Origin of the sequence: Methanoculleus oceani, from assembly GCF_023702065.1 — an archaeon.
Classification (GTDB): Archaea; Halobacteriota; Methanomicrobia; order Methanomicrobiales; family Methanoculleaceae; genus Methanoculleus; species Methanoculleus oceani.
In genome coordinates, this window is sequence record NZ_QFDM01000001.1 from 611,342 (window position 1) to 667,795 (window position 56,454).

The 56,454-nt window shown below is 63.6% G+C and carries 55 protein-coding genes (2 of these 55 only partly in view); 27 read left to right on the forward strand and 28 right to left on the reverse strand.

Features of this window, described 5'->3' with window-relative positions; translation table 11 throughout:
• A protein-coding gene (locus tag DIC75_RS03210; RefSeq protein ID WP_250986560.1) for a glutamate synthase-related protein crosses the window boundary here: on the reverse strand, window positions 1–1,331 show its 5' portion. The gene continues 181 nt to the left of window position 1, outside the view; only the first 1,331 of its 1,512 coding nucleotides appear in the window; the start codon lies at window positions 1,329–1,331; its stop codon lies beyond the left edge, outside the window.
• Complete coding sequence (locus tag DIC75_RS03215; RefSeq protein ID WP_250986955.1) at window positions 1,328–2,380, reverse strand: class II glutamine amidotransferase; 1,053 nt, start codon at window positions 2,378–2,380, stop codon at window positions 1,328–1,330. The genes DIC75_RS03210 and DIC75_RS03215 overlap by 4 nt, the downstream gene beginning before the upstream one ends.
• A 113-nt stretch (window positions 2,381–2,493) precedes the next feature.
• Between DIC75_RS03215 and glnA the strand changes: the two genes are divergently transcribed.
• Window positions 2,494–3,822 carry a type I glutamate--ammonia ligase gene (gene glnA / locus DIC75_RS03220; protein WP_250986561.1) on the forward strand — a complete coding sequence of 443 codons (1,329 nt, stop codon included), beginning with the start codon at window positions 2,494–2,496 and terminating at the stop codon, window positions 3,820–3,822.
• A gap of 553 nt (window positions 3,823–4,375) precedes the next feature.
• Here glnA and DIC75_RS03225 read toward each other — a convergent pair.
• The 3 genes from DIC75_RS03225 to DIC75_RS03235 form a co-directional block, all read right to left on the reverse strand.
• Window positions 4,376–4,696, reverse strand: coding sequence for a hypothetical protein (locus DIC75_RS03225; protein WP_250986562.1), 321 nt, complete (start codon window positions 4,694–4,696; stop codon window positions 4,376–4,378).
• 1 nt (window position 4,697) lies between these two features.
• Window positions 4,698–5,600 carry an Mrp/NBP35 family ATP-binding protein gene (locus DIC75_RS03230; protein ID WP_250986563.1) on the reverse strand — a complete coding sequence of 301 codons (903 nt, stop codon included), beginning with the start codon at window positions 5,598–5,600 and terminating at the stop codon, window positions 4,698–4,700.
• Window positions 5,601–5,738: 138 nt separating this feature from the next.
• On the reverse strand, window positions 5,739–6,053 hold the full coding sequence (locus DIC75_RS03235; RefSeq protein ID WP_250986564.1) for a ubiquitin-like small modifier protein 1: 315 nt from the start codon (window positions 6,051–6,053) through the stop codon (window positions 5,739–5,741).
• A 157-nt stretch (window positions 6,054–6,210) separates the two neighbouring features.
• Between DIC75_RS03235 and DIC75_RS03240 the strand changes: the two genes are divergently transcribed.
• A complete protein-coding gene (locus DIC75_RS03240; protein WP_250986565.1) occupies window positions 6,211–8,010 on the forward strand; it encodes an aldehyde ferredoxin oxidoreductase family protein in 1,800 nt (599 codons plus the stop codon).
• Between the two features lie 6 nt (window positions 8,011–8,016).
• On the opposite strand, the gene tsaA is transcribed toward DIC75_RS03240, so the two are convergent.
• Entirely contained in the window at window positions 8,017–8,454 is a 438-nt protein-coding gene (tsaA, locus tag DIC75_RS03245) for a tRNA (N6-threonylcarbamoyladenosine(37)-N6)-methyltransferase TrmO (RefSeq protein ID WP_250986566.1), read from the reverse strand.
• A gap of 4 nt (window positions 8,455–8,458) precedes the next feature.
• A complete protein-coding gene (locus tag DIC75_RS03250) occupies window positions 8,459–8,884 on the reverse strand; it encodes a ribonuclease HI family protein (protein WP_250986567.1) in 426 nt (141 codons plus the stop codon).
• A 140-nt stretch (window positions 8,885–9,024) separates the two neighbouring features.
• Here DIC75_RS03250 and DIC75_RS03255 point away from each other — a divergent pair, with 140 nt between their 5' ends.
• From DIC75_RS03255 to DIC75_RS03270, 4 genes are all read left to right on the forward strand, one after another.
• Entirely contained in the window at window positions 9,025–9,729 is a 705-nt protein-coding gene (locus DIC75_RS03255) for a phosphoribosyltransferase (protein WP_250986568.1), read from the forward strand.
• 95 nt (window positions 9,730–9,824) lie between these two features.
• Window positions 9,825–10,304, forward strand: a complete 480-nt coding sequence (locus tag DIC75_RS03260; RefSeq protein WP_250986569.1) for a YbhB/YbcL family Raf kinase inhibitor-like protein — start codon at window positions 9,825–9,827, stop codon at window positions 10,302–10,304.
• Window positions 10,305–10,356: 52 nt separating this feature from the next.
• Window positions 10,357–10,824 carry a YbhB/YbcL family Raf kinase inhibitor-like protein gene (locus tag DIC75_RS03265; RefSeq protein WP_250986570.1) on the forward strand — a complete coding sequence of 156 codons (468 nt, stop codon included), beginning with the start codon at window positions 10,357–10,359 and terminating at the stop codon, window positions 10,822–10,824.
• 44 nt (window positions 10,825–10,868) lie between these two features.
• The gene (locus DIC75_RS03270) at window positions 10,869–11,339 is read left to right on the forward strand and encodes a YbhB/YbcL family Raf kinase inhibitor-like protein (RefSeq protein WP_250986571.1); all 471 of its coding nucleotides are present in this window, start codon (window positions 10,869–10,871) and stop codon (window positions 11,337–11,339) included.
• Window positions 11,340–11,392: 53 nt separating this feature from the next.
• On the opposite strand, the gene DIC75_RS03275 is transcribed toward DIC75_RS03270, so the two are convergent.
• Window positions 11,393–11,845 carry a CBS domain-containing protein gene (locus DIC75_RS03275; protein ID WP_250986572.1) on the reverse strand — a complete coding sequence of 151 codons (453 nt, stop codon included), beginning with the start codon at window positions 11,843–11,845 and terminating at the stop codon, window positions 11,393–11,395.
• A gap of 179 nt (window positions 11,846–12,024) precedes the next feature.
• On the opposite strand from DIC75_RS03275, the gene DIC75_RS03280 reads away from it, so the two are divergent.
• The 3 genes from DIC75_RS03280 (at window position 12,025) to DIC75_RS03290 (ending at window position 15,377) form a co-directional block, all read left to right on the forward strand.
• Window positions 12,025–12,954 (forward strand): DUF475 domain-containing protein, encoded by a 930-nt coding sequence (locus tag DIC75_RS03280; protein ID WP_250986573.1) that lies wholly within the window; start codon window positions 12,025–12,027, stop codon window positions 12,952–12,954.
• 99 nt (window positions 12,955–13,053) lie between these two features.
• Window positions 13,054–13,629 carry a flavin reductase family protein gene (locus DIC75_RS03285; RefSeq protein WP_250986574.1) on the forward strand — a complete coding sequence of 192 codons (576 nt, stop codon included), beginning with the start codon at window positions 13,054–13,056 and terminating at the stop codon, window positions 13,627–13,629.
• Window positions 13,630–13,928: 299 nt separating this feature from the next.
• On the forward strand, window positions 13,929–15,377 hold the full coding sequence (locus DIC75_RS03290; RefSeq protein ID WP_250986575.1) for an ATP-binding response regulator: 1,449 nt from the start codon (window positions 13,929–13,931) through the stop codon (window positions 15,375–15,377).
• A 27-nt stretch (window positions 15,378–15,404) separates the two neighbouring features.
• Here DIC75_RS03290 and DIC75_RS03295 read toward each other — a convergent pair whose 3' ends face one another.
• Window positions 15,405–15,566, reverse strand: a complete 162-nt coding sequence (locus tag DIC75_RS03295; protein WP_250986576.1) for a hypothetical protein — start codon at window positions 15,564–15,566, stop codon at window positions 15,405–15,407.
• Between the two features lie 148 nt (window positions 15,567–15,714).
• On the opposite strand from DIC75_RS03295, the gene DIC75_RS03300 reads away from it, so the two are divergent.
• Window positions 15,715–16,506, forward strand: coding sequence for a hypothetical protein (locus DIC75_RS03300; protein WP_250986577.1), 792 nt, complete (start codon window positions 15,715–15,717; stop codon window positions 16,504–16,506).
• Between the two features lie 26 nt (window positions 16,507–16,532).
• On the opposite strand, the gene DIC75_RS03305 is transcribed toward DIC75_RS03300, so the two are convergent.
• Complete coding sequence (locus DIC75_RS03305) at window positions 16,533–17,651, reverse strand: TIGR04084 family radical SAM/SPASM domain-containing protein (RefSeq protein WP_250986578.1); 1,119 nt, start codon at window positions 17,649–17,651, stop codon at window positions 16,533–16,535.
• 102 nt (window positions 17,652–17,753) lie between these two features.
• Here DIC75_RS03305 and DIC75_RS03310 point away from each other — a divergent pair, with 102 nt between their 5' ends.
• Window positions 17,754–18,089, forward strand: a complete 336-nt coding sequence (locus DIC75_RS03310; RefSeq protein WP_250986579.1) for a cupin domain-containing protein — start codon at window positions 17,754–17,756, stop codon at window positions 18,087–18,089.
• Between the two features lie 224 nt (window positions 18,090–18,313).
• A complete protein-coding gene (locus tag DIC75_RS03315) occupies window positions 18,314–21,055 on the forward strand; it encodes a cation-translocating P-type ATPase (RefSeq protein ID WP_250986580.1) in 2,742 nt (913 codons plus the stop codon).
• Here DIC75_RS03315 and DIC75_RS03320 read toward each other — a convergent pair.
• Window positions 21,028–22,947: a beta-propeller domain-containing protein gene (locus DIC75_RS03320; RefSeq protein ID WP_250986581.1), complete on the reverse strand. Its 1,920-nt coding sequence runs from the start codon at window positions 22,945–22,947 to the stop codon at window positions 21,028–21,030. The genes DIC75_RS03315 and DIC75_RS03320 overlap by 28 nt on opposite strands.
• Before the next feature lie 118 nt (window positions 22,948–23,065).
• Entirely contained in the window at window positions 23,066–24,001 is a 936-nt protein-coding gene (locus DIC75_RS03325; protein ID WP_250986582.1) for a calcium/sodium antiporter, read from the reverse strand.
• 138 nt (window positions 24,002–24,139) lie between these two features.
• Between DIC75_RS03325 and DIC75_RS03330 the strand changes: the two genes are divergently transcribed.
• From DIC75_RS03330 to DIC75_RS03340, 3 genes are all read left to right on the forward strand, one after another.
• Window positions 24,140–24,901: a SagB/ThcOx family dehydrogenase gene (locus tag DIC75_RS03330; RefSeq protein ID WP_250986583.1), complete on the forward strand. Its 762-nt coding sequence runs from the start codon at window positions 24,140–24,142 to the stop codon at window positions 24,899–24,901.
• A gap of 88 nt (window positions 24,902–24,989) precedes the next feature.
• Window positions 24,990–25,703, forward strand: a complete 714-nt coding sequence (locus DIC75_RS03335) for a YkgJ family cysteine cluster protein (RefSeq protein ID WP_250986956.1) — start codon at window positions 24,990–24,992, stop codon at window positions 25,701–25,703.
• Window positions 25,704–25,759: 56 nt separating this feature from the next.
• Entirely contained in the window at window positions 25,760–27,130 is a 1,371-nt protein-coding gene (locus DIC75_RS03340; RefSeq protein WP_250986584.1) for a dihydrolipoyl dehydrogenase family protein, read from the forward strand.
• 156 nt (window positions 27,131–27,286) lie between these two features.
• Here DIC75_RS03340 and DIC75_RS03345 read toward each other — a convergent pair whose 3' ends face one another.
• The 9 genes from DIC75_RS03345 to DIC75_RS03385 form a co-directional block, all read right to left on the reverse strand.
• Complete coding sequence (locus DIC75_RS03345) at window positions 27,287–27,694, reverse strand: 4Fe-4S binding protein (RefSeq protein WP_250986585.1); 408 nt, start codon at window positions 27,692–27,694, stop codon at window positions 27,287–27,289.
• 11 nt (window positions 27,695–27,705) lie between these two features.
• On the reverse strand, window positions 27,706–28,785 hold the full coding sequence (locus DIC75_RS03350; protein WP_250986586.1) for a hydrogenase large subunit: 1,080 nt from the start codon (window positions 28,783–28,785) through the stop codon (window positions 27,706–27,708).
• A complete protein-coding gene (locus DIC75_RS03355; RefSeq protein ID WP_250986587.1) occupies window positions 28,770–29,150 on the reverse strand; it encodes an NADH-quinone oxidoreductase subunit C in 381 nt (126 codons plus the stop codon). The genes DIC75_RS03350 and DIC75_RS03355 overlap by 16 nt, the downstream gene beginning before the upstream one ends.
• A complete protein-coding gene (locus DIC75_RS03360) occupies window positions 29,147–29,623 on the reverse strand; it encodes an NADH-quinone oxidoreductase subunit B family protein (protein WP_250986957.1) in 477 nt (158 codons plus the stop codon). Before DIC75_RS03360 ends, DIC75_RS03355 begins: the two co-directional genes overlap by 4 nt.
• 5 nt (window positions 29,624–29,628) lie before the next feature.
• Window positions 29,629–30,492 (reverse strand): respiratory chain complex I subunit 1 family protein, encoded by an 864-nt coding sequence (locus DIC75_RS03365; RefSeq protein ID WP_250986588.1) that lies wholly within the window; start codon window positions 30,490–30,492, stop codon window positions 29,629–29,631.
• Entirely contained in the window at window positions 30,489–32,393 is a 1,905-nt protein-coding gene (locus DIC75_RS03370) for an NADH-quinone oxidoreductase subunit 5 family protein (RefSeq protein WP_250986589.1), read from the reverse strand. Before DIC75_RS03370 ends, DIC75_RS03365 begins: the two co-directional genes overlap by 4 nt.
• 155 nt (window positions 32,394–32,548) lie before the next feature.
• Window positions 32,549–32,914, reverse strand: coding sequence for an HIT family protein (locus tag DIC75_RS03375; RefSeq protein WP_250986590.1), 366 nt, complete (start codon window positions 32,912–32,914; stop codon window positions 32,549–32,551).
• 48 nt (window positions 32,915–32,962) lie between these two features.
• Window positions 32,963–34,141 (reverse strand): DUF362 domain-containing protein, encoded by a 1,179-nt coding sequence (locus tag DIC75_RS03380; RefSeq protein WP_250986591.1) that lies wholly within the window; start codon window positions 34,139–34,141, stop codon window positions 32,963–32,965.
• Window positions 34,142–34,145: 4 nt separating this feature from the next.
• Entirely contained in the window at window positions 34,146–34,958 is an 813-nt protein-coding gene (locus DIC75_RS03385; protein ID WP_250986592.1) for a ribonuclease III family protein, read from the reverse strand.
• Between the two features lie 91 nt (window positions 34,959–35,049).
• On the opposite strand from DIC75_RS03385, the gene DIC75_RS03390 reads away from it, so the two are divergent.
• Window positions 35,050–35,799, forward strand: a complete 750-nt coding sequence (locus DIC75_RS03390; RefSeq protein ID WP_250986593.1) for a hypothetical protein — start codon at window positions 35,050–35,052, stop codon at window positions 35,797–35,799.
• Window positions 35,800–35,814: 15 nt separating this feature from the next.
• On the opposite strand, the gene DIC75_RS03395 is transcribed toward DIC75_RS03390, so the two are convergent.
• The 5 genes from DIC75_RS03395 to DIC75_RS03415 all read right to left on the reverse strand — a co-directional run bounded on the left by DIC75_RS03395 (window position 35,815) and on the right by DIC75_RS03415 (window position 41,451).
• On the reverse strand, window positions 35,815–37,080 hold the full coding sequence (locus tag DIC75_RS03395) for a molybdenum cofactor synthesis domain-containing protein (RefSeq protein WP_250986594.1): 1,266 nt from the start codon (window positions 37,078–37,080) through the stop codon (window positions 35,815–35,817).
• 63 nt (window positions 37,081–37,143) lie between these two features.
• Complete coding sequence (locus DIC75_RS03400; protein WP_250986595.1) at window positions 37,144–37,944, reverse strand: formylmethanofuran dehydrogenase subunit C; 801 nt, start codon at window positions 37,942–37,944, stop codon at window positions 37,144–37,146.
• Window positions 37,945–37,957: 13 nt separating this feature from the next.
• Window positions 37,958–39,664, reverse strand: a complete 1,707-nt coding sequence (locus DIC75_RS03405) for a formylmethanofuran dehydrogenase subunit A (protein ID WP_250986596.1) — start codon at window positions 39,662–39,664, stop codon at window positions 37,958–37,960.
• Window positions 39,665–39,667: 3 nt separating this feature from the next.
• The gene (locus tag DIC75_RS03410; RefSeq protein WP_250986597.1) at window positions 39,668–41,038 is read right to left on the reverse strand and encodes a formylmethanofuran dehydrogenase subunit B; all 1,371 of its coding nucleotides are present in this window, start codon (window positions 41,036–41,038) and stop codon (window positions 39,668–39,670) included.
• Window positions 41,038–41,451, reverse strand: coding sequence for a molybdopterin dinucleotide binding domain-containing protein (locus DIC75_RS03415; RefSeq protein WP_250986598.1), 414 nt, complete (start codon window positions 41,449–41,451; stop codon window positions 41,038–41,040). Before DIC75_RS03415 ends, DIC75_RS03410 begins: the two co-directional genes overlap by 1 nt.
• Before the next feature lie 1,190 nt (window positions 41,452–42,641).
• Between DIC75_RS03415 and mcrB the strand changes: the two genes are divergently transcribed.
• The 10 genes from mcrB (at window position 42,642) to DIC75_RS03465 (ending at window position 52,445) form a co-directional block, all read left to right on the forward strand.
• Window positions 42,642–43,946 carry a coenzyme-B sulfoethylthiotransferase subunit beta gene (gene mcrB, locus DIC75_RS03420; RefSeq protein ID WP_250986599.1) on the forward strand — a complete coding sequence of 435 codons (1,305 nt, stop codon included), beginning with the start codon at window positions 42,642–42,644 and terminating at the stop codon, window positions 43,944–43,946.
• 19 nt (window positions 43,947–43,965) lie between these two features.
• The gene (gene mcrD, locus DIC75_RS03425) at window positions 43,966–44,433 is read left to right on the forward strand and encodes a methyl-coenzyme M reductase operon protein D (RefSeq protein WP_352151434.1); all 468 of its coding nucleotides are present in this window, start codon (window positions 43,966–43,968) and stop codon (window positions 44,431–44,433) included.
• Window positions 44,434–44,524: 91 nt separating this feature from the next.
• Entirely contained in the window at window positions 44,525–45,289 is a 765-nt protein-coding gene (gene mcrG, locus DIC75_RS03430) for a coenzyme-B sulfoethylthiotransferase subunit gamma (protein WP_250986601.1), read from the forward strand.
• A gap of 5 nt (window positions 45,290–45,294) precedes the next feature.
• Window positions 45,295–47,001, forward strand: a complete 1,707-nt coding sequence (gene mcrA, locus DIC75_RS03435) for a coenzyme-B sulfoethylthiotransferase subunit alpha (RefSeq protein WP_250986602.1) — start codon at window positions 45,295–45,297, stop codon at window positions 46,999–47,001.
• Between the two features lie 421 nt (window positions 47,002–47,422).
• Window positions 47,423–48,508: a DNA polymerase IV gene (gene dinB / locus DIC75_RS03440; RefSeq protein WP_250986603.1), complete on the forward strand. Its 1,086-nt coding sequence runs from the start codon at window positions 47,423–47,425 to the stop codon at window positions 48,506–48,508.
• Between the two features lie 53 nt (window positions 48,509–48,561).
• A complete protein-coding gene (locus DIC75_RS03445) occupies window positions 48,562–49,392 on the forward strand; it encodes an SDH family Clp fold serine proteinase (RefSeq protein ID WP_250986604.1) in 831 nt (276 codons plus the stop codon).
• A gap of 149 nt (window positions 49,393–49,541) precedes the next feature.
• Complete coding sequence (locus tag DIC75_RS03450) at window positions 49,542–49,970, forward strand: hypothetical protein (protein ID WP_250986605.1); 429 nt, start codon at window positions 49,542–49,544, stop codon at window positions 49,968–49,970.
• A 57-nt stretch (window positions 49,971–50,027) separates the two neighbouring features.
• Window positions 50,028–50,501: an HNH endonuclease gene (locus DIC75_RS03455; RefSeq protein ID WP_250986606.1), complete on the forward strand. Its 474-nt coding sequence runs from the start codon at window positions 50,028–50,030 to the stop codon at window positions 50,499–50,501.
• Between the two features lie 96 nt (window positions 50,502–50,597).
• Window positions 50,598–51,428, forward strand: a complete 831-nt coding sequence (locus tag DIC75_RS03460) for a tetratricopeptide repeat protein (protein ID WP_250986607.1) — start codon at window positions 50,598–50,600, stop codon at window positions 51,426–51,428.
• A 162-nt stretch (window positions 51,429–51,590) separates the two neighbouring features.
• Complete coding sequence (locus DIC75_RS03465; RefSeq protein ID WP_250986608.1) at window positions 51,591–52,445, forward strand: MerR family transcriptional regulator; 855 nt, start codon at window positions 51,591–51,593, stop codon at window positions 52,443–52,445.
• Between the two features lie 6 nt (window positions 52,446–52,451).
• Here the strand turns inward: DIC75_RS03465 and DIC75_RS03470 are convergent, their stop codons facing one another.
• On the reverse strand, window positions 52,452–53,933 hold the full coding sequence (locus tag DIC75_RS03470) for an alpha-amylase family glycosyl hydrolase (RefSeq protein WP_250986609.1): 1,482 nt from the start codon (window positions 53,931–53,933) through the stop codon (window positions 52,452–52,454).
• 172 nt (window positions 53,934–54,105) lie between these two features.
• Window positions 54,106–55,317: an NAD(P)/FAD-dependent oxidoreductase gene (locus DIC75_RS03475; RefSeq protein WP_250986610.1), complete on the reverse strand. Its 1,212-nt coding sequence runs from the start codon at window positions 55,315–55,317 to the stop codon at window positions 54,106–54,108.
• A gap of 412 nt (window positions 55,318–55,729) precedes the next feature.
• Between DIC75_RS03475 and DIC75_RS03480 the strand changes: the two genes are divergently transcribed.
• On the forward strand, window positions 55,730–56,454 hold the 5' portion of the coding sequence (locus tag DIC75_RS03480; protein WP_250986611.1) for a radical SAM protein. It continues 220 nt past the right edge of the window; 725 of the gene's 945 nt are visible here — the first part of the coding sequence; its start codon is at window positions 55,730–55,732; its stop codon lies off the right edge, out of view.

Below are 56,454 nucleotides of genomic sequence, written 5' to 3' on the forward strand. Positions count from 1 at the left end.
TCGGGGTTTAAGCGCTGGACCAGGTCGGGGCGCTGGGTGGCGATTCCCCAGGGACAGAGCCCCCGGTAACAGTTCCCGCAGACCCGGCACCCCATCGCCACCAGCGCGGCGGTGCCGATGTAGACCGCATCCGCCCCGAGGGCGATCGCCTTCGCTACGTCGGCGCTCCCCCGGATGCCGCCGCTCGCGATGACCGAGATCTCGTTCCTGATACCCTGGTCGCGGAGTTTTTTGTCCACGCTCGCGACCGCCGCTTCGATAGGAATCCCGACGTGATCGCGGAAGACCTTCGGCGCTGCACCGGTCCCGCCCCGGAACCCGTCGATGACGACGGCATCGGCCGGGGATCGCGCGATGCCCGCGGCGATGGCGGCAGCGTTATGGACGGCGGCGATCTTGACGAAGACCGGTTTCTTCCACTCCGTCGCCTCCTTGAGGGCCCGGACGAGCTGGGCGAGATCCTCGATGCTGTAAATATCGTGGTGCGGCGCAGGGCTGATCGCATCGCTTCCTTGCGGGATCATCCTTGTTCTGGAGACTTCCCCGCAGACCTTCTCCCCCGGGAGATGCCCGCCGATGCCCGGCTTGGCACCCTGGCCGATCTTGATCTCGATGGCGGCGCCGCGTTCCAGGTAATCGATGTTCACACCGAACCGGCCGGACGCCACCTGGACGATCATATTATCCTGGTAAGGGTATATGGCGGAGTGCAGGCCGCCCTCCCCGGTGCCCATGAACGTCCCGGCCTCTTTCGCCGCTCGGGCCATCGCCACCTGAGCGTTGAGGCTGATCGCGCCGTAACTCATATGCCCGATCATGATCGGGGTCTCGACCCGGAGGTTCGGAGCTATCGGGGTCCGGAGTTCGACGTCCCCGTCTTCCCGCCGCCGGAGGTCCAGCCTCGTCGGCTTCTTCCCGATGTGGGTCACGAGTTCGATGGGCTCACGGAGCGGGTCGAGGCTGGGGTTCGTGACCTGGCAGGCATCCAGCACCAGGCGGTCGAAGATGACCGGGTAGTCGAGCGCGTTGCCCATCCCCGCAAGGATGATCCTGCCGGTCCGCGCCTGGTTGTAGATCGCCTCCCGGGCCTCGCGGGTCCAGAGAGGATGGCTCCGGTAGTCGCAGGGGTGCTCCTCGAGGCTGATGGCGTCCCGGGGACAGCAGGCGATGCACCGGTGACAGGCGGTACAGTTCCGGGAATTGACGAGGATCCGGTCGCCGTCCCGCGAAAAGACGCCGTAGGGGCAGTTCTCGATGCACCGTTCGCATTCCATGCACCGGACAGGGTCGATGCTGATGCGGTACCGGGGCGGGAGACTTCCGATCGTCACGGAGCAACTCTCCCGATCACCGGCTCTCCTGCAGCCGGCATGGTAATCGATTCGATCTTCGGTTCCATGGCCCGGATCGCCGCCTCTTCGCTTGAGATATAGAGGCGGTCGGCGCACTCGCCGACGACCATCGGGCGGAGTTTGCTCCGGTCGGTGAACCCGACCATCGTATCGGCGTCTGCGGCCACGATGGCAAACGGCCCGTTCATCATCGCGGACGCGTAGGTAAGTCGCAAAGCACGATTCCATTCCGGTTCGGCCTCCGGCATCCGGTCGATCTCTTTCCAGAACGGTGGGGCGAGTGCACGGACCGCAAAGTCGACATCCAGACCGTGCCGCCGCATCAGGAGGTCGATGAGGTAGGCGACGACCTCGGTGTCGGTGAACATCGTGCAGGTGTAGCCGAAACTCTCGATATACCTCCGGTTCGTTCCATATGAGGTGATCTCGCCGTTATGCACGACGCTCCAGCCCAGGAGGTTGAACGGGTGCGCACCGCCCCACCAGCCGGGGGTGTTCGTCGGGTACCTGTTGTGCGCAAGCCAGGTGTAGCCCTCGTAGTTCTCGATCCGGTAGAAGTCCGCCACGTCTTCGGGCCATCCCCCGGCCTTGAAGACGCCGAGGTTCTTCCCGGAGGAGACTATGAGAGCGCCGCGGCGGGCGGTGTTGACCCGCATCACCAGGGCGCTGACGATATCGTCTTCCGGTGACGTGCTTGCCGACGCGAGAGAGGGATCGGGCTTGAAGAAGTATCGCCAGGGGGTATGGGCCGCCCGGAGGTTCGGCTGGTCGTAAGTGGGGATCGCCTCGTCGTGCTCGATCGTCCCCCACTGCGCGAGCGCCGCGTCGAGGCCCGGTTTGTTCTCACGGATGTTGTCGAAGAAGACATGGAGGGCGTAGCAATCCCGGTAGTCTGGGTAAATGCCGTAGGCTACGTACCCCGCCCCCTCGCCGCTGCCGCGCTCATTCATCATGGAGAGGGCCTGTCGGATGCCGGAACCATCCATCGTCCGGCGTTTTTTGTCCATTACGCCTATTATGCCGCACATTACCATCACGGTCGACCCGCTCCCCTCCCGCACCTCCCGGGGTGGTTGAGGAACGCTCTGATAGATGTTGATCCGCCATGTATAAATACTATCGGAAGGAAGTTTCCTTCCATATGACTCCCGAGATCATCTCAGCGATGCTCGAGCGTATCGAACAGGACAACATCCGATTCCTCCGGTTGCAGTTCACCGATCTCCTGGGGCTGCCCAAGAACGTCGCCGTCCCGGCGAAGCAGGCTGAAAAGGCCCTGACCGACGGCATCGGTCTTGACGGGTCGTCGATCGAGGGGTTCGTCCGGATCGAGGAGTCCGACATGGTGCTCAGACCCGACCCCTCCACCTACGCCCACCTGCCCTGGCGGCCCCGCGAGAACGGGGTTGCCCGGTTTATCTGCGATGTCTGCAAACCGAACGGGAAACCCTTCGAGGGTGATCCGCGGCACGTCCTCCGCACGGTGATGGCGGATGCGGCGAAGGACGGGTATGTCTTCAACACCGGCCCGGAGCTGGAGTTCTTCCTCTTTAAGATGCTCGAGGGCCGCCCGACGACGCAGTTCCAGGACGTCGGGGGTTACTTCGACCTGGCGCCGACCGACCTTGCGGAGGACGTCCGACGCGAGGTCATCCTCGCCCTGACCGAGATGGGGTTCGAGATCGAGGCGTCGCACCATGAGGTCGCCGAGAGCCAGCACGAGATCGACTTCAAGTACAGCGACGCCCTGACGACTGCCGACCGTGTTGTGACCTTCAAGTTCGCGGTCAAGACGATGGCGCTGATGCGCGGCCTGCACGCCTCGTTCATGGCGAAGCCCATCTACGGCATCAACGGGAGCGGGATGCACGTGAACTGTTCGCTCGCCAGGGATGGTAAGAACGCCTTTTACGACCCCGACGCCCCGCTGCAGCTCTCAGAGACCTGTATGCACTTCATCGGCGGGCTGCTCAAGCACGCGCCGGCCATCACCCGGGTTGCGAACCCGACGATCAACTCCTACAAGCGGCTTGTCCCCGGCTACGAGGCGCCCTGCTACGTCAGCTGGAGCGCGAGCAACCGGTCGGCCCTCGTCCGGGTCCCGGCGCCGCGCGGCAACAGCACCCGGGTCGAGTTCCGCAGCCCCGACCCGACCTGCAACCCGTATCTCGCCTTCGCCGCGATGCTCGCGGCCGGGATGGAGGGCATCCGGGAGGAGATCGAGCCCCCGGCCGGTGCCAATGGGAACATCTTCCACATGACGGCCGCTGAGCGGGAACGCGCCGGGATCGGGACGCTGCCCGGTGACCTGGCCGAGGCGCACCGGGCCCTGCTCGGCGACGACCTCATCTGCAAAGCGCTCGGGCCCCACGTCGTCGAGGCGCTCACGAGCGTCGCACAGGCCGAGTGGGATGCTTTCCGAACGGCGGTCCACCCCTGGGAACTCGACCGCTATCTTGCGACATATTAATCCTCTTTTTTGCGAGAACAGCCAGTCTCACCTGAGCGGCCCGGTCGGGGTGCTCCCGACCTCCCCGGCGCTCATACATCGCCGCTTCGCACGAGACTACATCGTTGTCCCTATGCACCCCTGACTCACGCGAAGAACGCGAAGCCGCGAAGTTAGTTGATGCGGGTGTTAGCGGTCCCTTTCGCGTTCTTCGCACCTCGCACCTTCGGTGCTCAAACTCCGTTCCAGAAGGAACGTCGTTCCTACCGGTGCTCCTGCTCCGGCCCTTCGCACCTGACGGTGCTCACGCTCCGGCCCTGCGGCCCGTCGCGTTCGGCCCGTCGCATTCCGTTGGAACTCGCACTTCGCACCTGACGGTGCTCGAACTCCGGCCCTTCGGCCCGTCGTTCTTCACATCTTCGCGTGAGACCAGAGCAGCGTGCAGGTGCATCGCGGTGAGGACGATGTGATCTGATGATTGCAAAAGTCGGTACAGCAAACCCGCTCACGGCGACGCTGCCCTGGGGAGCAACGGGGAAAAATGGGGTATCCGGTGGTAATCCTGTCGTTGGGGCTAGCAGCACTGCTGCTTGCCGCCGGCCTCTTCTCCCTCGAGGAGGAGCCTGCCGAAGAGCACCTTTTCGAGTATCGTGGAAATGTACTTCATCCGCTGGGCCGCCTCCATGTCCTCGTAGCGGTGGATGTCGGCGTAGATCTGCAGGCGGACGAGGCCGAACCGAAGGCGGTCGAGGTCGTCGTCCTCGAGTTCCGAGGCCTCACGGTAGATTTGCTCGAGCAGGAAAGGGAACTCCTCGTAGTTCTCGAGCGCCTCGACGACCCTTGAAAATATCGGGAGGGGTTCTCCCTGCCCGGCAAGAATCCTCGAGTGATCCATCTTATCCCTCGATCTGGTCTACCAGGGTCTGCATGATGGCATCGAAACTCTTCCAGGTCGGGCTCTCCTCGGCTCTGGCCTGGCGGATGATGAACGGCCTTCCTTCGTCCGCTGCCTTCCGCATCTCGGGATCGAGCGGAATGGCCCCGAGGAACGGCACCCCGAGTTGTTCTGCCTCTTTCTTGCCGCCGCCTTTGCCGAAGATATCGATCTCCTCCTTGCAGTGGGGGCAGACGAACCCGCTCATGTTCTCCACGATCCCGAGCACCGGGAGTTCGAGTTTCTTGATGAACTCGGCTGCCTTGCTCGAGTCGAGGACCGCGACATCCTGCGGGGTGGTGACGATGACCGCTCCGGCGATGTTCGGGGCGAGCTGGGCGACGGTGAGCGCCTCGTCGCCGGTTCCGGGCGGGAGGTCGACGATCAGGTAGTCGAGGTCGCCCCAGTTGACGTCTTCCAGGAACTGCCGGATGACCGTCATCTTCATCGGGCCACGCCAGATCACGGGAGTGTTGCGCTCCGGGAGCAGGAATGCCATGGAGATGACCGCGAGGTTGCCGGTGACCCTGACCGGTTCGATGATCTTCCCGTCGTAGGACTGGAGACGGGCGTCCTCGATCCCGAGCATCTTCGGGATGTCCGGGCCGTGGATATCGAGGTCGATGAGACCGGTGTTATAGCCCCGGTTGGCAAGGGCGTAGGCGAGATTTGCCGAGACCGTGCTCTTTCCGACCCCACCTTTTCCGGAGAGGACGAGGACGACGTGTTTTACGCTGACATCGGCTTTCGGGGGGAGGCCCTTCGGGGCGTCCGCATTTCTCGGGTCGTCGCACTTCGTCGTAGCCGCACAACTGGCACAGTTCCCGGTGCAGGTTTCCTTATCGGGTTCGTTCGTTTGAGTCATAAGAAATATCCTCTGCAGTATAGTATCCTTCTAAAGAAGGATCTGGAGCTACTATATATTAACGGTAAATGCCACAAAAAGGTATAGTTTATGGCAAATTGTCCCGTTCGGTCGCCGGGATATCCATTCGTGCATGGGTCATCCGCCGCCTGCCGGGGGAAAGAGGGCGATGATGTCGCCGTCTTCAAGGGGTGTTTCGAGACCTCCGCTGAAGTGGATGTTCCTGCCGTTCTTTAAGATGTTGACGTAGGCTCCGAGCTCCCCGGCGGCGGTGAAGAGGGCGTCGTCGAGTCCGGGGTGCCGGGCGGAGAGGAGGCTGAGTAGATCGCCGATCGTCGCTCCGCCGGGGAGTTCCGCATCATGCTCCGCCGGGATGATTTCCCGGAGCATCGCAAACGCCCTGACCTTCACCCGTATGCACCCCTCTCTGTCCGTGCAGTTCATCCTGTACATCAGGCTGGTGGGGGCGGGCGGTCTTATTGGTATCGCTCCCGGAGTGGGTGCCGGGATCGGATGTGGTTTCCTTTACTCTAAGGTTAACTTGGGGTCAATTTCGCGATCCGACAGCCTTATTAGCCCCGAGCGAAGCCTGTAGGCCTGGTGACAATTCATGAACGGTTACGCAGAGAAAATCCTCCACGTCGACCTTGCGAGGGAGCGGACGGTGGAAGAACCGTTTCCCGAAGAGTGGAGGCGGGCCTACATCGGAGGCAGGGGGCTCGGGGTCCGTATCCTCGAGGATCTGGTGAACCCGGGTATCGATCCCCTCGGTGCTGAGAACGTGCTGGTCTTCGCCACCGGGCCGGTTTCGGGGAGCGGCCTTCCCCTGGGGTCCCGATACGACGTCGTCACGAAGTCCCCGCTGACCGGGACACTGACCAGCGCGAACTCCGGCGGGAAGTTCGGCACAAGCATGAAACGTGCCGGCTATGATGCGGTCGTTATCCGGGGCCGGGCGGAGAGGCCGGTCTACCTCCTCCTCGACGACGGGCATGCCGAGGTCAGGGACGCCTCGGAACTGTGGGGGCTGACGACGAGCGGGACAACCGCGGCTATCCAGGAGGATCTCGGCGACCCCGGTCTCAGCGCCGCCTGCATCGGCCCAGCCGGTGAGCGCCTCGCCCGGATCGCCGGCATCATCAACGAGAACTCCCGGGCAGCCGGCCGCGGAGGCGTCGGCGCCGTGATGGGGTCCAAGAACTTAAAAGCGGTCGCTGCCCGGGGGAACGGTCGGATCACCGTCGCCGACCGCGACCGGTTCCTCGCCCTCAAAGGGGAGATCGCGGAAAAGATCCGGGAGAACGCCATCTCGGGCGGAGGACTGCCCCGGTTCGGGACGGCGGTCCTCGTGAACATCATCAACGAGAACTACATTCTCCCGACCAGGAACTTCCAGACCGCACACTTCCCTGCCGCGGAGAACGTTTCGGGAGAGAAAATGGCCGATACCATCCTTTCCGGGAAGATGGGATGCCAGGCCTGCGTCATCCAGTGCGGCCGCGATGTCGAGGTCGAAGGAAAGCGGACGGCTGGTCCCGAATACGAGACGATCTGGGCGTTCGGCCCCGACTGCGGGATCGATGACCTCGCCGCCGTCGTGGAGGCGAACAACCTCTGCAACGACCTCGGCCTCGACACTATCTCTACCGGATCGACGATCGCCTGCGCCATGGAACTCTCGGAGAAGGGCTACATCGACGAGAAGATCCGGTTTGGGGACGCGGAGCGGATGGTCGACCTCGTCCGGCGGATCGGCTACCGCGACGGCATCGGCGACGAACTCGCCGAGGGTTCCTTCCGCTTCGCACGGAAGCACGGGCACCCCGAACTCTCCATGAGCGTCAAGCGGCAGGAACTCCCGGCCTACGATCCGCGGGGGTTGCAGGGCCACGGCCTTGCCTACGCCACCTCGGTCCGGGGCGGCGACCACGTCTACGGTTACATGATCGCCCCCGAAGTGCTCGGGTCGCCGGAGAAACTCGATCCCTACTCGAACGATGGAAAGGCGGTCTGGACGAAGACGTTCCAGGACCTCACCGCCTTCATCGACTCGTCGGGGAGCTGTCTCTTCACCTCGTTCCCGCTCGGGGCGGCGGATTACGGGGCCATGGTCTCGGCGGTCACCGGCTACGACCTTGATGCCGGCGAAGTGCTCAGGATCGGCGAACGGATCTGGAACATGCAGAAGGTCTTCAACCTGAAGGCCGGGTGCACCCTGGAGGACGACACCCTGCCGCCGCGCCTCCTCCGGGAGCCGCTCGCCGAAGGCGCCCCGAAAGGCCGGGTCTGGGAACGCCAACCCCTTCTCGACGAGTACTACCGGGCCCGTGGGTGGGACCGGGAGGGGCGCCCCACGCCGGAGCGGCTCCGCGACCTCGGCATCGGGGAGGAGGCGGTCCCCCCTCTATGACCCGACCTATTTTTTGATGTGCCAGCCGCCCGTCGCTTCCGGGATGCAGTCGATCTCGGGGGAGTAAGGTTTGATGTCCAGCACCGGGGTCCCGTCCAGGGCGTCGAGCCCCCGGACCACCAGGACGTCGCCCTCCCGCCGGACCAGGTCGACGATCCCGAGGCCGATCGGGTTTGGCCGGGCGGGTGAGCGGGTCGAAAAGACCCCTCTCTCCCGGGTCTCCCCGGGAGGCTTCGCGAAGAGCAGCCCGCGCTCAGCCCGGTCGAGCCAGTAAAGGATGATGAGATGACTGCTCCGCTCCACGCCCTCGAGGCCGGGAACGTAGGTATCAAGGACGTGGATCTCCGCGACGGTATCCGCGAGGCGCCCCTGCCGGGGGGCGTCGCCCCGGACCCGGTAGGGTGACCGGACGACGCCGATGGGGATGCATTCGATCGCAGTCATATCGCTATCTCCTCCTTCTCTCTGCATCAAGCAGCTCGTTGCAGAGGCGGTCCGCGACCTGGATGCAGGGGTGTTCTCGCGGGACGCTCTCGAACCTGACCTCCGCGAAGTCACGCACCCGCTGCCGCACCTCGCCTGCGAGGTCTGCAAGGTGCTCTCTGGTGATGCGGTACCTGCCGGTGAGCTGGCGAACGACCAGTTCCGAGTCCGACCTGACTTCGAGCCTGCTACGGGTGAACGCCCGGGCAGCCTCGAGGCCGTTGATGACGGCGTGGTACTCGGCCACGTTGTTGGTCGCGGTCCCGATAAATCCCGAACGGCTAGCCAAGACGGAGCCGTCCTGCACGATCACGTATGCCCAGGCGGCGTCTCCGGGGTTTCCCCGTGATGCGCCGTCGGTATACAACGTCACCGCATCGGTCGTCGTCACCGGTGCTCCCCCCGGTCTCTTTCTCTCTGCATCATCTACCGGTTGATCATCGATCTGCGGAGGGTTATTGGTATCGCTCCCCCGGGCAGGGGGCCGCCCACCGGAAGATGTTAATATACCCGTGCAGTAAGGGCGAACCTATGCTGGATGCGGGCCGGATCATTGAAGATAGATCAATGCGGGACCGGCTGAGCGTTTTTGAGAACCGGACCGATGCCGGGAGGCAACTCGCGGCGACCCTATCGCGGCTGGAGACGGCCGACGAGCCGGTGATCTGTGCCATTCCTGCCGGGGGGGTGCCCCTGGGGCTTGAGGTGGCACGGGCGCTCAAGGCCCCGCTCCGGATGGCGGTGGTGCGAAAGGTGCAGATCCCCTGGAACCCCGAGGCCGGGTTCGGTGCGGTGACCTGGAACGGGCAGGTCTTCCTGAACCGTCCCCTCATGGACGCTCTCGATCTCTCGGAGGCCGAAGTGAATGCCGCCGTCGCGAAAGCCCGAAAGAACGTGGAGGAGCGGATCGAGAAGTTCGCCGGCGGCCGGGAAGAGCCGGGGATCGAGGGCCAGGACGCGATCCTGATCGACGACGGCCTCGCAACCGGGTATACGATGCTTGCCGCAATCGAGGCCGCCCGCGCCGGGTCCCCCCGCCAGATTATTGTGGCGGTCCCCACCGGCTCCCTTCACGCCGTCAACTTCATCGCCCGGAAGGCAGACCTTGTCATCTGCTTAAACGTCAGGACCAGCCGTACCTTCGCGGTGGCGCAGGCATACGAGCGGTGGCACGAAATCACCGACCGCGAGGTGCAGGAACTGCTGATCCAGGCCAGGGATATGGGGCTATTCTGATACGGGAGATCGATCGGGACTCGATCACCGGGTCGGCCCCCTTGCCGCAACAGGTTTATGCGACCTCTTCCATGAGGTGCCGGGAGGTAACGAGTATGCAGAACCTGACGATTGAGGTAGATTTCGACCGGTTTCTCCCGGAGCATACCTGTGACGGGGAGGACCTCTCCCCACGGATAAGGGTCCGGGGGTCGGATGCGCCCTACCTTGCGGTCATCCTGGACGACCCGGATGCTCCCCGGGGCACGTTCACCCACTGGCTTGCCTGGAACATTCCTGCAACCGGCGAGATTCCAGGGGGCATCCCCCCGGGACCCCGGATCTCCCATCCGGTCTCTGCCGTCCAGGGGAAAAACGATTTCGGGAGAACCGGTTACGGCGGCCCCTGCCCGCCGAAGGGCGCGTCGCACCGCTTCTTCATCCGGGTCTGGAGTGTCGGGCGGGAACTCGACCTCTCGCCGGGTGCCGACCGGTGGCACCTCGAGGATGCGCTCGCGGCCGCCGCCACCGGATACGGCGAGACGATGGCGGTTTACGACCGCAGGAAGGCATTCGCCGCCCGGCCCCGGACCTGAGGCGCTCGAGGCTCCGCAACCTTTTTTATTGTCCTGCGCCGAGAACCCCTGCATGGGCTCCAGAATTGCGAAACTGATCGTCTCCCTCCGTTCGGCAGAGTTCCCCGTCTGGAACACCTGCGACGGCCCCGATCTCTCCCCTGAACTGAGGATCCGTGGACTCACCCCGGAGACGCAGTCGATGGCGGTCTTTGCGCTGAACCCCTTCGAACCCGGGTGCTCCTTCACGGCCTGGATCCTCTGGAACCTCTCGCCGGCGCCCGTGATCCCGGAGGGCATCCCGCTGCAGGACGTCGTGACGGCTCCGGTGGATGCTGTCCAGGGGACGAACGATTACGGGACCCCCGGCTGGCGCGGTCCCTGCCCTCCCGCGGGGGAGACACACCGCTACCTCTTTAAGGTCTACGGGCTCGACACCATGCTCGATCTCGCGCCCGGCGCAGGCAAGCACGACCTCATCGGTGCAATGCAGGGGCATGTCCTCGCATTCGGCGAGACTGTCGCGATGTACTCCCGGTGACCCGCACATCCTTTTTATATCTTGGTTCCGGAAGGAGAGTATCGATGGAGCCTGGTATGATGCCGAACCTGACAGTAAAACTGGATTTTGAAGAGTTCCCCCGGGATTACACCTGCAGGGGGGCGAACCGGTCGCCCCCGATCCGGGTCGAAGGTATCCTTGCAAACATCAAGTCGCTCGCGGTCCTTGCGACGACGAGTCCCGAAGAAGGGCCCTCAAGGGTGGCATGGATCATCTGGAACCTCCCTGCCGTTCCGCTGATCCCGGGAGGGTTCCCGGCCGTTGAAGTGGTGGAGTCACCGCTCCATGCCGTGCAGGGCACGAACGACTTCGGCAGCATCGGCTACCGGGGTCCCTGCCCCGAGGCCGGGAAGACCGAGGCATACCTCTTCAGGGTGTACGCACTCGACATCGATCTCGCGCTCGCCCCCGGGGCGACCTGGGAGGAGATGGTCCGGGCGATGGATAGGTCAATGAACCAGACCGGGGAGGCCATAGCCTTCGCCACCGGGTAAGGGGGACGAAGACCCGCGGCCTTCACCCGGAAATGGTGGGAGCCGCCCCTCCCTTACATGGGTATGGGGGGACTCTGTTTCTGTATGGGCGGGCTTTGTTTCTCGATATTCGCTGCAATCGCGGCCATCTCCTCGCCCAGCATGCGGACGATGTCGTCCATGGTGACGATCCCGATCAGTTTTCCGGCGTTGTCGACGATCGGCATCCTCCGGATGCCCTCGGCGGTCATCTTCTGAATGGCCTCGTAGATCCCCATGCTGTCCTGGAACGTGATCACGTCCCGTGTCACGACGTCCTCAGCCCGGACCTCGCCCGGATTCTTCTCCTGTGCCATGACCCTGACTGCAAGATCGCGGTCGGTAAGTATGCCGGCGGGCCGGTTATCCCCGGTGACGACGACGACGCTTCCGACGTTCTTCTCTCCCATGATCTTCGCCACCTCCACCGCCGGCGTGTCCGGCGAGACGGCGACGACCTGCTCACGGCAGCACTTCACAAGTCCCATATCTGTTGCCTCCGTTGATGACGACTGACTCATGCCGGTATGGTATATGAACGTAACCCGTACCGCCCGCCCCTCCTCATCCGGCAGGCAGGCTACTGACATGGGGCCGGGTGAGTGCCCCGGACCGGGCCGGACTTGCTTCCTTATATGCGAGCGAAGAGAGATCGTATACTACAGAAATGGACTGGCTGCTGATCATTCTGACTGTAGCGGGTCTCGTTGTCTTCGAGACCGTATCGAGCATCGATAACGCTATCATCAACGCCGACGTCCTCGCGACGATGCAGGAGAAGGCCCGCAGGTGGTTCCTCTTATGGGGGCTGGTCTTTGCCGTCTTCGTGGTCCGGGGGCTCCTGCCGTGGATGATCGTCTGGGCGACGACCCCGTCGCTCGGGCCTATCGGGGCGCTGCTCGCGACCTTCTCGAGCGATCCTGCGGTCGTGGCTGCGATCGAGGAGTCGGCTCCGATCCTCCTGATCTTCGGGGGAACGTTCCTCGTCTTTCTCTTCTTCCACTGGCTCTTCGTGGAGGAAAAGAACTGCGGGCTCCGGAGCGAGCGGTTCTTCTCCCGGCAGGCCGTCTGGTTCTATGCGATCGTCTCGATCCTGCTTGCCGCTCTTGTCTGGTTTGCTCTTTCGATCAACGTCATGATGGGGTTCGCGGCCGTGCTTGGGTCCACCGCCTTCTTCATCGTCCACGGGTTCAGGCAGAACGCCGAGGCGCAGGAGGCCCGGCTGACGAAACCCGGGATGTCGGACCTCTCGAAGATCGCCTATCTCGAGGTCCTCGACGCGACCTTCTCGATCGACGGCGTCATCGGTGCGTTCGCCTTCACCCTCTCGGTCCCCCTCATCCTGATAGGGAACGGCGTCGGGGCCTTCGTGGTCAGGGAACTGACAGTCAGGGGTGTCGACCGGATCAGGAGTTACTGTTACCTCAAGAACGGGGCGATGTACTCCATCCTGGTGCTCGGGACGATCATGCTCGCGGACAGTTTCGGGTTCCATATCCCCGCCTGGCTCTCGCCGGTGGCGACATTCGCCATCGTCGGGTACTTCCTCTACCGCTCGGTGCAGGAGCAGAAGAAGGGGATGGCGGGCGCCGCGTGACCGCCCCTCCGCGCATCCCATCGTCTGTTTTTCATCGTTGCGCCGCATCTCCCGGGGTTTGAAAAGGTTTATCCGGGTCTGGAGACGAATCGTATTCCCATGACGAAGCGATCGATTGGCCCACGGACACTTCTTTACCCCCACCCCGACCTGATCATCGGAACCTACGGCACCGACGGCCGGCCGGATGTGATGGTCGCCGCATGGGGCGGCATCTGCTCGTCCAGCCCCCCTGCGGTGGCGGTCTCGGTTCAGAAAGCCCGTCAGACCTACGAGAACCTGATCGAGCGGCGCGAGTTCACGATCAGCATACCCTCGGCAGATTACGTGAAGGAAGCGGATTACTTCGGTATCGTCTCCGGCCGGGACACGGACAAGTTCGCCGCAACCAATCTGACGCCGGTGAAAGGCGACCTGGTGGACGCCCCGTATGTCGGGGAGTTTCCGGTCGTTCTCGAGTGCCGGCTCCTCCAGACGGTCGAGATCGGCGTGCATACCCAGTTCATCGGCGAGATCCTGGACGTGAAGGTGGACGAGGGCGTGTTCGGGGAGGACGGCAAGCCCGATATCGAAAAGATCCGGCCGTTCGCCTACGACTCGATGCGGCAGGAGTACTACGGATTTTCCGGTTCGCTCGCGAAGGCCTTCTCGGCGGGGAAGGGATTCAAACAGTAACTTTTTTTCGATTTTATCGATATCCCGGGCTGTTCCGGATGGTGCCGGGTGCAACCGCTCAGTTCGGGCATCGTGAGGGCCGGTTGGAGCAGCATCGACACCGGAGCGGTGGGCGCCTGCGGCATGAACGGCGTCACACGGCGAGGGATATGCAGAGAGGTGCCGGGAAAAGCGATTATCGATAAATAACTCTATATTTATGATTTAACTTCTGAATTCTGCGTTTCAGCGCCGTTGTGCTATTCCGATAAGTTATTATAGGGTCACTCGGGTATAGTTGAAAGCTGGGAGCGTTGCAGATGGTTCAGTATTTCGTAATCTACGTCGATGATGAACCAGCCCTTCTTGAAGTAGGTAAGACATTCCTCGAACGTTCGGGTGCGCTCACTATCGAGACCGCGCTCTCCGCCCGGGAGGCCCTGGACCTGCTCGGGGAGCGGACCTGCGACGCCGTCATTGCCGACTACCAGATGCCCGGTATGGACGGCATCGAACTCTTAAAGGAGGTGCGACAGCGCTTCGGAGATATCCCATTCATCCTCTTTACCGGGCGCGGCCGCGAGGAGGTCGTCGTGGAGGCATTCAATTGCGGTGCGGACGGCTACATCCAGAAAGGAGGCGACCCCAGCTCGCAGTTCGCCGAGCTCGAGCACCGGGTCGTGCAGGCGGTGGAGCGCCGGCGAACCGTCCGGGCGTTGCGTGACTCAGAGGAGCGCTACCGTGCCCTCTTCGAGGGAGCGAACGATCCGATATTCATCTTTGAGGAAGACCGGTTCGCCGACTGCAACCATAAGGCCCTCGAGACCTTTCAGTGCACCCGGGAGTTTCTCATCGGGAAGACACCCTGGGAACTCTCCAGCCCCGTTCAGCCGGACGGTCTCCCGGCGTTTGAAAGCGCTGCCGGGAAGATGCAGGCGGCGTATGCCGGGCAGCCGCAATTCTTCGAGTGGCGGATCGCTGCGCCGAGCGGGAAGCGTTATGATGTGGAGATGAGCGTCAGCCGGCTGGACGTGAAAGGCCCGCGCCAGCTCCAGGCCATCGTCCGGGATGTCACCGACCGGAAGCAGACACAAGCCGCTCTGATCGCCGCCAACCGGAAGATGCACCTGCTCTCCGGCATCACCCGGCACGACATCTTGAACCAGCTGACCGTCCTCCAGGGTTACCTGGAGTTTGCGAGAGACCGGACAACCGATCCGGTCCTCCTCGGATACCTGGACCTGCAGCAGCAGGCTCTCGGGTTCATCAACCGCCAGATTGTGTTCACCCAGGATTACCAGGACCTGGGGGCCCGGGCTCCGGAGTATCAGGACCTCCGTGAGTGCGTGACCCGGGCGGCGGAAGGCCTCGGTTTCCGGGGCCTCACTCTCGTTACCGAAGCCGACGGGTTTGAAATTTACGCCGATCCGATGCTGGAGAAGGCCTTCTACAACCTCTTTGAGAATGCGGTCAGGTATGCCGGGCCGACCCCGACGGTCGGGGTTCAGTGCCGTCGTCAGGGGAGGTGCCTCACCGTCTTCGTCGAGGACAACGGCTCCGGGATACCGGCAGGTGAGAAAGAAAAGATATTTTTACGTGGTTTTGGCAAGAACACCGGCCTCGGGCTCTTCCTCGTCCGGGAGATCCTCTCGACCACCGGGATCGCCATCCGGGAGACCGGAGAGCCCGGAGGAGGTGCACGGTTCGAGATACTGGTGCCGGAGGGTGGCTGGCGGAGCCGGGGTTCCGGTGCCGCACCCGGTGTTTGAGCAGATACGCATTCGACTGAAGAACCGTCACCGCCGGTCCCGCTTCGTCTCGACCCACCGCTTTCTCTTCCCGCACCGTTCGCATCGCTGCTCCCACTCGATGACGTTTGAGGAGTACTGGTCGTATCCTCGCTTTCTGCCCCACCTGTGGAGGCCGATTCTGCAGAGGATGTGGCCGATGGTCGTCATGGTTGTCTCAACGTTGTCATCCTTCGGCCGGATGAACGTTGCCCTTCCCTGCGGGTGTTTATGCTGGCGTTCCCCATAGGGACATCCGGGAAGGTTTTTATCGGATACTGCACGATCTTCTACAACCGAACAGCAGGATAGGGTATCTATGGCGTTTATTTACTACGGGCAGGGGGTGTCGTCCCTTTACCGGGACTTTGTGGAGCGGCTGATGTCGCAGCTCGCGCTCAGGGGCACGGAGATCACGCACCAGAATATCGGGGATACGTCTTCGAGGATGGACGTTCGGCATACCGGGGAGCAGGGACAGATGGAGATCACCATTGACCAGGAGAACGTCCGGGTGAGCTACACCGTCGACCGGGAGCGCAAAGAGGTCAAGAAGGGGATCGCGGGAGCCGTCGCCGGGGCAGGCCTTGGCGGTCTCCTCGGGGGCATCGTACGGGGCGAACGGGACGTCGGCGACGTCATCGGTGGTGCACTCGGCGGTGCGGCGGCCGGCGGAGCGTACGGGGCCTATGACGGCTACGAGTCCTCCCGCGAAGATAGGACGGCGTTTGCCGGGGTGCTCGCGGAGGCGGTCAGGGACGTCGAGAACGAACTCCAGGCGATCATCGAAGGGCAGGAGGAGGCCCGGGAGGCTCTCCGCGAGCGCGGCCGGCAGAAGCGGGAGGAGGATCTGGCACGGGCCGAAGAGTTGCGCGAACTCCTGGAGGAACTCTACGGCGACCTGCTCGCCGTCCAGGAAGAGGTCGAGCTTGCGGCCGTCGAGGGGCAGGATGTCAAAAAGTCCCGGGCACGGACGGACCGGGCCGAGGTCCTCTACCAGGAGGCGGAAGCGGCACTCGAAGACGGCAACCATGCCATCGTGAAGGCGAAGACGAAAGCCGCTCGCACCATGGTGGACGGGGCCCGGGAACTCCTTGACGCCGCCGAATAAGAGTAAGTTTCCCCGGATTTCCGTCTTTACGGTATAATCTCGCAGCTGTTGTACTTCCGGTGAACGAAATCCTCCATCTGAATCTTCCCGTCGCGGATGAGGGCCCGGATCTCGGGGAGCGCCGCCGAGAGGGCCGAATAGAGGTTCTTGACCGTCCCGCAGACGATCCGCCGCCCTTCCTCCGGCCAGGGGTTGGTGATGTTTGAGTAGAGGCATCGCCCGCCGCAGAAGTCGAGGAGGGCACACTCCGTGCAGGCGCCCCCGATGTCCGTAACCGGGAGGCGGAGGGGGTCGGCGGTGGCGATGTGCCCGGCGTAGTAGTCCTTCATCCCGACCATGATCGGGCAGGGCGAGATATGCCCGTCGGTCATGATGCTGTAGTTCGCGTGGCCGCACCCGCACCGGAGCATGCTCGGCCGCGATAGAAGCATGTCCTCCATCGGGTCCATGAAAGGATACCACCGGAGCACCCGGCCTCGCTCTCGCATCGTCTCCACCCAGAACTCGACGAGCGACCGGATGCCGGGATTGTAACTCTCTTCTGCCCACGCGGCGTAGTCGCGCGAGGAGTAGTCGTTCCAGAAGTTCGCGTCCATCTGCCAGTGGACAGCAGAGAACGGGAAACGGTCATTCTCCGTGAGGTAACGGACGGCCTCCACGATATCGGTATCCTCGGTCACCGTCATCCGGGCGATCACCTCACCGGCAAACCCGCCTTCCAGGAGGTGGTGAAGGTTCCTCATGACCCGCCCAAACGTCCCCTCCCCGCGGTGGGCATCGGTGAGCCCCTCGGGACCGTCGATTGAGACCAGAATCGTGTCGAAGCGGTTTGCGGTCGCAGGCTCGAGACGGTCGAGGAGTGTGCCGTTCGTGTGCAGGATCAGCGCCGATACCGGGGCGTCGCGGACGATCTCGCGGACGAGGTCGGCGGCGAGCAGGGGTTCCCCGCCGTAGAAGGTCAGCACGGCCTCCGGGTCCTCTGCGAGGAACCGATAGAGGTCGGCGAGATCGATATCGAGGTCGACCGGAAGGTCTTCGTCGACGGCGATCTCGGGCAGCTCCGGGGGGTCGACGGTGAACGCCTTCCCGCGGCAGTAGGTGCAGCAGAGGTTGCAGTCGTCGGTCAGGATGAGGTGGTAATACACAGAGGGTCTCTTACTCTATAGGATGCCGGGCGAAAAAAAGATGAGGATGCGTGACCTCCCCGGGCCGCAAAGCAGAATACCCTGCAGGAGCAATCGACCTGTATGTCCGAAGAGAAAAAAGAAAACCTCACCGAACGGGTCATCGACCCACGCGATCTCGTCGCCTATCAGCCCGGCTCGATCGTCAGCCGGATGCTCGTCTACACGAAGGCCGGGACCATCACGATCTTTGCCTTCGATGCGGGAGAAGGCCTCTCGGAGCACACCGCACCCTACGACGCCGTCCTCCAGGTCATCGACGGGGAGGCCCTCATCACCATCGCGGGCACGGAGTATGCGATGAAGACGGGCGACCTGATCATCATGCCGGCACAAAAGCCCCACGCCGTCCACGCCGTCACCCGCTTCAAGATGATGCTGACGATGATCCACGCGTGACCCCCTCTCGCGGGTCACCTGCCCGCAGGTTTTTATATGCAGGTGAGAGATCCCCTTCCGGTCATACTCCGGGGGATAATTGTCGGCGGCATTTCGGACCTCGCAGGGAGGAACTGTTCCGCCAAACCGTCCCGCCTCCTCGAATGCAGGGCGTCCGGCACAGTCAGTTATGTCTATTCTCCCGGGCATCGGCACCCTGCGGCGTATACCCGTGAGATGGTATCATGGAACCCCTCCCCTCCCCTGACGAGTCCCGGACGACAGCATGGCACGCCCTTCCGGCGGGCGACGCAGCCGAAACGCTCGCATCACCGACGGGGGGCCTCACGGGCGCGGAGGTCGCCCGGCGGAGGGAGGTCTTCGGGGAGAACGCCCTCCCGCAGAAGCGGCCTCCGACGGTCTTTGAGGTCTTCCTCCGGCAGTTCACGAGTCCGCTCATCTACGTGCTCCTTGCGGCCGGGATCATCTCCCTCCTCTTCGCCGACGTCACCGACGCGGCCTTCATCTTCGCTGTCATCCTGCTCAACGCCATCATCGGGACGTTCCAGGAGGTGAAGGCGGAGAAGAGTGCGACGGCCCTCCAGCAGATGCTCAAGATCCGTGCACGGGTGAGGCGGGACGGGCGGGAGACGACCGTCCCCGCAGAAGACCTGGTCCCCGGCGACCGCGTCGTTCTGGAGTCGGGTGACCGGGTTCCCGCCGATATCCGCATCCTCACGGCGCGGTCGCTCACCGTCGACGAATCACTCCTGACCGGCGAGTCCCACGCGGTCGGGAAAAGCCCTGATCCCGTGGGCGCCCCCCTCCCCCTGGGCGACCGCCTGGACATGCTCTACGCCGGCAGCACTATCATGACCGGCCGGAGCATGGGGGTCGTGGTCGCGACCGGCCAGCATACCGAGATCGGGCAGATAGCCGAGACAGTCACGGCGTCGGAGGCGGGCAAGCCCCCGCTTGTCCTCCGTATGGAAGATTTCTCCAAAAAGATCAGCATCGCCGTCCTTGCCGCCACCGGACTGCTTGCGATCATCGTCCTCGGCCAGGGGATGCCCCCAATCGAGGTCTTCTTCCTCGCCGTCGCTCTCGCCGTCTCGGCGATCCCCGAGGGCCTGCCGGTCGCCCTGACCGTCGTGCTCTCGATCGCGACGTCACGGATGGCCGGGCGGAACGTCATCGTCCGGTTTCTTGCGGCCGTGGAGAGTCTCGGGAGCTGTACGCTGATCGCGAGCGACAAGACGGGGACCCTCACGGTGAACCAGCAGACCGCCCGGGTCGTCAGTCTGCCGACCGGTGAGTCGTTCTCCGTCACGGGCGCCGGATACGCGGGTGAGGGAGAGGTTCTCGATGAGGGCGGAGCCCCGGTAGCCGGCTCGGCTCGTGATCGGGTAGAAATCCTGGCCCGGGCTGCAACCATCAGCAACGAAGCCGCCCTGGAGCGGACCGGCGAGGACGACTGGGCACATCAGGGCGACGCGATCGACGTGGCGTTCCTCGCGCTCACCTACAAGCTGGGGCTTGACCCCGCCGGGATCCGTGAGAGTGCGCCTGCCGTCGCCGATATCCCCTTCGAGTCCGAGCGGCGGTATGCTGCCGTCTGGTACCGGGAGGACGGGGAGATCCGGGTGGCAGTCAAGGGGGCCATCGAGACGGTCCTCCCGCTCTGCCGGACCATGGCCGCGGGAGGGGAGGAGGGTGTTCCCATCGACCCGGACCACGTGCAGGAGGAACTCGACGGCCTCACCTCACGGGGATACCGGGTGCTTGCCGTGGCTCATGGCCGCGCGGAGGGACCGGTCTCTGCGGAGAACCCCGAGCTCCCTCCCCTCGAACTCCTCGGCCTGGTCGGGTTCATCGACCCGATCCGGCCCGATGTCCCCGACGCCGTGCGGCGGTGCCGCAACGCCGGGGTCGACGTGGTGATGGTGACGGGGGACCACCCCGCAACGGCTCTTGCCATCGCCCGGGAGCTTGATATCACGGACTCCCCCGACGAGGTCGTCACCGGTGCGGAACTGGGAGACGACGATATCGCGACGTTCTCCGAGTTCATCGACCGGGTACAGGCCGCCCGGGTCTTTGCCCGGGTGACTCCGCTGCAGAAACTCCGGATCGTCGAGGCCTACCGGGAGAGCGGGGCCTTCGTCGCGGTCACCGGGGACGGGGTCAACGACGCGCCGGCACTCCGGAGCGCGAACATCGGGGTCGCGATGGGTTCCGGGACCGACGTCGCCAAGGATACGGCGTCGCTGATCGTCACCGACGACGACTTCTCCTCGATCGTCGCCGGGATCGAGGAGGGGCGGTACGCCTACGACAACGTCCGCAAAGTCGTCTACCTCCTGATAACAACCGGGTTTGCCGAGGTGCTCCTCTTCATGCTCGCCCTCATCATAGGCCTGCCGCTCCCCCTCCTCGCGGTCCAGCTCCTCTGGCTGAACCTGGTGACGAACGGTATCCAGGACGTGGCGCTGGCGTTCGAGCGAGGCGAACCCGGCATCATGAACCGGCCGCCGCGTAGATCGGAGGAGGGGATCTTTAACCGGCTGATGATAGAGGAGACGCTTCTTGCCGGTACCGTCATCGCGCTGGTGACGGTCGGAACGTGGTACTGGCTCCTTTCAAACGGGTGGGACGAGTTCTCCGCCCGGAACCTGATCGTCCTGCTGATGGTGCTCTTCGAGAACTTCCAGGTCTTCAACTGTCGGTCGGAGTACCGCTCGACCTTCCGTGTCCCGATAAGCAGCAACTACTTCCTGATCGTCGGCGTCATCGCCGCGCAGGGTATCCATATCCTCGCGCTCTATATCCCCGTTATCCGGGACATCCTCCAGCTGCAGCCCGTTTCCCTGGTCGAATGGCTCTCGCTGCTCGTCCTCGCCTCATCGGTCGTGGTCGTGATGGAGATCTTCAAGGCGGTGAGGAAACACCGTCCTCCCGGTCACCAGACCGGATACGGGGTGGGGTAGGTCTCCCACCGGTAGGGGAGGAGGACCTCGCTGATCCGGCTGCCGTTGGTAAGATCGGTCATGACGACGCTTCTTGCCGAGACAGTGTAGAGGGTGTCGTCCATGAAGAGCGATCGCCGCACCGCATCGGCCGAGTTCCAGTTGTAGGAGGGTCCCTTCTCGGCGTGGGCGACTGTGCCTTTCAGGGTGAACCCGGAGGAAGGGTTCACCGAGTAGGCGTAAGCCCCCTGCCAGGTCGTGGTGCCGTAGGAGCCGGGGTACTTCGATCCGGGGTTCTCCACCCGCTTTATCTCGCTCACCGGGATGACGAGGAGGTTCTTCTCTTTTACAAAGAGGAAGGCCTTGTGGTCGCGGAGGGCTTCCGAATCGGTCCCGGCCTCCCCGATCACGACGGTATCTACCTCTAACGGGTTGTTCACGTCCGAGACGTCGAAGAGGGCGATCTTGAGTCCCTCCACCGAGACGCCGCCCCAGGTGTTCTCGCTCGTCTCTTTGCCGATGCCGATGATGTGGTCGGCGTCATAGGGGTGAAGGTAGTCGGAGTAGCCCGGGATCTTGAGTTTCCCGAGGATACCCGGGTGTTTCGGGTCCGAGAGATCGATGACGAAGAGGGGATCGATCCGCTTGAACGTCACCAGGTAGAGCCGGTCGCCGACGAACCGGGCGGCGTAGATCCGCTCGTCCGGCGCGATGTGCTCGAGCGTCCCGATGGTCTCCATCGCGGGGTTGAGGACGTAGACGTTGTTGTACTGGAAGGACCCCTCACGCGTCCAGTCCTCGACGGTCGTCGCCACCCGGAGGTTCTCCCCGTACTCGTCGAGCGAGAACTGGTTTAAGAGGTGTCCGGGAACCCTGCCCATGGCCTTATAGTCGATCCTTCCGTCATCGATCGCGAACCGGTGGACGATCGTCTGCTCCCGACTGCCGGCGTAGTCGGGCATCGTTGCGGCCGGGCCGGAGGAGGCGGCCCCCATGTAGCGGTAGCCGATGTAGAGGTTCTTTGCCGACGCAAAGAGGGTGGTGTCGTAGCCGAGGAGGAACGTCTCGGCGTCGGGAGTGCCCCTGTCGTTTTTGACGGAGAAGGCGCTTGCGGTGTAGAAGACGTAGTTCTGCAGCGGAGTCTCGGGGCGGTAGATGTCGGGCAGGATGGGCTCGCCGCCGTCCGTCCGCACCTCGGGGAGGACGATCTCGTCCCGTATCCAGAGGGGGGCCTCCCGCGTGAGGACGTAAACGTTGTCGCCGATCATCCGGGCGTCGTAGTAACTGCCGGTGAAGGTCTGGGTCCGGACCAGTTCGGGATCGTTCCGGTCGCCGATGTCGTAGATGTATGCGTGCGTCACCGCCCGGTGGACGGGAACGGGTGCTATACTCCCTTTCACGGCGGTCATTCTCTCTTCTGTCCCGGTGGCAAAGACCGTCAGGCGGTCGCCCGAAAGGAAGAGCGCCGTCGGGAGCCCGTCGATCCGGGTTTCGGATACGATCTTCGCATCCTCTGCCGGGAATGCTTCGAGAATCGCGAGCGTCTCCCCCGAGATGACGTAGATGTACCTGCCGTCGTTCTTCAGGAAATCGGCCTCGTCGACGCCCTGCACCTGCACGTTCGTGGTTGAGTAGTCGCGGGCGGCCGTTGGGGCTGATGTCGCTGCCGGTGCAGGCGCGTCCATGGCGGTCTCCTGTTTGGTAGCTCCCGGGGCCCAGGAGTAGCCGCCGTCGCTCCATCCGCCCTGCGCGTGCTCGGCTAAGAACGCCTCGATCTCCTCTTTCGATGCGAATTTCCTTAAGTCCCCCCAGGTACTTTCTCCTGCGTCTTCCGACGCGAGTGCGGTCCCGATGATCGCGGCGATCACGAGACACCCGAGGGCGACCGCTGTCGCCGGTTTCCAGTTCCCCATATCCGTTCACCTTCCTATAGAGGGAGATGCACCCGCCGAGGCATCAGGTTTGCGTAACCTACGAATATTTTCGAAGTCTTTTGGGGTGGCCCGGTCAGGTGTTTTCGTGGCGACTCTCTCACGCACCCGGCACCGCCCCGAAACTCCAGGCGATGTAGGCGGCGTAACCGACGAGCAGAAGGACCGACCAGCCCCGGACGATGGACGGGCGGGCAAAGAGCAAGGGGAGGATCGCGACCGAGAAGAGGACGACTGCGATGATATCGAACGCAGACCCGATGGTGGCCGGGGCGAGGAGGAGGCTTATCCCGAGGACCAGAAGGAGGTTGAAGATGTTGCTCCCGAGGATGTTGCCGATGGAGATGGCGCCCTCGTCTCTCACGGCCGCCACGACCGAGGTCGCGAGCTCCGGGAGCGACGTGCCGACGGCGACGACCGAGACACCGATGACGAAGGCCGGGATCCCGAAGATCTCCGCGAGCGCAACAGCGCCGTTGACGACCAGCTGGGCTCCGACAACGACAGCGACGAGTCCGAGGCCGATGTAGAGAGCGTCGGCCCATCCGTGGGACTCGATCTCAACCCCTCCTTCTTCGCGGCGTTCCCGCAGGAGCATGAAGAGGACGGCCACGAAGAGGATGAGGAGCACCCCCCCCGTGAGGGCGTCGAGCGTGCCTCTCACGGCGAGCAGGGCGAACGCCGCCGTCGCAACGAGCATCAGCACGGTGTGCCGGGTGAGCGCGGAGCGCGACGTCCCGGACGCGGCGATCATGCCGGGCCGGATGAAGGTGCAGAGGGCGAGAACGAGGGCGATGTTTGCAATGTTGCTCCCGATAACGTTTCCGAGCGCAATACCCGAGTTTCCTGTGGCTGCGGCGTTCGTGCTGACGACGAGTTCCGGGAGGGAGGTGCCGAATGCGATGATCGTGGACCCGATCAGGGCCGGGGAGATGCTGTAGCGGAGGGCAAGGCCGCTTCCGCCGCCTACGAAGAGGTCGGCTCCCTTCACGAGGAGGGAGACGCCGACGACGAATATGATGAAGGTCACGATCACTGGAACACCTGAGAGTAGTGGTATTAATTGGGCGGGGTCTGCTAATACATTTCCGAATCCGGGTTCCGGAGGCTGCCGGGAGGGGGGAGGTGCGCGGTGGGCAAAAGGTTATGTACCTCCTGCCGCCACCGGGCGGCCATGTCGAACCCGATCCCCCGGTCCCTGCGCGGGGCAGGAAGGGAGTTCATGCGGGGGACGGAGTACGGGACCCAGCCCCCGTCGGACCAGATGCTGGGCCGCCCGTCGCCTCCTCTCGAGGTCCCGTATACGAAGGCGAAGACGGTCATCCCGCTGCCCGCGCCCGGCGATATTGTTATTCCTGCGGTCGATCTCCGGGACGCGATCGAGCAGCGGGAGAGCATCAGGAACTACGCGGCGGAACCGCTGACGCTTGCGGAAATTGGGTTCCTCCTCTGGTGCACCCAGGGGGTCCGGCAGGCCGTCGACGGGACGTTCACCCTTCGCACGGTCCCGTCCGCGGGCGCACGACACGCGTTCGAGACCTACCTGCTGATCAACCGTGTCGAGGACGTTCCCCCCGGACTCTACCGCTACCTGGCGCTGGAGCACCGCCTCGCCGAAGAGTCGCGCGACCCCGGAATCAAGCAGCGAGTTGCGGCGGGGTGCCTGAACCAGCAGCATATCCTCAGGAGCGCCGTCATCTTCCTCTGGACTGCCGTTCCGGACCGGATGACGTGGCGCTACGGTGAGCGCGGCTACCGCTACATGCATCTCGACGCCGGCCACGTCTGCCAGAACCTCTACCTGGCGGCATCGGGCGTGAGGTGCGGTGTCTGTGCGATCGCCGCCTTTGACGACGCGGCGATGAACCGGCTTCTCGGCATCGACGGAGAACGGCAGTTCCTGATCTACGTTGCGACTGTCGGAAAAATGCCTTGAGGCGGCGGGTGCCGAAGGGCATATCCACCTCCCCGTCAAACACCAGAGTGAAGAGTCCCGGCATTCGTGCCGGGCAGGATGACGGAGGCTGCCGGTTACGTTCACGTTCGACGAAGAGATTGCTGCTCTTGAAGCGGAACGCGAAAATCTTCTCCGGTTCCCGGAAGACGAATTCATCGCGATCATACGGGAGGTGGGGTTCTCCTGCGACTGTTGCGGCCGGTGCTGCACCCGGGAGTTCAACGGCCATGTCTTCTTGCTGGAAGAGGATACAAACAGCGTCCGCTCGTTTCTGCCCGACGCCGTCGTCCCGGCACCCGATTTTGATGCCTGCGACCAGCAGGGGACGTTCTACGTCTCGGGCTACGCGCTCCGGACAAAGCCGGACGGCTCCTGCATCTTCCTCGAGGACGGCAGGTGCAGCATCTACGACCGGCGGTTCGCCATCTGCCAGGTCTACCCCTACATGCTCCACCGGGAGGCCGACGAGACGGGCGCCGTCGACTGGCGGCAGATCGGCGGCTTGAACGAGCACGGCTGCTACAACACCCCGATCGACGACGCCGAATGCGTCCGGATTGCCCGGGAGACCCGTGCCTACGAAGCGGCGTTCCTCGACCAGGCAATCCGGTTCCGGCGTGCCCTCCGGGACCTCTTCGCCCGGGAAGGACTGCGTTACGTCCGGCGGACCTACGACCTCCTGATGCGGGACTTCCGGAAAGGAGCCGAAGTCGAGGTCCGGGTCTTCCACCGCGGGCAGTTTGAACCGCACCGGGTCACCCGCGACATGTACGGGTGGTAGGGGTCCTGTCTCTCCGGGTAACCTTTATAGCGCTCTGTAGCAACCGGGGCCTCACCATGGAGCGGGAGTACGACGTCGTCGTTATTGGAACGGGGAACGCCGGTTCCGACATCGCCTGGCACTGCAGGAAGGCCGGCATGGAGGTCGCGATCGCCGACTGCCGGGACTACGGGGGGACGTGCGCCCTCCGGGGCTGCGTCCCTAAAAGGGTGCTCGCCAGCGCTGCCGGGGCGGTTGCCCGTGTCCGTGACCAGCAGGGGAACGGGGTTGCCGGGGAGGTCTCGATCGACTGGCCACGGCTGGTCGCCTTCGTGCGCTCGTTCACCGACCCTGTTCCCCGGCGGAAGGAGGAAGGTTTCCGGGGGGCGGGGATCCACACCTATCACGGGTTTGTCCGGTTTGCCGGACCGAACCGGGTGACGATCGGCGGTGATGTGCTCACGGCCCGCTACATCGTGATCGCCGCCGGTGCGCACCCCCGCCCCCTGGACGTCCCGGGCGAGGACCTCATGACCCCGAGCGACGACTTCTTCTACCTCGAGGCGCTCCCGGAACGGATCGTCTTTGTCGGCGGAGGCTACATCTCCTTCGAATTCGCCCATGTCGCTGCCAGGGCCGGGTCGGCGGTGACCATCCTCCAGCGGAGCGGGAGAGTGCTCAAAGGGTTCGACCCCGGTATCGTCGACCGGGCGGTGCTGGCGTCAGGGGAGATCGGGATCGACGTGCAGGTGAATATGCCGCTTCTCTCTATCGAGAGGAACGCCGCCGGCCTCCGGGTGCGGGCCGGGAGGGAGGGGGAGGAGAAGACCTTCGATGCCGATATGGTCGTCCACGGCGCCGGCAGGGTCTCCGCGATCGAAGACCTTGATCTCGCCGCCGGGAACGTCGAGACCGACCGCCGGGGGATCGTGGTCGACGACCATCTCCGGAGCGTCTCGAACCCCGCCGTCTACGTGGCCGGAGATGCGAACCCAAAGAGCCCGCAGCTGACGCCGGTCGCGGTGATGGACGCCCACATCGTCGTCGACAACATCCTGGGCAGGGACGCACGGGTCGCGGACTACTCCGTCGTCCCGAGCGCCGTCTTCACGACCCCGCCCATCGCGTCCGTCGGGCTCACGGAAGAGGCGGCGAAGGAGAAGGGGATATCCTACGTCGTCAACGCCGGGGACCTTTCGGCGCGCTTCACGAACCGGAGCATCGGCCAGAGGCACGTCGGCTACAAACTCCTGGTCGACGACGACTCCCGCCGGATCCTCGGCGCCCACCTCATCGGGCCGCACGTCGAGGAGGTGATCAATGTCTTCGCCCTCGCGATCAAACACGGTCTGACGGTGGATGACCTGACGCTGGACGCGATCCCGTGGGCATACCCGAGCAACACCTACGACATCATTCATATGGTGCATCCGCTGGTGAGGAAATGACGAGCGTCCACATGCCGACCGGCCTAACACTTGACCTGCACCATCGATTCATGTGAAGCCGCGAAAGGAACCACAAAGCCTTCGCGTAGCGAAGGTTACCTGAAAAGGAACGTCAAAAATAGATCCGGTCGGGGATTCAAGGGCCCCGCCCCTGTTTCACGCGCTTTCGCTGGCGCCTTCTTCTTTTGCGCCCTCTTCGGCCGGCTTCTTCGCGGGTTTCTCGGGCTTCACGTAGGTGATGGTGTAGTGCTCCACCACGTGCTCCACCACCGGCTGGAAGTAATCCTGCTCCATCGTGAGGCTCCCGAACGGGCAGCCCTCGACGCAGTCGCCGCAGGCGATGCACCGCATGCGGTCGATCTCCCAGACCTTTTCTTCTTTATCGAGGCGGATCGCCTCGCACGGGCATCGCCGTGAGCAGAGGCCGCAGGAGCGGCATGTGGCAGGGTCGAACGTGACGTGCCCCCGGGTGAGGGGACAGGTCCGCGCCGGGACCGCCGGGTACTGCCGGGTGACCGGCCCTCCCGCAAGGTTCCGGAGAACCGTCCTTGTCATCTGAAACATTCCCATCCTTCTCATCTCTCCGTGCAGCTGATGCAGGGGTCTATCGAGAGGACCACGACCGGGACATCGGCAAGCTGGGCGCCCGGAAGCATCTTCACCAGCATCGGGATGTTCGCGAGTGTCGGCGTCCTGATACGCGCCCGGGCGAGGTGTTTCGTGCCGTCGCCCCGCAGGTAGTGGATGACCTCGCCCCGTGGCTGCTCCACGCGGGAGAAGTACTCACCGTCCGGCGTTCCCTTCACCTTCACGTCGAGAGGTCCTTCAGGTATGCCGTCGATCGCCCGCCGGATCAGGTCGATGGAGGCGTAGACCTCCTTGACCCGGACGGCGCACCGGGCGTAGCAGTCCCCGGCGGTCTCGACGACCGGCTTGAATCCCAGGTCCCCGTAGGCTGCGTAGCCGGTCTCCCGGATATCCACCGGAACCCCACTTGCTCTCGCGGTCGGCCCGACCGCCCCGAGAGCGTAGGCCTCATCCTTTCCAACGATCCCGAGCCTCTGGAGGCGGTACTTCACCGTCTCGTCGTTCAAGAAGACGTCGCCGAGGTCCAGGCACTGCTGCTCGAAGGAGTCGAGCCCCCGGTGTATCTCGTCGAGTTTCTCCTGCCCGATGTCGCGCCTGACCCCGCCGACCTTGCAGGTGCCCTGAATGACCCGGCCACCGGTGGTGTCTTCGAGCACGTCGAGCACGCTCTCCCGGAGTTGCCAGGAGCGCATGAAGAGGTTCTCAAAGCCCATCCCGTCCGCAAAGAGGCCGAGCCAGAGGAGGTGCGAGTGGAGACGCGAGTACTCCGACCAGATCGTCCGGAGGTACCTTGCCCTGTCGGGGACTTCGAGCCCCATGATCTGCTCGACACCCTGGCAGTAGGCGACTGCGTGCATGAAACTGCAGATCCCGCAGATCCGCTCGGCCACGTAGACATACTCGGTGAACTCGCGCTTCTGCACGAGCTGCTCGAGCCCGCGGTGGATGTAGCCGATGGAGGGGACCACGTCCACCACCAACTCGTCCTCGAGGACGAGGTCGAGGTGAATCGGTTCCGGCAGCACCGGGTGCTGCGGCCCGAACGGCACGACTATGCGTTCCGGCATCGGTCACCTCCGCTTCTCGTAACGCTGAACGGAAACTTCTCCCCCGACTTGATGAACGTCCCCTTAAAGTCGATGTTGATCCCGGTCACCGGAATCCCGAAGAGGTCGTGCGTCTCGTTCTCGTACACAAACGCCCCCCAGTAGATGCCGGAGATGCTCGGCACCTCTATATCCGGGCCGACCATCAGGCGGAGGTTCTTGAACCGGTAGTCCTTATCGAACGAGTAGTTGATCTCGTAGGCCCCGCCGATGTCCGTGCACCCGATCTGGACGAGGCGGTATCCGTCGGCATGGAGCGCTTCGACCTCTCGCAGGAGGTCCTCCAGTGCGACGCTGATGGTAGTCTGCTCTTCGTTAACCGTCATGTGCTCTCACCTGCCGCATGTCGCGCTTCTTCCTTTATCTGCGCCGCCCCCATCATCTTCGTCCGTTTCTCCTCGAGGATCCCGAGCGCCTTCACGACACCGTCGATGATCTGTTCCGGCCGCGCCGCGCATCCCGGGACATAGACGTCGACGGGGATAACTTTGTCGATGCCCCCGGTGATGTTGTAGCACTCCCGGAATATGCCGCCGGTTGCAGCGCAAACGCCGATCGCAACGACGACCTTCGGCTCCGGCATCTGCTCGTAGAGGTTCCTGACCACCGCGCGGTTCAACTCGTTGATCCCGCCGGTGATCATCAGGATATCCGCGTGCTTCGGGTTTCCGGTGTTGATGATGCCGAACCGTTCCACGTCGTAGAGCGGTGTGAGGCATGCAAGCACCTCGATATCGCACCCGTTGCAGCTGGACGCATCGTAATGAAGGATCCAGGGTGATCGCTTCAGGAATGCCATGGTACTCATACACCTCCAGTCATCATATAGGAGAGGATCGCCAGGTTCACGAGGCCGAGAACCCCGGCCACGAGCCACCCGCTCTTCAGTGCTGCCTGCCACCGCGCCCGTGCGGTGACGTTATCGACGAATATCTCGGCCAGGTAGGTGATCGCGACTGCAATAACCCCGATCACCGGGTTCCAGGCAAAGAAGAGGTAGAGGAACCCGAGGAGGAAGACGTTCTCGTACCAGTGGGCAATCTCGACCTGGCCGAGCGTCGAGCCCGAAAACTCCGTCGTGATGCCCTTGACGATCTCCTGGTGCGCGTGGTGCGACGTCGAGATGTCGAAGGGGGACTTCCGGAGTTTGATCGTGAGAATGGTCACGAAGCCCAGGAAGACGCCGGGGAGGTAGAGGATGACCGGCACGGTCGTGGCTACCATATCGGCGACATAGAAACTGTTCGCAACCATGTAGAGCCCGACGGCCGCGAGAATGACCATCGGCTCGTAGGCCATCAGCTGGATCAGTTCCCGCTCCGCCCCGATGTGGCTGTAGGGCGAGTGAACCGCGTAGGCCCCGAGGACCAGGAAGACGTGGGCGAGCGTGAAGGCAAACACGATCAGTAAGAGGTCCCCTCCCGCGAAGAAGAGCGCGCCGGAGAGGGCGATGAAGACCAGGTAGGCGAGGACGTAGAAGTTCTGCGCCGTGGTGACGACGACGTTCTCCTTCTCGAAGAGTTTGCCGACGTCGTAGAAGGGCTGCAGGATCGGCGGTCCGACCCTCCCCTGCATCCGGGCGGTGATCTTGCGATCGATACCGGCGATGAGGCCGCCGACGATGGGCGCGAGGATGAGGAAGAGGACTGCGCCGATGATTCCGTTCATAACGCCACCCCCGCGAGAACCCACGATGCAAGGATCAGGATGGTGCAGACCACCATTCCCGGGAGGAAGAGTTTTGCCTCGCCGAAGTACTCGGTGAGGTAGTAGTTCCGTGTCTGGGCCTCTCTGGTCAGGCCGAGGGACCCGGCGAAGTGCAGGTCCGGCGTCGCGGGCCTCCCGCCCATGTAGGCCGGGAGGTGCTTTGCGCTCCTCCGGAAGAGGAGGAACGAGATCGGGAGGATCAGGAGCAGGGCCATCATCAGGAGCATGATGGCGACGTTCGCCTGCGCAAGGAGCGCCGTGACCCCGTATATGGCAAGGACGTAGGGCTCAATCAACGTCGAGGATATGACCGGGAAGAGGAGGACGGTCGCTATCACGAGGCCGGTGATGATGTAGAGGGGAGCCCAGGGCTCTTCGAAGAATCCCTTCTCGACCCGCTCCGCCTGCCGGGTGACCGCGACGAGTTTGCCCATCCACTTCGCCCAGAAAAAGACCGTGACGGCGCTTCCGTAGGCGAGGATGGCGATGAAGACCAGGCCGAAGGGGACCTGGACGAACGCCTCGATCGCCGCCCACTTGGAGATCAGCATACCGAACGGTGCAAGGAACATTCCCGCGATCCCGATGAACATCATCACCGCCATCTTCGGCATCCGGACGATCAGGCCCTCCATGTCCTCGATGTCCCGGCTCCCAAGCCGGTGCTCGATCGCGCCGGTCCCGAGGAAGAGGAGCGACTTCGCGACGGCGTGGAAGACGATCAGGAGGATCGCCGCCCAGACGAGCATGTAGTTCCCGACACCCGCACAGGCGGCTATCAGGCCGAGGTTCGCTATCGTCGAGTAGGCGAGGACCAGTTTTGCGTTGCTCTGCGATATCGCTATCGCGGATGCGACGACGAAGGTCACGGCGCCGACGAGGCCGATGGAGAACCCGGCGAACGTCCCGGCAAAGACCGGCGAGAACCGGACCAGGATGTAGACGCCGGCCTTGACCATGGTGCTCGAGTGGAGCAGGGCCGAGACCGGGGTCGGGGCCACCATCGCCCCGAGGAGCCAGGAGGAGAACGGCATCAGCGCGGCCTTCGTGATGCCGGCAAACCCGATCAGGACTGCCGGGACCAGGATGACGGCTGCGTCCCCCGAGGCAAGCACCCGGGCGAGATCGATACCCCCGCTCGTCGCCTCGGTTGAGGCAAGGAAGATGAGCGCCACGACGAACGCGACCCCGCCGAGGAGGTTCATCACCAGGGCGCGGAAGGCGTTCTTCGTCGCTTCCTCGGTCTCCGAATAACCGATCAGCAGGAATGAGCTGATGGTGGTGACTTCCCAGAAGAAGAAGACCCACATGAGGTTATTGGAGAAGACCAGACCGAACATCGCGGCGAGGAAGGCGAAGGTGACGAAGAAGAACATCGTCTGCCGGTCACGCACCTCGGGGTGGTGGTGGTGGTAGGTCTCCATGTACCTGACCGCGTATACGGCTATGAGACTCCCGATGAGCCCTATGATCAGGGCCATGATGATGGAGAACTGGTCGATGAAGAGGTTGTTGACCGCATGAAGGTTCCCCGAAAACGTTGTCTCAAGGTATACCACCAGCGCCGCCTGGACGACGGCCAGCGCGATTGCCAGGTAGTTTCTGAACTTTGCGCCCATATAGACGATAAAGAGCGCCAGACCCATCTCGATGGCCACCATAGCGAGGCTGGCCGCCTCCGACGGCGCGGTGAAGTAGACCGCGCCCTCGAACGCATACCGCATAAGCAGGTATATCGATGCCCCGCCGATAACGAGAGCGGAGAGGGCAACCACCGCGTAACGCAATGTCGTCCGTTTCACGAACAATAAAAGACACGCGACGAGGATGGGGAATAGTATTAGGAAGAGCAGCGTCTGCACTAAAGTCCCTCGTAGGGTAACTATGCCCTACTCACATTATTAATGATTCTAAATGGGCACCCGGGGTATCGGCCGACGGACGCCGCTGCCGCTGTCCCACGCGCTCCGGCGCGATGCCGTCATCGGGAATTATGCCGGAAGACTGATTTCCACTGTTATTCCGGCTTGCACGGTATCACGCCGCGCACGCCCCCTCCGTGCTCTCCGGCATCACCCCGGTAGCGCGGGATGAAGTGGATATGGACGTGCATCACGTTCTGTCCCGCAACCTCTCCTATGTTGACGCCGATGTTGTAGCCGTCAGGATGATGCTCACGCCCGGTGAGTTCCCTGCAGTCGTCGATGAGCCGGGCTATGGCCATTTTCTCTTCGTCGGTCGTATCGAAGTAACTCGCCACATGCCGGAATGGAATCACGAGCAGGTGGCCGGGGGTGACCGGGTGTATGTCGTAACGGGCGTAGCAGAGGTCGTTTGCGACAACGATCTCTTCCGGGGCCGGGTTGCAGAACGGGCATGGCATGGGCCCTGCTCTGCCGCCATCACTCATGAGTGTTTTGACTTCATCGTCTCACCCGAGCAGGCGGGCGAGGAGTTTCCCGGCGAGCCCCCGGGAGAGGACGATGGCGTGCTCGGTGCACATCTCATGGCAGCAGTAGCACCGGATGCAACGCGATAGATCGATCGTCGCCCTGCCTTCCGTGACGGTGATCGCGTGCACGGGGCAGATTCGCTCGCACTTCCTGCAACCGATGCACGATTGAGCGATAACGCCGGGCCGGGGGGCGTAGGTCCTCCCGAACCGCTGGACGACGGCGAGGACGACCCGCCGCCAGACGCCTGCCCCGCCCCCGGCATAGGTCGAGGGTTTCCGGAAGTCCGGGATCGCGAGTTCCGCGGGGTCGTCGCCGACCGTCCGGACGGCCCCGGGATCGAGAAGCCCGCGTGCTGCCGCGCTCTTGAGGCTCCCGATCTCAAGCGGATCCATGCCGATGAGCCGGGCGAGGACGGTGTCCACGGCTGAGTAGTCGCTCCCGGCAAGGATCGTCCCGATCTTCCTCGGGCTGCCTGCCTGGGGGCCGTCCCCCTCCATCCCTATAACCGCGTCCACGATCTGGAGCCGGGGCTTCATGCACTCGTTGAGGTCGACGAGCATCCTCCCGAAAGCATACTCGTCCTGGAACCGGAAGTGGAAGACCGGCTTCTCGAGCCCCGGGATGAGCCCGAAGAGGTTCTTCGTAGCACCGGTCATCCGGGTCCACATATGGGTCTTCGCTTTGGAGACGACCACGATCGCGTCGGCTTCTGTGGCCGGGGTGATGATGGAGAACTGTTTCATCACCTCCCCCTCCGGGAACGCCACGATCCGGGAGCCGGTGTCGTAGTTCAGGACGGCGCCGGTCTCCCCGGCCACCGCCGCGTACCCGCTGCGTGCGTATGCCCGCCGCAGGTTCGCCTCGCTGTAGACGATCCCGGCTCCCGGGCTGTCGCCGATGACGACCCGGCACCCGTGCTCCGTAAGGAGCCGTGCGACGGCAGCGACGACCGCCGGGTGGGTGGTGACGCACTTCTCAGGCTCCTGTCCCTGCAGGAGGTTCGGTTTGAGGAGGACTCTCTCTCCCGGCGAGACAAACCTCCCGATGCCGCCGGCGAGGTCGACCGCATGGCGGACGGCCGCATCGACCGCCTCAGGCACGTAATCGTCGCACCGGACGACCGCGACGGTTGTATTCCTGCCGGCCGGTTGCACCGCTTCACTCCTCCCCGAGGCGGCGGAGAGCCTCTTTTGCCGCGAGCATCGCCGCCCCCTGCTTGGTCCGTGCCTCCCCCTCACCGAGGGAAGCCCCCCCGACGGCCACCCGGGCTGCCCAGATCGGGCAGCTCCCGGGTCCCGTCTGGCGGAAGGTGTAATCGATCCCGCCGAGGTTCTCCCGGGCTGCGTGTTCCTGGAGTCTTCCCCGGTAGTTCCTGCGGGTGTCGCATTCTGCGATCTCGCCCTCGAAGATCGCGAGCACCACCTCCCGGGCCACGGTAAGGCCGCGGTCGAGGTAGATAGCACCGATCAGGGCCTCGAACGCGTCGGCGATGATGGAGGCGGTCAGCACCTGCCCCCGCCGCCGGATGGCGCTGTCGATGCCGAGGCCCTGCTGGAGCACGATGTCGGCGAGTTTCGTGTTCCTCGTCACCTGGAGCCTCCGGTTCATCTCCCCCGGCGGGAGGTCGTACTCGCCGTAAAGGTGATCGGCGATGATGAAGTCAAGGATGTAGTTCCCCAGAAACTCAAGCCGCTCGTTGTCGTCGATCGCCGCTAACGGGTACTCTCCAGTGTTTGTGTACGACCGGTGGGTCAACGCCCGGTCGTAGAGGGGGAGGGCGGCATCGGCGACATCGGTTATCCCGAACGGGGGGCGGGCGAGGAGCGCGCACACCTCCGCCTCACGCTCACGGCTGGCGGGCTCCGGGCGTCCGGGATATTGCTGCCCGAGGAGGCTGCCGATACGAAGTTTTTTCCAGATGGTGGAGAATCTCATGGTTGTCGGGTGCAGGGCGTCCCGCTGCTCTTCCATAGAATGGCATTCCTCCTGCCGGATAAACCTTTGCCGGATACGGGGAAGCGGGAAACCTTTTCGTCGTCCCGGGAGAGAGATCTCTATCGTAATGCAGTCCGCAACAGGCGGGGCAGACAGGCATGTCTACCTGGACATCGAGTTCGGTTACGTCTACGGCACCTGCCGTGGGGTCATGATGCCGATCGAGATCGGTGCGGTCGTCCACCGGCCGGAGGATGACAGCGTCCGCTACGCCGGGGAGCAGTTCCGGTATGACGTCGACGTCGAGATCTGGAAGAAGGTGACCGACCCGTGCGGCAAAACCGTCGGTGTCTCGACGACCGTGGCGAACACGGGCCGCGGCGAGTACGGGATGGCTTACGACCACTCCTTTCGTGTCTCAGACGATGAGGTGCCGGCGGCGGAAGAAACCGCCCGGCATGCGTTTGGAGACCTGCGTCTCTTTATGGAATCGATGATCCCGGCAGGGGATATCCCGGCGATAGTCGTCTTTGCTGCGGATATGGAGAAGAAAGCCTTCCGGGCCGCAAACGTCTCGCTCGACGGATGCATGCTGGTCGACCTCCAGCGGGAGATCAGGCGGCACTTTAAGATGAAACAGGTCCTCTCCCTCGACCGCCTCGCCCGGCTCATCGATTTCAATATCGGCGAATCCGCCGTCGCCTCGACAAACTTCAGGTATCCCTTCCCCCGGGAGTACCGCCACCTCCTCTCTGCCCACAGGGGGATGGGCGATGCCGTCCGGATGTTTCTGCTCGCACGCGAGTACCAGGAGAGGCTCCCGAGCCTCGAGGCCCGCATCCGCACCCTGATCGAGACCTGCGAGAACGACGGGTGAGGGATGGGGGGCCTGTCAGGAATCGTTCTTCACCGGGAGTGGTGTTCCGTCTCCCCGCACCGGGGATTCAGGTGCGGGTCCGCGGCTTTCGGGCGACGTCAGAATCGGTGCCCGGGGTCCGGTCAGCAGGATTTCGACCTCGGTACCCTCACAGATGCTTCCGGTGCCTGCGGGGACGTGCAGGTAGGCGTTTGCATGCACCATGGTCATCTGCGTCCCGGCCCCCCGGGGCAGGGGGGTGGCGACATATCGGTCGGCGATCCGGGAGACGGTGAGGAGAACAAACTCGTCATAGCCGGGATCTGCCACGACCGTTCCGGCGAGCCGGGCAGGAAGGCGCTCCGCCGGTCGGGGGTAAAACCCCCACGCCGCAAGCAGCGGGAGAGCGAGTTCCCGTACGACCGTCAGTGCGGCGATCGGGTGACCCGGAAGCCCTATGACTGGTTTGCCGTCGATCCGTCCGATGATCGCCGGTTTTCCGGGTTTCATCGCAATGCCGTGGACGAGCACCTCCCCGAGATCGCCGACGACGCCGGCGGTGAAGTCGCGGGTGCCCGCCGATGACCCGGCGGAGACCAGAAGCAGGTCGTTCTCCCGGATGCCCTTCCTGATGGCCTGTCGAAGATTGCGTGGGTCGTCGCGGACGATTCCGTAGCGGGTCGAGAGGGCCCCGGCCTCACCGAGCAACGCCGCCGCAACGGCGGTGTTGCTCTCGATCACCTGACCGGGTCCCGGGCGCTCGCCTGCCGGGACCAGTTCGCTCCCCGTCGGAATGAGACCGACCTTCACGCTCCGTACGTCGACCGCGACGATCCCGTAGGAGAGGAGTGCCCCGATGTCGCAGGGGCGTATCCGGTGTCCGGCGGGGAGGATCGGGTCGCCCTGCCGGATCTCGGTGCCGGCCGGATGGATATGTTCACCGTGGAGCACCGCCTTCCCGGTGGTCCAGTCCCCCTCCTCCCCGGCGACGTCCTCGATCATGACGACCGCATCGTAGCCTGGAGGGATCGTGTTCCCGGTATTCACCCGGTGGGAGTTTGAGAGATGAACCCGGGTCCCGGCGCTCGCTCCGATGGTCTCGCTGCTCACGACGGCAAAGCCGTCTCTTGCTGCAATATCCGTTGCCGGGACCGTCAGGGGCGAGTAGACGGGTCTTACCGTCACCTGCCCGGCCGCCCCGGCCACCGGGACCCGGATAGTCCGGTCAGGACGCGGAAAGGTGGACCGCATCAGATCCAGGACTTCTGCAAGCGGCTTTGTTGCGAGGCAGCGCCTCATCATGGTGTTACGCCCGCCCGGTCGCCTGCTCCCGAAGAGCCTGTCACTCTCGCCTGGAGAAAAAAGTTAGATTCTGGTGTAGAGGTTTGCATACACCGTCTTGCCCTTCGCGACCGGATGACGTTCGCCGAGGTCTCCGATGTGGTGGGCGAAGCGGGCGGTCTCGCCGTCGACCTCCTGCTCCACCTCGCCGACCATCGAAAATCCCGGGAGCGGGTTCTCGATCGTCCCGTAGACGTAGATGTCGCCTTTCACCATCTGCCCGCCGACACGGCCCTTGGCGTTGCCCTTGACGACGACGGTGCCGCCTTCGCCGTGGGTGGAGATGTGGATATCCGCATCGCCGCCGATGATGATCGTCCCGCCGTTGATGAACGTGGCCGTATCGTTGCCGACGCTCCCGGCGACCCGGATCAGCCCGCCCTGCATGCCGCGCCATTCGCCGCGGGGCGATGAGCCCAGGTGGCTTCCGGCGTTTCCGTCGACGATCAACTCGCCGCCTTCCATCCCGATGCCGCTGAACGAGTCGACGTTTCCTTTGACGTGGATCTTACCGCCCTTCATCCAGCCGCCGATGTACATGTCGGCGTTGCCTTCGATGACGATCTCGCCTGCAGTCATCTGCTGGCCGATCCTTTTCACACGGGTGCAGTCTCCGCGGAGGACGATCTTCGTTTCGGCCGCCGTCGCCCCGCCGTCGCCTGCAACCGTAAAGTACTTCCCGAGCGGGCTCTTCTGCTTGCCTTCCCAGACATCGAGGGCGGCGATCTCGGCGGCCTTCTTGCCTGCGAAGTTGTCCGGGGTGATGCTCTGCCCCTCGAGAAGGAGTTCGGAGGGGTTGGTCAGGGTAAGGATTACTGTCTTCATGCTTATCATCACCTCATTCTGTCGCGTCGACCTCGATCACCCGCGGGTTGTGGAGGTGTTCCTCGAAGAGCGAGTAGTTGTCGAGCTTCACGCTGTAGTGCCTGAGGAAGTGCTCGTAGATGTCCCTCTGCACCTGTGCGTTCTCCGGGACCTTTACGTCGACCCAGACGGTCCGCTTTGCGGGTTCCGCGACGACTTCGCCGTCCCGGACGGTAACGACGCCGTCCTTGACCAGCCAGGCGCACCGGGCGAAAGCCTTCTCGATCTCTGCCGGGTCGGAGGGCATACTCTCGGGGTTGAGGGCGTAGACGGCGATGTCGGCATCCATGCCGGGAGCGAGCCCGCCGTAGGTGTTGCTGACGCCGAGCGCCTTTGCCGGCCCGGCACGGGTCATCTGCGCGATCTCGTAGAGGCTGAGTTCGCGATCGATGCTGTCGATGGAAGTGGCGTCGATCGTCTTATCGAGCCACTTGAACGTCTTCATGGTCGCGTCACGCGCCGCCCTGCTCATCAGCCAGGTGATGACCTGCGGGTAGCGGGTGAACGGTCCTGCGTTCGGGTGGTCGGTGGTGACGAACGTCCGCATCGGGTCTTTTGCGAGCAGCGCGAGTTCCAGGCCGACGGCCCACTGGATGGTGCAGACCTTGACCTTCGGGCTGTAGATGTAGGGCACGACGCCCGCGGCGGTCTCGAGCTCCACATCCACGTTTGCCCACTTCAGGTGGTTGAGGGAGCACAGGTGGTGCTCGAACGGCCCGTCGGCGGTCATGGTCGTGGTCTCGTCGAGGGTCACCTGGCCCATGTCGATGGTGATGTTCTCGTGGGCGTTCACGTAGTCCATGACGTCTTTTGCCCGGGACTCGAAGTTCCCCCACGAGTCGCCGCCGTAGGAGTGGAACTGGAGGTGCGTCAGGTGCAGCACCTGCTCGCGGCCGAAGTTGTTCTTCGGGGCGTAGCCCTCGGCGAGTTTGAGCGATTCGAGGGTATCGGTGTAGTTACCCGGGTTTCCGAGGTTGTTACAGTGCAGGTGCACGGAGTGGGGGAGGCCGAGATGCTCGTTCGTCTCGATGAGCCCCTTCACGATCTCTGCCGGAGTGATGTCGAAGTAGGGAACCGGGTCGTGGATGTTTACACAGTTCAGCCCCCATCCCCAGGCCTCGGAGCCGCCGGGGTTGACGACCTTGATGCCGAACCCGCGGGTTGCCCTGAGAAGCCAGGCGGTATACGCGGCGTTGTTCTCGATCTCGTTGTTCTTGAGGTATTCAAGGGTAAACCAGTTGTTCCCGAAGACCGGCATCGCGGCGTTGTCGATGATCGGGGTATCCCGTATTTCTTCGTGGACGTGCGGGGAATGGAGCGGGGGCATCGCCGCCTCGTTGACGAAGACGTAGCCCATCCGCGCGTAGTCGTAGCCGGTCTTGAACGTTGAGGGGACCGAGAAGCCCATCTCCATGCGGCTGCAACGCTTGAGGGGGCTCTTGAAGAGCTTGTCCTCCGGGCGGAAGAGCCGGCCGACGTTCACTTTCGGCCCGACCACGTGGGAGTGAATGTCGACACCGCCCGCCATAACGGTCATGCCGGCGGCGTCGATCGTCTTCGGGTTCTTGAGAGCGCTCGTCTCGACGATCTTCCCGTCTTTGACACCGATGTCCATGCGGTTGCCCTTGATACCCTGCAGGGGGTCAAAGACGAACCCGTTCCTGATCAGTAGTTCGCTCATGTCTCACTCCTCCGCACGTACGCCTTCCGGCGCGGCCTTTGCCTGCCCTTTCGCGGCCTCTTCGGCCTCAAGTTCGCAGAGCCTCTTGTGGATCCGCTCGAAGAGTTCCTCGTCGCTGATGACGCCCTCGGGCGGATCGATGACCTTGCGGTACTGGATCGGGACGTTGTCCATCCGATAGACGATGCCCGGGACCTCGACCCCGACGATCCCCACCGGGATGTGAAGGTCGGAGATCTCGCTTGCCATGCAGATGTTCGGGTCGACGGTGATCCAGGGGTGCTTCCGGAGGTGCTTGACCGCCTCGATCGGGAAGTGGGCGCCCGCATCGGTTCCCACATTGAAGAAGGCGTCCACCTCGTCGCGCATGGCAAGATCGACGGAGCTCGTCTCGCCGGGGTTCATGTAGGCGATATCCTTCTTCGTCAGGTCCAGACAGTAGGGGTAACCGTACTGCCACGACCAGACCGCGCCCGGCCCGGTGATGTTGTAGTGGCCCCGCATCGCCATGATCGTCCACTTGGTGAAGTCGTTCAAGTCGCGGGTCAGGCTGATGGCGATGTCCACGTTGTGGTTCCTGCCGTCGGAGTGACAGAGTCCCATGCCGTAGAAGATGGTGCCGAACCGGGCCTTCTTCAGGATATTGGCGACCTCGAGGATCTGCTCCCGCTTGATCCCGGCGACAACGTCCGGGATCTCGTGGCCCCGGACGACGGCACGGAACGCGTCGAAGAGCTCGTAGTCGTGCCCCTGCTGCACCTGCAGGTAGATATCCGCCACCTGGGCGGTGTCGGTGTGCCGGGGATCGATGACGATGATCTTGCGGCTCTTCTGGCCCTTGCCGGTGAAGAAACCGCGGGGGAAGATCGAGTAGCGGGACATGTGCCGCGGGTGGGCATGGGCGGGGTTTGCGCCCCAGTAGACGATGACGTCGGCCCGGTTCTTCGTCTCGCCGAGGGTGCAGCTCGGGTAGCCGTTGTCGAATATGGCCAAAAAGGAGCTTCCGTGGCAGATAGACGCGCAGTTATCGAGCACGGCCCCCGCCTTCTCGGCGACCTTGGCCGCGGCGGCCATGCCCTCGCAGTTGGTCGATCCGAACCCGTAGATCAGGGGTTTCTTCGCATTGTGGAGTACTTTTGCCGCGTAGTCGACCGCCTCATCGTAGGAGATGTCCTTGTAGGTGCCGTCCGGCTGGCGGAGGCGGGGGAGCCGGATCCTCTCGCCGCCTGTCGCGTGGTGGAAGATCTGGTTGCCGATGGCACAGGCATTCTCCACCTCGAGGATCTGTTTTCCGTCGTCCGATACGGTCACGACAAGGTCGTCGCAGCAGACGCCGCAGTATGGGCATCCGACGTTTTCAACTTTCTTTGGCATTACTGATCACCTCTCCACATCCCGACGGCCCCCTGGACAAGTTCGAGCGCACTCTTGCGCCTCTCCCCGTTGACGGGCTCAACCGTCACGGGAAAGCCGCTGTACTGGGGTTCCCCCGTTGCCTGGGTCCGTGGAGGAACCACCTGGTTTGCCCAGACACCCTGGGGGATGAACGCAAGACCGGGGTAGAGCGACTGACGTCCCCTGACGGTCTTGACGATCACGCTTCCGCACTCGCTCGTCACCCGTACAAGCTGGTTCGGGACCAGACCGAGCGCTCTGACGTCGTCGTCGTGCATCTCGATGATCGAGCAGGCCTCGAAGTATTCCGGGGTTGTCTTGCCCTTTTCCATCGCGACGCCTTCTTCGATGGAGCGCTGGGTGATCATGTTCAACGTAATCTTGTTCGCCATTGTTTTGCCTCAATGTAGTTGGTAGGGCCGGTCTTCCGAAGTTCCGGCGAGTCGGCCCCGTAGGGTGTGGTGCTCCCAGTACGGCCCTCGATGGGCTCTCCTCTGCGTTACGGGAGGATCTATCGGGGCTTTCCATACCTGGCAGGGCGGACCCTCCTGCACGGCGAGGGTCTGCCGGCCGGGTCCCCGGAATACACCGGAAAACCAATCGATATGCAGAGGAGCTCCTCACCTGAGGGAATAGAAGCTCTCCGGGCGGAGCACCGGACGGATCGCTTTGTCATAACTTGTAATGTTTTGTATTTAACCATTCCGGATTTGTAAGTAGTTGAAGATGACAAACGTTACATTGAGCATTTTAGTGGGCATTCCTTTTTACCTGGAGAGGTGGCGGGATCTGTTGAGAAATGTCACGATATTGAGCAGTTCCGGGCTGGTCGCCCCGGCGGCGCTGGTGTGCGATGTGATTGCCGTGCCGGTGTGCGGGGATTTCGGGCCTTCCTTATCCCGGTTGGGAGCCATGGGGGCGGGTCGAGAGAGGCAGGAAACCGACCCCCATCTCTCTGGATGCGCAGGAGCGGGGGTCCATGCCGGCAGACCCGGGACGGGGCTGTACGATCCTGCTGCTGATACGTTCGAGTGCGATGGCTTGCGAGGAGTGTCATATAATCACATCGCATTTACTTCTGGCCGCTGTTGTGTGGATTCTGGAAAAGAAGGTCTGACTATCAGCGTTCCCTGGAATCCTCACCTCTCCGGGTAAGATTATATATCTCAAAATCCAACCTATAGAGTCGGGTGTAATTGAGCACCTTTCGGCAAGAAAAATCTTAACTATTGCTATTAGTATTGTCTTATTTATTATTTAATATGTGTTCCTCTCCCCCTCCCTCCGGGCCCCTTCGTCTCGAATATGGTGCCGGGAGAAATCCTTTTTAAGGATCGCGTTCAACCATTTGAACCGTTCAATCTCGATTTTAAAATATCCGTTTGGAAATATAATCGACATAAATATTACTTTATGTAAAAAAGTCCGCGTTAATTCGCAAATTTTATTAATAGCTCTCCTTCTACTCTTATAGTCCCTTTTGGGACGTGCAGTAGTGGCCTTCAGAGATCCGGAGCCGGTGTTTGCTCCGGCCTCTAGCATGAACGGAATGCATTGAACAAGGGTAAAAGGATGAAATACTATGGCTAAATACACGGAAACAATTGATCTCTATTCTGATGACGGGAAGCTGCTCAAGAGCGGCGTCACCCTCGACAGAATCAGCCCGCTGGTTAACCCGGCCACAGGTAAGATCATCGACCTGACCAAGAGAACGATCAACGTAAACCTCGGGGGCATCCAGGATGCGCTCAAGGCTGGCAAGCTTGGAAAGGGCAAGATCAAGGGAAGAGAACTGGATCTCCCCATCATGGAGAACAAGGACGCCATCGTCGCCAAGATCAAGGAGATGATCCAGGTCGAGGAGGGTGACGACACCGAGATCATGGAGTTCAACGGCGGCAAGCTCCAGCTTGTCAAGGTCCCGACGAAGCGCCTGGTCAACGCGTCCACCTACGATGCCGCGATCACCTCGGTCGCAGCCGCGACCACCTTCGCGATCGTCGACCAGTTCGACATCGACGCCTTCAACGCGTCCACCGTCAAGGCGGCCTGCTGGGGCGGTTACCCGCACACCCAGGACATGGAAGGCGCACTCGTCACGTCGATCCTGACGATCCCCCAGAACAACGAGGGTATCGGCTACGCTCTCCGGAACATCCCGGTCAACCACACCGTCATGATGACCGGCAGGAACGCCCTGCAGGGTGCAGCACTCGCATCCACCCTCGAGACCGCCGGTATCTTCGAGATGGGATCCGCCGTCGGGCCGTTCGAGCGCGCCATGCTGCTCGCCTACGCCTACCAGGGCCTGAACGCGAACAACATGGTCTACGACCTCGTCAAGGCAAACGGCCAGACCGGAACCATCGGTACGGTCGTCCAGAGCCTGGTCGAGCGCGCCATCGAGGACAAGGTCATCTTCCCCGGCAAGAAGGGCGGATACTTCCAGTTCTACGACACGAAGGACCCCATGCTCTGGAACGCCTACGCAGCCGCAGGAACCATGGCAGCAACCATCGTCAACTGCGGTGCCGGACGGTTCGCCCAGGCGGTCTCCGCGACGCTCCTCTACTTCAACGACCTGCTCGAGCACGAGACCGGTCTCCCGAGCACCGACTACGGTCGTGTCATGGGTACTGCCGTCGGGTTCTCGTTCTTCAGCCACTCGATCTACGGTGGTGGCGGCCCCGGTATCTTCAACGGCAACCACGTCGTGACCCGTCACGCAAATGGTGTGGCCATCCCGTGCGTGGTCGCTGCGGCAGCACTCGATGCCGGAACCCAGATGTTCTCGCCCGAGAGCACCTCGAAGATCTTCGCCGACACCTACGGTAAGATCGACGTGTTCAACAAGCCGATCAACCAGATCGCCAACGGAGCCTGAACAAGCAGAGAGCCGAATGATGAACGCCACGTTTCCGCAGGTCAGGATTGTGCCCATACGGATGCTCAAACCCCAGACCGCCGAACGCCTGCTCAATATGCTTGCCGGCGTCGCCGGCATCCGCCGGATGATGATCCACGGCCCCGGCCTGCCAAAGAAAGTCCCGTACGGGCCGGCACGGGGAAGCCCGAACCCGCATTCGGACCGCAGGGTGATCCACGTCGGCGATGCCGAGATTGCACTGCGTATCCAGCTGGGCGAGGTGATCCTGGAGGTCGAGGATGCTTCCGTTATCGAGGAGATCCGGTCGCTCTGCGACGGCTTCTTTGTGGGGTTCTCCTACCAGCTCCAGGAGGGCAGGTTCATGAAGACCGCTCCGACGCTCGTGGACTACGCGAAGTATGGACCTCGTGCCGATACAGCGCTCATCGGCCTTGCGGACCCCCGGAACGGGGAAGGCCCGGTGGTCATCCGGACGAAACAGTGACGGCCGGAGCGCAAAATACCCGGAAATATGGCTGAAATTCATTCAAGACAGGAAATGGATAAGATATCAATCACTTTGAGGTGAATGAAAAATGGCATACAAGCCCCAGTACGGTCCCGGGACATCGATTGTCGCCGAGAACCGGCGCAAACAGATGAACCCAGGCCAGAAGCTTGAGAAGGTTCGTTCCGTAACGGATGAGGACATCGTGCTGATCCTCGGCCACCGCGCTCCCGGATCGGCGTATCCGAGCGCCCACCCGCCGCTTGCCGAGCAGCAGGAGCCCGACTGCCCCATGCGCAAGCTCGTCAAGCCCACCGAGGGTGCACAGGCCGGCGACCGCGTCCGCTACATCCAGTTCGCGGACTCGATGTTCAACGCCCCTTCGCAGCCCTATCAGCGGACCTACACCGAGTGCTACCGCTTCCGTGGGATCGACCCCGGTACGCTCTCCGGTCGCCAGATTGTCGAGTGCCGTGAGCGCGACCTCGAGAAATACTCCAAGGAACTCATCGAGACCGAGATGTTCGACCCCGCTCTCGTCGGCATCCGCGGTGCGACCGTGCACGGCCACTCGCTCCGTCTCGCTGAAGACGGCATGATGTTCGATATGCTCCAGAGGAATATCCTCGGGGAGGACGGCATCGTCAAGTACGTCAAGAACCAGATCGGCGAGCCCCTCGACCGTGCGGTTGCCGTCGGCAAGCCCATGGACCAGAAGTGGCTCAAGGCCCACACGACGATCTACCACTCGCTCGTAGGAACCTCCTACCGCGACGACACCGAGTACGTCGAATATGTCAAGCGCATCCACTCGCTGCGCACGAAATACGGCTTCATGCCGAAAGAGGAGTGATTACAATGGCAAAGATTGAGAGATCCCAGAAGCTGTTCCTGAAGGCGCTCAAGGAGAAGTTCCAGGGACAGGACGTCGAGTCCGAGACCGCCGAGTTCTACAAGTTCAACGGCGTCCGCCAGTCTCCCCGTAAGATGGAGTTCATGAAGGCGAGCCGTGCCGTCGAGATGGACCGTGGCGTCTCCATGTATGACCCCGAGCGCTGCCACCTGGGCGGTATCCCGATGGGCCAGCGCCAGCTGATGACCTACGAGGTCTCCGGCACCGGCGTCTTCGTCGAGGGTGACGACCTGCACTTCGTCAACAACTCTGCGATGCAGCAGATGTGGGACGACATCCGCAGGACCGTCATCGTCGGGATGGACCTCGCTCACCAGACCCTGCAGAAGCGTCTCGGCAAGGAAGTCACCCCCGAGACGATCAACGAGTACCTCCACATCTTAAACCACGCGATGCCCGGCGGCGCCGTCGTCCAGGAGCACATGGTCGAGACCCACCCCGGCCTCGTCGACGACTGTTACGTCAAGGTCTTCACCGGCGACCAGGAACTCGCCGACGACATCGAGCCCCAGTTCCTGCTGAACATCGAGAAGCTCTTCCCCGCCAAGCAGGCCGAGGAACTCAAGGCGGAAGTCGGCAAGAGCATGTACCAGGCAATCCACATCCCGACCTCGGTCTCGAGGACCTGCGACGGTGGAACGACCTCCCGGTGGTCCGCCATGCAGATCGGCATGTCCTTCATCGCCGCCTACCGCATGTGCGCCGGTGAAGCGGCTGTCGCCGACCTCTCCTACGCCGCGAAGCACGCAGGCGTCATCCAGATGGGATCCCACCTGCCCGCACGGCGTGCCCGTGGCCCGAACGAGCCCGGTGGCATCAAGTTCGGCCTCTTTGCCGATATCGTCCAGGCGAACCGGAAGTACCCCAACGACCCCGCGAAGGCTGCCCTTGAGGTCGTCGGCGCCGGAACCATGCTCTACGACCAGATCTGGCTCGGCTCCTACATGTCCGGCGGTGTCGGATTCACCCAGTACGCGACCGCGGCCTACACCGACAACATCCTCGACGAGTTCACCTACTACGGTATGGACTACGCCAAGGACAAGTACAAGGTCGACTGGAAGAACCCGAGCCCGAGCGACAAGATCAAGCCGACCCAGGAGATCGTCAACGATCTCGCCAGCGAGGTCACCCTCAACGCCATGGAGCAGTACGAGCAGTTCCCGACCATGATGGAGGACCACTTCGGCGGGTCCCAGCGTGCCGGCGTCATCGCCGCCGCATCCGGTCTGACGACCTCCATCACGACCGGCAACTCGAACGCCGGCTTAAACGCCTGGTACCTCTCCATGCTCCTGCACAAGGACGGATGGTCGCGTCTCGGCTTCTTCGGCTACGACCTGCAGGACCAGTGCGGTTCCGCGAACTCGCTCTCCATGGAGTCCGACCGCGGTCTGATGGGAGAACTCCGTGGCCCGAACTACCCGAACTACGCGATGAACGTCGGACACCAGGGCGAATACGCCGCGATCGTCGCCGGTTCCCACTACGGCCGCGGCGACGCGTTCTGCTACAGCCCGCTCGTCAAGGTCTGCTTCGCCGACCCGAGCCTGAAGTTCGACTTCGCCGAGCCCCGCCGCGAGTTCGCGAAGGGTGCGATCCGCGAGTTCATGCCCGCCGGCGAGCGTTCGCTCATCATTCCGGCCCGGTAAACCCCTCCATAACCCCTTTTTATTTGCACGTCCTCACAATCCCGCGATCGCAAACATTCCTGCCGATCAGCTGGAGTTGGTGGAGCGAGTGGTTCTCACTCGCCCACGTATTATCTGGCCGTAAATTCGTATCACGAAGTCTGCCGTTTCCCCTCAAATTTATTGCATTTTCCGGCGCTCCTGCCCCTGAATCGCCCGCCCCGGTCACCGGGAGGCGCGCAGAGGATGAGATAACGTTGCGACCGTCAGCACAGGAGGACGAGCACTGTCGGGTCCTGGTCACGCCCGGTGCCGGGGATATCCGCAGCCCTCGCCGAAACCGGTTTCGCTCTCAATATCCCCTCCTCCCGCACCGCCGCCGAACCCCCTATATCGCCTGACCTCCAACACTACCGCAGAGTACCGGGGAGAAGTTCATACGATGACGACCGGCGGCCGGATCATCCTGCACGTGGATATGGACAGTTTCTTCGCTTCCGTCGAGGTCCGCCGCGACCCGTCCCTTGCCGGGAGGCCGGTGATCGTGGGCGCCGACCCGAAGGGAGGGGCGGGCCGGGGGGTCGTGAGCACCTGCTCCTACGAGGCCCGCCGCTACGGGGTACACTCCGGCATGCCTATCTCCCGGGCGTACGACCTCTGCCCGCACGGCGTCTACCTCCCGGTGGACCGGTCGTTCTATGTCAGAGTTTCGGAAGAGATCATGGCGATCCTCTCCCGGCACGCCGGCCGCATCGAGCAGGTGAGCATCGACGAGGCCTACCTCGACGTCAGCGATGCCGGGAGTTTCCCGGCGGCGGGGATGCTTGCCACCGCAATCAAGCGGGAGATCCGGGACGAGACAGGACTCACCTGCTCGGTCGGCGTCGCCCCGGGCAAGGCCGTGGCAAAGATCGCCTCCGACTACCAGAAGCCCGACGGGCTGACGATCGTCCGCCCCGACGAGGTCGCGGGGTTCCTCGCCCCCCTGCCGGTGGAGAAGATTCCCGGGGTCGGGAAGAAGACCCGGGAGGATCTCCTGCGGATGGGCATCCGGACCGCCGGAGACCTTGCAAGCCGCGACGTCCAGGAGATCATCGCCCGGCTGGGGAGACCCGGCGTCCGGGTGCACCGCCTCGCCCGGGGCATCGACGACGGGGAGGTGCAGGGCAGGGAGGGATGCAAATCCGTCTCCCGGGAGACGACGTTTGAAGCGGACACCGCCGATCCGTCCCTCCTCTCCGGGACCCTCGCCGAACTTGCGGACGTTGTCGCGGAGACACTTCGTGCCGACGGTCTCCGGTGCCGGACCGTCACGGTCAAGGTCAGGTACCGCGGGTTTGAGACGCATACACGGTCCCGGACACTGGAGCGGTTCACCGCGGACCCCGGGGTGATCCGGCAGGTCGCATTCGCCCTGCTTCTGCCGTTCCTCAACGGCACTGACGTCCGGCTCCTCGGGGTCAGGCTCTCGGCGCTCGAGGGCGGCCGCACCCGGCAGTCGTCGATCGACGAGTTCCTCTCCTCCTGAACTATCCCCGCGGGGGAACCTTCTTTACGTGAGGTGCGCACTAGAGTGCCGGTATGCCCGATATCTGGACCGTGCTCCTCGTCGCCGTCCTTCTCCTCCTCTTCGCGGTGCCGGTCGTCCGCCAACAGATGACCCGGGCCCGCCGCCTGCGGGCGATCCGGGACCTGGAAGCGGAGCGCCAAACCCGTGTGATCGTCCTGATCCACCGGCAGGAGCGAATCGGCTTCCTGGGCATCCCGCTCTTCCGCTACATCGACATCAACGACTCCGAGGAGATCCTCAGGGCGATCCGGCTCACGGAGCCGGGGATGCCGATCGACTTCATCGTCCACACCCCCGGAGGCCTGATCCTTTCATCCGAGCAGATTGCGATGGCTCTCCGGCGCCACAAGGGGAAGGTGACGGTCTTTGTCCCTCACTACGCCATGTCGGGTGGGACGCTCCTCTGCCTTGCTGCCGACGAAGTGGCGATGGACGAGAACGCCGTGCTCGGTCCGGTCGACCCCCGGATCGGGGAGTACCCGGCGGCGTCGATCCTCCGGGTCCCGCGACTGAAACCGGCCGAAGAGATCGAGGATGAGACCTTCATCCTGGTCGACATCGCATCGAAGGCCCAGAACCAGATGCGGGAGTTCGTGGCCGATCTCCTCCGGGAGAGGATGGACGCCGGGCGTGCGGACCGCCTCTCCCGCCTGCTCACGGAGGGGACGTGGACTCACGACTACCCGATCACCCTCGAGCAGGCCCGGGAACTCGGGCTCCCCGTCACCCCCGGTATGCCCGCCGGGATCTATCGGTTGATGGACCTCTTCCCGCAGGCTATGCCCCGCCGCCCGTCGGTCGCCTACGTCCCGATCCCTTACCGGGAGGAGAAGAAGGGATGACGTTTCATCGTCTCCTTCGGGATCTGCGGAAACTCCGGCGGAACTCATTTTAACATCCCGGAACAAATATCTCTCCGTTCGCGGCACGCGCCCGCAGGGACTCCGGTGCCGGTGCCCGGCGGGTGCGGGACCGATAGGAGGAGATGACGATGACTTCGACCATAATACGCGCATCGCTTGTATGTCTGGTTCTCGCGGCGGTGCTGCTCTCTGCCGGATGCACCGAGCGAGAGCAGTCTCCCGGGGATCGGGTGCCGGGTCCGGACTTCCGGGGAGAGACATCGGGCTACGACGACCGCGTGGTATTCCGCTTCATCCCCGAGACCGATGCAGCGGCAACCTACAGCGTGACCCTTACGATCGAGCAGGACGTCTCCTGGGGAACGACGATCGAGACCCGGGAGAACGTGATCTACGAGAATATCTCCCGCGGCAATCCCATCGAGATCGTCGTCCCACGTGAGGGTCCCTCTGACGGTGCAGCGATCGAGATCGAGATCCGGAACACGGCCGGCGAGGTTCTGCACCGGAGCAGAACGTCCGTTCAGCCCGGAACACCCACTCCGGCGTTGCCGTGATCCGGGGGTGAGGGCTCCCCAGCCCTTATCCTGTCCCGCAACCCATCACTCTTGATCGTGAGCACCTACCTCCAGCTGCGCCTGGACGCGTTCGACCGTTTACAGAATCCCCTCTGCAATGATCGCCCCGACCGGAACGGTTTTCGCCGGCTCTGTTTCCAGTGCCCGTTTGCCGTGAGGACCGCAGGCGTCGTCTACTGTGAGCGTTTTTCAATCCCCATCCGGGCGCGGGAAAAGTATGCCCTGCCGGGATGGAAAGCGATACGGAACACAATCCTGGAACGTGACGGGCAGCGGTGCACCATCTGCGGGGGAGACGAAGACCTCCATATCCATCATCTCGACTGCGATCCCACGAACGACGACCCGGCGAACCTGCTTACTCTCTGCGGCATCTGCCACGCCCGGGTGCATACCGAGCTCCGCCGGGAAGGAGGAGCTGGACGGGTTGCGCGGGTGCTTCCGGCGGTACGGCGCCGTGCCGCCCGGTCGACGCGATCCCCGATGAGTGGAGAGACGGGACGCTCCTGAAGACCGCTTCTTTCGCCCGGCCCTCGTCAGGGACGGGGGAACGGTTATATTGTATGCCCGCTACCAGTAGCGTGACCATGGGGGGAATGTCCGCAAATGAGTATTACAGGAAAGCTCTTCGGAAGGGGTGATCCCGAAGGGCGGGAAGGCCCCGGCACAGATACCACGGTGAGCAGGCAGGCGGTCTCCCTCGCCCAGCAGGGACGATTCGGCGAGGCGATCGGCTGTTTTGACCGGGTGCTCGAAGAGGATCCGACCAACGTCAAGATGTGGAACAACAAGGGGGTCTTCCTCGATCTCATCGGCAGGGACCAGGATGCGCTGGTCTGCTGGGAGAGGGCGCTCTCGATCGACCCGGGGTTTGCTCCGGCATGGGTCTCCCGGGGAATGCTGCACCGGCGCCGCAACCGGTTCGAGGAGGCGCTCGCCTGCTACGACCGTGCCCTGGAACTCAACCCTGACTCCGCGGTCGCCTGGTACAACAGGAGCGGCATCTTCGTCGCGATGCACCGGCTGGACGACGCAGTAGCCTGCTACGAGCGGGTGCTCTCGATCGATCCTCATTTCGTGGCGGCCTGGACCGATCTCGGCTACGCCCACTTCCTCCGGCACCGGCACGAGGAAGCCGTCACCTGTTACGACCGGGCCATCGCCGACGATCCCGGGAGCGTCCGGGTCTGGAGCCTGAAGGGCGGCGCCCTGTATGCGCTCGGGGAGTACCGAAAGGCACTCGAATGTTTCGACCGGGTGCTCGCGATCGACCCGAAGTATGCCGCCGGGTGGAGCATGAAGTGCAGCGTCCTCTATCATCTCGGGATGTACCGCCACGCGCTCGCGTGTGCCGACAAGGCGCTTGAGATCAATCCCGGCTGCGAACTGACCACCCAGGTCAGAAAGATGCTCCTCTCCCTCATCCAGAAGTGGTGAGGGTCCCGGCCTCTTCCTCCGGGCCCGGCCAGCCCGGGACTGTTCCGCAAGGTTGACGCCGGGGGCCGTCCAACCGGGAACTGTTGCGCCGGGCGGGAACTCTCCCCCGGGGGAGACTCCGACCGTCTATTACCCGGCGACGCCAACAGGTGAATGTAATCCATGCCAGTCGATCAGATTCCCATCGGCACCTTCTCGCGGATCACCCGGCTCTCGCAGAAGGCGCTCCGTCTCTACGATGAGCGGGGGCTTCTCGTCCCCGCGGCAAGAGACATCTGCACGGGATACCGCTACTACACCTACGCCCAGATTGAGCGGGGCATCCATATCCGGCACCTGCTCTGGCTCGGGTTCGACCTCTCCGAGGTTGAGACCATCCTCTCTGCGCGGGAACGCGGCGATGCCGGCATGATCCGGGATCACTTTGCACGGCGTCTCGCTGCGGCCGAGCAGGAGATCGGGCGGCTGCATGCGATTGCAGAGGTCCTGCGGACGCAGGACCCGCTGAACGGAGGATTCCGAATGTCGATTACCGAACCTGTTATCAAGGATATCCCTGCCATGCGGGCGCTTTCCCGCCGGGAGCGGGGTGTTTACCAGGAGGCGATCCCGGGACTGATCGGGGAACTCTGCGCTTATGTCTCTCCTGCTGACGGACGGCAGCCCGCTGCAAAGATGACCGGGCCGATCATGTTCATCTGCCACGACGAGGAGTACCGGGAGACGGACGCGGATATCGAGGTGGCGATCCCGATCACCGGGTCCGTCAACCTTGAGGGGACCGCCGCCGAGGTCGTGACCCTTCCGGGCGGCCGGTTCGCCTCGGTGCTCTACACGGGCCCCTATCCCGGGGTCGGGAAGGCCTACGAACGGCTCTTCGCCTACATGGGCGAGCACGGCCTTGCATCGGCCGGCCCCTCGCGGGAACTCTACCTCAACGACCCCGCAGAGGTGCCGGAGGAGGAACTCCTGACCGAGGTCCAGTTCCCGATACAGGATCTCCCGCCGTCGGCCTGAGGGGGGTCATCCTCCCCCTGCGATGACCGTAAAGACGTGGCAGCCCCATCCGGGGATGTCCAGGTAGAGTCCGGGGGAGAGGAGGCTCCCCCCGTCCCGGTCGTACTCTGCCGGTCCCATGAGGTCCCGGAGGCTGACCGTCTTCCCCGCGAGATCGGCCCACGGGAGCGGGACGTAACACTGGCCCCGGTCCGGGGCGTAGTTGACGGCGACGAGGAGCCGTTCCTCTCCTCCTTCCCAGGCGAAGGCGATGTAGCCGTCGTGGGAGGGGTTGCCCTCCCATGCGGGGTTGCAGTCGAGGAGCCGCCACTCCCCGTCCCGGAACGCCGGAAGGCGCAGGCAGGCCAAAAGCCCCCGGTAGAACTCTTCTATGGCCTGATCGGTCGGCTCCTCCGGTTCCCGGCAGAGGTGGACGGGGACAAACTTCCGCCGCCCGGCAAACTGCCCCCGGTGGAAGAACCGGAGGCCGGGGCAGAGGAAAGCGAGGACGGCGGCGGCACGGTGGCGGTCGGGCGGGAAGACTGCCGCCGCCCGGTCTTCGTCGTGGTTCTCGAGGAACCGGACGGATCTTCGCTGGTACTCCGGGTCCGCCCGGAAGTGCTCCCGCACCGGCCGCCCCTCTCCACTCCGGAGTCTGTCATAGAGCCGTTTGTCGTAGGTGTAGTCGAACCCCTGCTGCTGGAGCGTCCACTCGAGGTCCCAGTATACCTCCGCCATGAAGACGAAGCCGGGGTGCTCCTTCCTGACCCCGGCGATCGCTCCCGGCCAGAACGGTTCCATCTCTCTCCCCCAGGTCTGCCGGAAGACCTCCGGGAGGACGAGCATCGCCATATCGCACCGGACACCGTCGCACCATCCCGCGATCCTTTGCAGTTCGGCGGTCATCGCCTCCTGCAGGTCCGGGTTGCCGTAGTCGAGCTGCAGGGTGTCGGGCCAGCCGCTGAAGTAGGGGTCCCGACCGTGGGCGAGGACGGCCGAACCACCGGGGAGGTCCATCCGGACGAAGTCCTGCGGCCGGCGGGCGAGTTCCTCCTCGGTGCCGCGGACGTAGTAATCCGGGTGGTCCTGCACCCAGGGGTGGTCGGGGGCGGTGTGGTTCGGGACGAAGTCGAGCATCAGCAGGAGTCCATGCCGGTGCAGGCGGTCGCGGAACCGGGCGAGCGTCTCCGGCTCGCCGAGGCCGGGGTGGAGGGAGTAGCCGGCGACGGCAAACCCGGAACCGCAGACGTCCTCCTCCCGGAGGTCGGGGAGCAGGCTCCGGTAACCCTGGAGCCACTCCTCGTTCGAGCGCGAGACCCGGCGCCCGGCCTCCCCGGTCATCCAGACCCCCATGAGATAGACCCAGGAGAACCCGCACCCGGCCAGCCCCGCGAGCCGGGTGTCGGGGATATCGTCGAGCGTGACGCGGCGACCCGCCTCACGGGGGAGGTGCCGGAGCAGGACGCGTGCGTTGATCTCGTAGAGGGAGGGGTAACGTGGGGTGTTCATGATGGGGCTCCCTCGGACGTACGGACGGATAGAAGTATCCTTGGACTCGAACTCCGTGCCGTTGGAACGCCGTTACTCGAAAACGCGAAGCGTTTTCTCGAACTCCGCTCCTTCGCACCTTCGGTGCTCGTGCTCCGTTCCTGCGGGAACGTCGCACTTCGGAGCGTCGTTTTCACCACACAGCGGAGTGAAGGTCGTCGTCCCGCCAGAACCCCCTAAACGACCGGGAGCCCTGCACCGCATCGACAACCCGGCCGCTCGTCGCCTTCATGAACGCCGCGAGCGGCACCTGCATCCGGGCGTCCAGGCAGCCGTAGAGAAAGTCCCGCAACGCCGTTTCCGCCCGCAGTTCGGGAATGAGACGACAGTTGAGGAGAGTGGTATAGGTCCCGACGAGCGGCGCGCCGGAGGTAAGGTGACGGTCGACGGCGTGGGCGGCGAGTTCCGCGGTCCTGTGGGCGTAGAAGATTCCTTCGCCGAGGATGGGGCTTGCAAACCCGGCCGCATCGCCAACGAGGACCGTCCCCTCATGGGCCGGGGTAGGAAGATAGTTCCCCAGCGGCAGGAGGTATCCCGCCGGCTTCCGGTCCGCGAACGCGGAAAATCCGATGGTCTTCAGGAACTCTTCGTACCGGTCATGGAGGCCTTTTCGGTTCGCCTGCAACTGACCGCCGATACCGACGACGATCGCCTCCCTGTTCGGGAAGACCCACCCGTATCCCCTCCGGCAGGCCGCAAAGACGATATGGGGCGTCACAAGATTGTCGTCCAGGCGGATAGGCCCGTTCCCGTTCGCGAGTGCCTCCGCCTCCTTGCGGGGGACTGCGAGCTCCAGCGCCCACCCGAGGTTTTCGTGCCACCGCTCGGTGTCGACGACGCCCTCCGGGAGGAAGCGCCGGACCCGGCTATGGATCCCGTCGGCGCCGATGAGGACCCGGGCGGCATACCGGTCCCCGCCCGATGTCGTGACGGTGCGGCGGGCATGGTCGATTGCGACCACCTCCATGCCCTCGCAGACCTCGGCCCCGGCCTGTGCCGCCATCCGGGCCAGGCAGGCGTCGTAGCGCTCCCGGCGGGTGAAGTAGACCGGCTCTGTAAGGTCTTCGGCGAGGATGCGGCTGCTCCCGATATAGAGCGCATATCCCGTCCCGGCGAAGTCGAGCAGCCCCTCCCGCCGGAGGGCACCGACCGGGAGGGAAAAGACCCGGTCGAGGAACCGGACGGACTTCTGGCTGAGGCAGCCCCCGCAGACCTTATCCCGGGGGTACGTCCGCTTCTCAAGGAGCGCCACCCGGTATCCGAACCCCGCCAGCAGGTAGGCGGCGGTGCTCCCGGCGGGCCCGCCGCCGACGACGACCACATCGTATTCGGGCCGACTCTCCATCTTCGTCTCTCCTCGCGATGATAGGGTCCGGCGTATACCATATTCCTTTCCCCGGAGAGAGGGGGCCGCCCCTCCTCCGTCCGGCGACCCGCTCCTCCTCGAATACTTTCACCCTCCGCGGAGCAGGCTCTTTTATTCGCGGGCCGATGCTTCCTGTATGTCTGTTGCGGAGCAGAAACTTACCTATCTCACCGCGGCCGGGCGGTTCGACATCTGCAGCCCGGGCGAGTGCCTTCAACTCCTCCCGGTCGCAGTCGAGACCCCAAAGGCATCTCGAACGCCGGAAATTCTGCCTGTTCCGCTCGAAAATCTCCGGGATTCCCAGGAAATCCTTCGGGTTTCTCAAGCTCCTGTCCTGCGGACAGTCGCTCCCTATATCTCCTACAACCGCCGGACGGGCGGGTGCGGGCGGATGCTCAAGATGCTTCTCAACGGCACCTGCGCTTACGACTGCGCCTATTGCCCCGTCCGTACCCAGCGGGAGCCGGTGAGTTACTCCCCGGGAGAGTTCGCCGACACTTTCCTCCGCCTCTGGCAGGACGGGCTCGTCGAAGGGCTTTTTTTGAGCTCCGGCATCCCCCGGGACGTCGACTGCGTGATGCACGATCTCGTGGAGACGGGGGAGATCCTGCGCCGCCGGGGTTACGGCGGGTATCTCCACCTGAAGATCCTTCCCGGCGCAACCCGGGCGGATATCCACGACGCCGCCCGCGTGGCCGACCGGATCAGCATCAACCTGGAGACGACGTCGCCCGACCGCCTCGGGGGCATCGCCGGGGTGAAGGACTACCGGCAGGATATCCTGAAGCGCCAAGCCTGGGTGGCGGAGGAGAAGCCCGGCGGCCACACCACGCAGCTCGTCATCGGGGCTGCGGACGAGACCGATGCGGAGATCCTCTCCTGCCTCGCCGACCAGTACCGGCGTGTCCGGCCCTCCCGAGTCTACTTCTCGGCGTTCCGCTCCCTCCCCCGGACTCCCCTCGCAACGCACCCCGATACGCCGGCATGGCGGGCACGGCGGTTGTACCAGGCCGACTTCCTGCTCCGGGACTACGGCATCACGGCCGACGAGCTCCGGGCTGCTCTCGACGAGGAGGGGTTCTTCGCAAACCGCGACCCGAAAGTTGTTCTTGCGGA

Bases quoted from the DNA above. Each gene is read 5' to 3' on its own strand.
- DIC75_RS03215 (WP_250986955.1), bottom strand. From the start codon at position 2,380: ATGTGCGGCATAATAGGCGTAATGGACAAAAAACGCCGGACGATGGAT.
- glnA (WP_250986561.1), top strand. From the start codon at position 2,494: ATGACTCCCGAGATCATCTCAGCGATGCTCGAGCGTATCGAACAGGAC.
- DIC75_RS03225 (WP_250986562.1), bottom strand. From the start codon at position 4,696: ATGGATCACTCGAGGATTCTTGCCGGGCAGGGAGAACCCCTCCCGATA.
- DIC75_RS03230 (WP_250986563.1), bottom strand. From the start codon at position 5,600: ATGACTCAAACGAACGAACCCGATAAGGAAACCTGCACCGGGAACTGT.
- DIC75_RS03235 (WP_250986564.1), bottom strand. From the start codon at position 6,053: ATGTACAGGATGAACTGCACGGACAGAGAGGGGTGCATACGGGTGAAG.
- DIC75_RS03240 (WP_250986565.1), top strand. From the start codon at position 6,211: ATGAACGGTTACGCAGAGAAAATCCTCCACGTCGACCTTGCGAGGGAG.
- tsaA (WP_250986566.1), bottom strand. From the start codon at position 8,454: ATGACTGCGATCGAATGCATCCCCATCGGCGTCGTCCGGTCACCCTAC.
- DIC75_RS03255 (WP_250986568.1), top strand. From the start codon at position 9,025: ATGCTGGATGCGGGCCGGATCATTGAAGATAGATCAATGCGGGACCGG.
- DIC75_RS03260 (WP_250986569.1), top strand. From the start codon at position 9,825: ATGCAGAACCTGACGATTGAGGTAGATTTCGACCGGTTTCTCCCGGAG.
- DIC75_RS03265 (WP_250986570.1), top strand. From the start codon at position 10,357: ATGGGCTCCAGAATTGCGAAACTGATCGTCTCCCTCCGTTCGGCAGAG.
- DIC75_RS03270 (WP_250986571.1), top strand. From the start codon at position 10,869: ATGGAGCCTGGTATGATGCCGAACCTGACAGTAAAACTGGATTTTGAA.
- DIC75_RS03275 (WP_250986572.1), bottom strand. From the start codon at position 11,845: ATGGGACTTGTGAAGTGCTGCCGTGAGCAGGTCGTCGCCGTCTCGCCG.
- DIC75_RS03280 (WP_250986573.1), top strand. From the start codon at position 12,025: ATGGACTGGCTGCTGATCATTCTGACTGTAGCGGGTCTCGTTGTCTTC.
- DIC75_RS03285 (WP_250986574.1), top strand. From the start codon at position 13,054: ATGACGAAGCGATCGATTGGCCCACGGACACTTCTTTACCCCCACCCC.
- DIC75_RS03290 (WP_250986575.1), top strand. From the start codon at position 13,929: ATGGTTCAGTATTTCGTAATCTACGTCGATGATGAACCAGCCCTTCTT.
- DIC75_RS03295 (WP_250986576.1), bottom strand. From the start codon at position 15,566: ATGACGACCATCGGCCACATCCTCTGCAGAATCGGCCTCCACAGGTGG.
- DIC75_RS03300 (WP_250986577.1), top strand. From the start codon at position 15,715: ATGGCGTTTATTTACTACGGGCAGGGGGTGTCGTCCCTTTACCGGGAC.
- DIC75_RS03310 (WP_250986579.1), top strand. From the start codon at position 17,754: ATGTCCGAAGAGAAAAAAGAAAACCTCACCGAACGGGTCATCGACCCA.
- DIC75_RS03315 (WP_250986580.1), top strand. From the start codon at position 18,314: ATGGAACCCCTCCCCTCCCCTGACGAGTCCCGGACGACAGCATGGCAC.
- DIC75_RS03320 (WP_250986581.1), bottom strand. From the start codon at position 22,947: ATGGGGAACTGGAAACCGGCGACAGCGGTCGCCCTCGGGTGTCTCGTG.
- DIC75_RS03330 (WP_250986583.1), top strand. From the start codon at position 24,140: ATGTCGAACCCGATCCCCCGGTCCCTGCGCGGGGCAGGAAGGGAGTTC.
- DIC75_RS03340 (WP_250986584.1), top strand. From the start codon at position 25,760: ATGGAGCGGGAGTACGACGTCGTCGTTATTGGAACGGGGAACGCCGGT.
- DIC75_RS03345 (WP_250986585.1), bottom strand. From the start codon at position 27,694: ATGTTTCAGATGACAAGGACGGTTCTCCGGAACCTTGCGGGAGGGCCG.
- DIC75_RS03350 (WP_250986586.1), bottom strand. From the start codon at position 28,785: ATGCCGGAACGCATAGTCGTGCCGTTCGGGCCGCAGCACCCGGTGCTG.
- DIC75_RS03355 (WP_250986587.1), bottom strand. From the start codon at position 29,150: ATGACGGTTAACGAAGAGCAGACTACCATCAGCGTCGCACTGGAGGAC.
- DIC75_RS03360 (WP_250986957.1), bottom strand. From the start codon at position 29,623: ATGGCATTCCTGAAGCGATCACCCTGGATCCTTCATTACGATGCGTCC.
- DIC75_RS03365 (WP_250986588.1), bottom strand. From the start codon at position 30,492: ATGAACGGAATCATCGGCGCAGTCCTCTTCCTCATCCTCGCGCCCATC.
- DIC75_RS03375 (WP_250986590.1), bottom strand. From the start codon at position 32,914: ATGCCATGCCCGTTCTGCAACCCGGCCCCGGAAGAGATCGTTGTCGCA.
- DIC75_RS03385 (WP_250986592.1), bottom strand. From the start codon at position 34,958: ATGGAAGAGCAGCGGGACGCCCTGCACCCGACAACCATGAGATTCTCC.
- DIC75_RS03390 (WP_250986593.1), top strand. From the start codon at position 35,050: ATGCAGTCCGCAACAGGCGGGGCAGACAGGCATGTCTACCTGGACATC.
- DIC75_RS03395 (WP_250986594.1), bottom strand. From the start codon at position 37,080: ATGATGAGGCGCTGCCTCGCAACAAAGCCGCTTGCAGAAGTCCTGGAT.
- DIC75_RS03400 (WP_250986595.1), bottom strand. From the start codon at position 37,944: ATGAAGACAGTAATCCTTACCCTGACCAACCCCTCCGAACTCCTTCTC.
- DIC75_RS03405 (WP_250986596.1), bottom strand. From the start codon at position 39,664: ATGAGCGAACTACTGATCAGGAACGGGTTCGTCTTTGACCCCCTGCAG.
- DIC75_RS03410 (WP_250986597.1), bottom strand. From the start codon at position 41,038: ATGCCAAAGAAAGTTGAAAACGTCGGATGCCCATACTGCGGCGTCTGC.
- DIC75_RS03415 (WP_250986598.1), bottom strand. From the start codon at position 41,451: ATGGCGAACAAGATTACGTTGAACATGATCACCCAGCGCTCCATCGAA.
- mcrB (WP_250986599.1), top strand. From the start codon at position 42,642: ATGGCTAAATACACGGAAACAATTGATCTCTATTCTGATGACGGGAAG.
- mcrD (WP_352151434.1), top strand. From the start codon at position 43,966: ATGAACGCCACGTTTCCGCAGGTCAGGATTGTGCCCATACGGATGCTC.
- mcrG (WP_250986601.1), top strand. From the start codon at position 44,525: ATGGCATACAAGCCCCAGTACGGTCCCGGGACATCGATTGTCGCCGAG.
- mcrA (WP_250986602.1), top strand. From the start codon at position 45,295: ATGGCAAAGATTGAGAGATCCCAGAAGCTGTTCCTGAAGGCGCTCAAG.
- dinB (WP_250986603.1), top strand. From the start codon at position 47,423: ATGACGACCGGCGGCCGGATCATCCTGCACGTGGATATGGACAGTTTC.
- DIC75_RS03445 (WP_250986604.1), top strand. From the start codon at position 48,562: ATGCCCGATATCTGGACCGTGCTCCTCGTCGCCGTCCTTCTCCTCCTC.
- DIC75_RS03450 (WP_250986605.1), top strand. From the start codon at position 49,542: ATGACTTCGACCATAATACGCGCATCGCTTGTATGTCTGGTTCTCGCG.
- DIC75_RS03460 (WP_250986607.1), top strand. From the start codon at position 50,598: ATGAGTATTACAGGAAAGCTCTTCGGAAGGGGTGATCCCGAAGGGCGG.
- DIC75_RS03465 (WP_250986608.1), top strand. From the start codon at position 51,591: ATGCCAGTCGATCAGATTCCCATCGGCACCTTCTCGCGGATCACCCGG.
- DIC75_RS03470 (WP_250986609.1), bottom strand. From the start codon at position 53,933: ATGAACACCCCACGTTACCCCTCCCTCTACGAGATCAACGCACGCGTC.
- DIC75_RS03475 (WP_250986610.1), bottom strand. From the start codon at position 55,317: ATGGAGAGTCGGCCCGAATACGATGTGGTCGTCGTCGGCGGCGGGCCC.